Annotated in this window: 51 protein-coding genes (1 of these 51 only partly in view); 23 read left to right on the forward strand and 28 right to left on the reverse strand. The window is 64.6% G+C overall.

The genetic code is table 11. The features are described from left to right. Positions 1 to 41: 41 nt before the first annotated feature. Positions 42 to 776, reverse strand: coding sequence for an SDR family oxidoreductase (locus I6F16_RS15290; protein ID WP_225111585.1), 735 nt, complete (start codon positions 774 to 776; stop codon positions 42 to 44). Between the two features lie 160 nt (positions 777 to 936). On the opposite strand from I6F16_RS15290, the gene I6F16_RS15295 reads away from it, so the two are divergent. Next, positions 937 to 1308, forward strand: a complete 372-nt coding sequence (locus tag I6F16_RS15295; RefSeq protein ID WP_057028577.1) for a helix-turn-helix domain-containing protein — start codon at positions 937 to 939, stop codon at positions 1306 to 1308. 122 nt (positions 1309 to 1430) lie between these two features. On the opposite strand, the gene I6F16_RS15300 is transcribed toward I6F16_RS15295, so the two are convergent. Both I6F16_RS15300 and I6F16_RS15305 read right to left on the reverse strand, forming a co-directional pair. Next, entirely contained in the window at positions 1431 to 1727 is a 297-nt protein-coding gene (locus tag I6F16_RS15300) for a hypothetical protein (RefSeq protein ID WP_225111584.1), read from the reverse strand. Between the two features lie 162 nt (positions 1728 to 1889). Continuing rightward, positions 1890 to 2864: an ABC transporter substrate-binding protein gene (locus tag I6F16_RS15305; protein ID WP_225111583.1), complete on the reverse strand. Its 975-nt coding sequence runs from the start codon at positions 2862 to 2864 to the stop codon at positions 1890 to 1892. A 274-nt stretch (positions 2865 to 3138) separates the two neighbouring features. Between I6F16_RS15305 and I6F16_RS15310 the strand changes: the two genes are divergently transcribed. Together I6F16_RS15310 and I6F16_RS15315 are read left to right on the forward strand one after the other, a co-directional pair. Beyond that, positions 3139 to 3870 carry a haloacid dehalogenase type II gene (locus I6F16_RS15310; protein WP_225111582.1) on the forward strand — a complete coding sequence of 244 codons (732 nt, stop codon included), beginning with the start codon at positions 3139 to 3141 and terminating at the stop codon, positions 3868 to 3870. Positions 3871 to 3911: 41 nt separating this feature from the next. Then, entirely contained in the window at positions 3912 to 4379 is a 468-nt protein-coding gene (locus I6F16_RS15315) for a YbaK/EbsC family protein (RefSeq protein ID WP_036036398.1), read from the forward strand. A gap of 6 nt (positions 4380 to 4385) precedes the next feature. On the opposite strand, the gene I6F16_RS15320 is transcribed toward I6F16_RS15315, so the two are convergent. Next, a complete protein-coding gene (locus tag I6F16_RS15320; RefSeq protein ID WP_035997417.1) occupies positions 4386 to 4724 on the reverse strand; it encodes a hypothetical protein in 339 nt (112 codons plus the stop codon). Between the two features lie 252 nt (positions 4725 to 4976). Between I6F16_RS15320 and I6F16_RS15325 the strand changes: the two genes are divergently transcribed. Further along, positions 4977 to 7592 (forward strand): autotransporter outer membrane beta-barrel domain-containing protein, encoded by a 2616-nt coding sequence (locus tag I6F16_RS15325; protein ID WP_225111581.1) that lies wholly within the window; start codon positions 4977 to 4979, stop codon positions 7590 to 7592. Positions 7593 to 7598: 6 nt separating this feature from the next. Here the strand turns inward: I6F16_RS15325 and I6F16_RS15330 are convergent, their stop codons facing one another. The 3 genes from I6F16_RS15330 to I6F16_RS15340 all read right to left on the reverse strand — a co-directional run bounded on the left by I6F16_RS15330 (position 7599) and on the right by I6F16_RS15340 (position 9565). Next, entirely contained in the window at positions 7599 to 8588 is a 990-nt protein-coding gene (locus I6F16_RS15330; RefSeq protein WP_225111580.1) for a tripartite tricarboxylate transporter substrate binding protein, read from the reverse strand. A gap of 133 nt (positions 8589 to 8721) precedes the next feature. Then, positions 8722 to 9279 (reverse strand): hypothetical protein, encoded by a 558-nt coding sequence (locus I6F16_RS15335; RefSeq protein WP_225111579.1) that lies wholly within the window; start codon positions 9277 to 9279, stop codon positions 8722 to 8724. Continuing rightward, positions 9221 to 9565: an alpha/beta hydrolase family protein gene (locus I6F16_RS15340; RefSeq protein WP_225111578.1), complete on the reverse strand. Its 345-nt coding sequence runs from the start codon at positions 9563 to 9565 to the stop codon at positions 9221 to 9223. Before I6F16_RS15340 ends, I6F16_RS15335 begins: the two co-directional genes overlap by 59 nt. Before the next feature lie 255 nt (positions 9566 to 9820). Here I6F16_RS15340 and I6F16_RS15345 point away from each other — a divergent pair, with 255 nt between their 5' ends. Further along, positions 9821 to 10078 carry a hypothetical protein gene (locus I6F16_RS15345; protein ID WP_225111707.1) on the forward strand — a complete coding sequence of 86 codons (258 nt, stop codon included), beginning with the start codon at positions 9821 to 9823 and terminating at the stop codon, positions 10076 to 10078. A 114-nt stretch (positions 10079 to 10192) separates the two neighbouring features. On the opposite strand, the gene I6F16_RS15350 is transcribed toward I6F16_RS15345, so the two are convergent. Further along, a complete protein-coding gene (locus I6F16_RS15350; RefSeq protein ID WP_225111577.1) occupies positions 10193 to 11128 on the reverse strand; it encodes a LysR family transcriptional regulator in 936 nt (311 codons plus the stop codon). Positions 11129 to 11243: 115 nt separating this feature from the next. Between I6F16_RS15350 and I6F16_RS15355 the strand changes: the two genes are divergently transcribed. Next, positions 11244 to 11942: a pirin family protein gene (locus tag I6F16_RS15355; protein ID WP_225111576.1), complete on the forward strand. Its 699-nt coding sequence runs from the start codon at positions 11244 to 11246 to the stop codon at positions 11940 to 11942. A gap of 45 nt (positions 11943 to 11987) precedes the next feature. After that, positions 11988 to 12587: an NAD(P)H:quinone oxidoreductase gene (gene wrbA, locus I6F16_RS15360; protein ID WP_057028278.1), complete on the forward strand. Its 600-nt coding sequence runs from the start codon at positions 11988 to 11990 to the stop codon at positions 12585 to 12587. 66 nt (positions 12588 to 12653) lie between these two features. Here wrbA and I6F16_RS15365 read toward each other — a convergent pair whose 3' ends face one another. After that, positions 12654 to 13538: a class I SAM-dependent methyltransferase gene (locus I6F16_RS15365; RefSeq protein WP_225111575.1), complete on the reverse strand. Its 885-nt coding sequence runs from the start codon at positions 13536 to 13538 to the stop codon at positions 12654 to 12656. Between the two features lie 103 nt (positions 13539 to 13641). After that, the gene (locus I6F16_RS15370) at positions 13642 to 14118 is read right to left on the reverse strand and encodes an Lrp/AsnC family transcriptional regulator (protein WP_036021132.1); all 477 of its coding nucleotides are present in this window, start codon (positions 14116 to 14118) and stop codon (positions 13642 to 13644) included. A 121-nt stretch (positions 14119 to 14239) separates the two neighbouring features. Between I6F16_RS15370 and I6F16_RS15375 the strand changes: the two genes are divergently transcribed. Continuing rightward, positions 14240 to 14779, forward strand: coding sequence for an alpha/beta hydrolase (locus tag I6F16_RS15375; protein WP_036021129.1), 540 nt, complete (start codon positions 14240 to 14242; stop codon positions 14777 to 14779). 21 nt (positions 14780 to 14800) lie between these two features. On the opposite strand, the gene I6F16_RS15380 is transcribed toward I6F16_RS15375, so the two are convergent. Genes I6F16_RS15380 through I6F16_RS15390 form a run of 3 tightly spaced genes read right to left on the reverse strand, consistent with a single transcriptional unit; the run spans position 14801 to position 18402 of the window. Further along, complete coding sequence (locus I6F16_RS15380; RefSeq protein WP_225111574.1) at positions 14801 to 15946, reverse strand: GNAT family N-acetyltransferase; 1146 nt, start codon at positions 15944 to 15946, stop codon at positions 14801 to 14803. Further along, positions 15943 to 17295 (reverse strand): O-antigen ligase, encoded by a 1353-nt coding sequence (locus I6F16_RS15385; protein WP_225111573.1) that lies wholly within the window; start codon positions 17293 to 17295, stop codon positions 15943 to 15945. The genes I6F16_RS15380 and I6F16_RS15385 overlap by 4 nt, the downstream gene beginning before the upstream one ends. Before the next feature lie 3 nt (positions 17296 to 17298). Beyond that, the gene (locus tag I6F16_RS15390; protein ID WP_225111572.1) at positions 17299 to 18402 is read right to left on the reverse strand and encodes a glycosyltransferase family 1 protein; all 1104 of its coding nucleotides are present in this window, start codon (positions 18400 to 18402) and stop codon (positions 17299 to 17301) included. 250 nt (positions 18403 to 18652) lie between these two features. On the opposite strand from I6F16_RS15390, the gene I6F16_RS15395 reads away from it, so the two are divergent. Continuing rightward, positions 18653 to 19639, forward strand: coding sequence for a glycosyltransferase (locus I6F16_RS15395; RefSeq protein WP_225111571.1), 987 nt, complete (start codon positions 18653 to 18655; stop codon positions 19637 to 19639). Positions 19640 to 19650: 11 nt separating this feature from the next. Here the strand turns inward: I6F16_RS15395 and I6F16_RS15400 are convergent, their stop codons facing one another. After that, on the reverse strand, positions 19651 to 20679 hold the full coding sequence (locus I6F16_RS15400; RefSeq protein ID WP_225111570.1) for a glycosyltransferase: 1029 nt from the start codon (positions 20677 to 20679) through the stop codon (positions 19651 to 19653). A gap of 322 nt (positions 20680 to 21001) precedes the next feature. Between I6F16_RS15400 and I6F16_RS15405 the strand changes: the two genes are divergently transcribed. From I6F16_RS15405 to I6F16_RS15425, 5 genes are all read left to right on the forward strand, one after another. After that, positions 21002 to 21802 carry a class I SAM-dependent methyltransferase gene (locus I6F16_RS15405; protein WP_109142329.1) on the forward strand — a complete coding sequence of 267 codons (801 nt, stop codon included), beginning with the start codon at positions 21002 to 21004 and terminating at the stop codon, positions 21800 to 21802. Between the two features lie 291 nt (positions 21803 to 22093). Then, positions 22094 to 24469, forward strand: a complete 2376-nt coding sequence (locus I6F16_RS15410) for a GumC family protein (RefSeq protein WP_225111569.1) — start codon at positions 22094 to 22096, stop codon at positions 24467 to 24469. Beyond that, entirely contained in the window at positions 24462 to 25265 is an 804-nt protein-coding gene (locus tag I6F16_RS15415; protein WP_035997366.1) for a WecB/TagA/CpsF family glycosyltransferase, read from the forward strand. Before I6F16_RS15410 ends, I6F16_RS15415 begins: the two co-directional genes overlap by 8 nt. 19 nt (positions 25266 to 25284) lie before the next feature. Continuing rightward, complete coding sequence (gene galE / locus I6F16_RS15420) at positions 25285 to 26277, forward strand: UDP-glucose 4-epimerase GalE (protein WP_225111568.1); 993 nt, start codon at positions 25285 to 25287, stop codon at positions 26275 to 26277. A gap of 225 nt (positions 26278 to 26502) precedes the next feature. Then, positions 26503 to 26844, forward strand: a complete 342-nt coding sequence (locus tag I6F16_RS15425; RefSeq protein ID WP_035997356.1) for a hypothetical protein — start codon at positions 26503 to 26505, stop codon at positions 26842 to 26844. Here I6F16_RS15425 and I6F16_RS15430 read toward each other — a convergent pair. Then, positions 26818 to 30924 (reverse strand): GAF domain-containing protein, encoded by a 4107-nt coding sequence (locus tag I6F16_RS15430; RefSeq protein WP_225173837.1) that lies wholly within the window; start codon positions 30922 to 30924, stop codon positions 26818 to 26820. The genes I6F16_RS15425 and I6F16_RS15430 overlap by 27 nt on opposite strands. A 245-nt stretch (positions 30925 to 31169) precedes the next feature. Continuing rightward, positions 31170 to 31625 carry an Lrp/AsnC family transcriptional regulator gene (locus tag I6F16_RS15435; protein ID WP_225111566.1) on the reverse strand — a complete coding sequence of 152 codons (456 nt, stop codon included), beginning with the start codon at positions 31623 to 31625 and terminating at the stop codon, positions 31170 to 31172. A 152-nt stretch (positions 31626 to 31777) separates the two neighbouring features. On the opposite strand from I6F16_RS15435, the gene I6F16_RS15440 reads away from it, so the two are divergent. Both I6F16_RS15440 and iaaH read left to right on the forward strand, forming a co-directional pair. Further along, positions 31778 to 35227 (forward strand): indolepyruvate ferredoxin oxidoreductase family protein, encoded by a 3450-nt coding sequence (locus tag I6F16_RS15440; RefSeq protein ID WP_225111565.1) that lies wholly within the window; start codon positions 31778 to 31780, stop codon positions 35225 to 35227. A 75-nt stretch (positions 35228 to 35302) separates the two neighbouring features. Next, a complete protein-coding gene (gene iaaH, locus I6F16_RS15445) occupies positions 35303 to 36724 on the forward strand; it encodes an indoleacetamide hydrolase (RefSeq protein WP_225111564.1) in 1422 nt (473 codons plus the stop codon). A 79-nt stretch (positions 36725 to 36803) separates the two neighbouring features. On the opposite strand, the gene I6F16_RS15450 is transcribed toward iaaH, so the two are convergent. Then, on the reverse strand, positions 36804 to 37823 hold the full coding sequence (locus I6F16_RS15450) for a DUF3616 domain-containing protein (RefSeq protein ID WP_225111563.1): 1020 nt from the start codon (positions 37821 to 37823) through the stop codon (positions 36804 to 36806). Between the two features lie 100 nt (positions 37824 to 37923). Here I6F16_RS15450 and I6F16_RS15455 point away from each other — a divergent pair, with 100 nt between their 5' ends. Beyond that, positions 37924 to 38160: a hypothetical protein gene (locus I6F16_RS15455; protein WP_225111562.1), complete on the forward strand. Its 237-nt coding sequence runs from the start codon at positions 37924 to 37926 to the stop codon at positions 38158 to 38160. Here the strand turns inward: I6F16_RS15455 and I6F16_RS15460 are convergent. After that, the gene (locus I6F16_RS15460; protein WP_035997299.1) at positions 38144 to 39055 is read right to left on the reverse strand and encodes a LysR family transcriptional regulator; all 912 of its coding nucleotides are present in this window, start codon (positions 39053 to 39055) and stop codon (positions 38144 to 38146) included. The two genes, I6F16_RS15455 and I6F16_RS15460, sit on opposite strands and share 17 nt — an antisense overlap. Positions 39056 to 39259: 204 nt before the next feature. Here I6F16_RS15460 and I6F16_RS15465 point away from each other — a divergent pair, with 204 nt between their 5' ends. From I6F16_RS15465 to I6F16_RS15475, 3 genes are read left to right on the forward strand one after another with little or no spacing between them, the layout of a single operon-like run. Continuing rightward, a complete protein-coding gene (locus I6F16_RS15465) occupies positions 39260 to 40441 on the forward strand; it encodes an HlyD family secretion protein (RefSeq protein ID WP_225111561.1) in 1182 nt (393 codons plus the stop codon). A 4-nt stretch (positions 40442 to 40445) separates the two neighbouring features. Next, entirely contained in the window at positions 40446 to 42059 is a 1614-nt protein-coding gene (locus I6F16_RS15470) for an MDR family MFS transporter (RefSeq protein ID WP_225111560.1), read from the forward strand. A 25-nt stretch (positions 42060 to 42084) separates the two neighbouring features. Next, the gene (locus tag I6F16_RS15475; RefSeq protein ID WP_225111559.1) at positions 42085 to 42546 is read left to right on the forward strand and encodes a carboxymuconolactone decarboxylase family protein; all 462 of its coding nucleotides are present in this window, start codon (positions 42085 to 42087) and stop codon (positions 42544 to 42546) included. A 133-nt stretch (positions 42547 to 42679) separates the two neighbouring features. On the opposite strand, the gene I6F16_RS15480 is transcribed toward I6F16_RS15475, so the two are convergent. From I6F16_RS15480 to I6F16_RS15505, 6 genes are all read right to left on the reverse strand, one after another. Then, positions 42680 to 43540 (reverse strand): D-amino-acid transaminase, encoded by an 861-nt coding sequence (locus tag I6F16_RS15480; protein ID WP_225111558.1) that lies wholly within the window; start codon positions 43538 to 43540, stop codon positions 42680 to 42682. 176 nt (positions 43541 to 43716) lie between these two features. Further along, positions 43717 to 44448, reverse strand: coding sequence for an amino acid ABC transporter ATP-binding protein (locus I6F16_RS15485; RefSeq protein ID WP_225111557.1), 732 nt, complete (start codon positions 44446 to 44448; stop codon positions 43717 to 43719). 12 nt (positions 44449 to 44460) lie between these two features. Next, positions 44461 to 45153, reverse strand: a complete 693-nt coding sequence (locus tag I6F16_RS15490; RefSeq protein WP_036021052.1) for an ABC transporter permease subunit — start codon at positions 45151 to 45153, stop codon at positions 44461 to 44463. A 3-nt stretch (positions 45154 to 45156) separates the two neighbouring features. Continuing rightward, a complete protein-coding gene (locus I6F16_RS15495; RefSeq protein WP_035997279.1) occupies positions 45157 to 45888 on the reverse strand; it encodes an amino acid ABC transporter permease in 732 nt (243 codons plus the stop codon). Positions 45889 to 46006: 118 nt separating this feature from the next. Next, entirely contained in the window at positions 46007 to 46918 is a 912-nt protein-coding gene (locus tag I6F16_RS15500; RefSeq protein WP_225111556.1) for an amino acid ABC transporter substrate-binding protein, read from the reverse strand. A gap of 87 nt (positions 46919 to 47005) precedes the next feature. Beyond that, on the reverse strand, positions 47006 to 48403 hold the full coding sequence (locus tag I6F16_RS15505) for a M20 family metallopeptidase (RefSeq protein ID WP_225111555.1): 1398 nt from the start codon (positions 48401 to 48403) through the stop codon (positions 47006 to 47008). A 294-nt stretch (positions 48404 to 48697) separates the two neighbouring features. On the opposite strand from I6F16_RS15505, the gene I6F16_RS15510 reads away from it, so the two are divergent. Beyond that, a complete protein-coding gene (locus I6F16_RS15510) occupies positions 48698 to 50077 on the forward strand; it encodes an LLM class flavin-dependent oxidoreductase (RefSeq protein ID WP_225111554.1) in 1380 nt (459 codons plus the stop codon). Positions 50078 to 50237: 160 nt separating this feature from the next. On the opposite strand, the gene I6F16_RS15515 is transcribed toward I6F16_RS15510, so the two are convergent. The 4 genes from I6F16_RS15515 to I6F16_RS15530 form a co-directional block, all read right to left on the reverse strand. Next, positions 50238 to 51899: a thiamine pyrophosphate-binding protein gene (locus tag I6F16_RS15515; RefSeq protein ID WP_225111553.1), complete on the reverse strand. Its 1662-nt coding sequence runs from the start codon at positions 51897 to 51899 to the stop codon at positions 50238 to 50240. Between the two features lie 108 nt (positions 51900 to 52007). After that, on the reverse strand, positions 52008 to 52511 hold the full coding sequence (locus I6F16_RS15520) for a GFA family protein (RefSeq protein ID WP_225111552.1): 504 nt from the start codon (positions 52509 to 52511) through the stop codon (positions 52008 to 52010). Positions 52512 to 52662: 151 nt separating this feature from the next. After that, positions 52663 to 53775 carry an alkene reductase gene (locus I6F16_RS15525; protein WP_225173838.1) on the reverse strand — a complete coding sequence of 371 codons (1113 nt, stop codon included), beginning with the start codon at positions 53773 to 53775 and terminating at the stop codon, positions 52663 to 52665. Positions 53776 to 54008: 233 nt separating this feature from the next. Next, entirely contained in the window at positions 54009 to 55505 is a 1497-nt protein-coding gene (locus I6F16_RS15530) for an aldehyde dehydrogenase family protein (protein WP_035997259.1), read from the reverse strand. 181 nt (positions 55506 to 55686) lie between these two features. On the opposite strand from I6F16_RS15530, the gene I6F16_RS15535 reads away from it, so the two are divergent. Both I6F16_RS15535 and I6F16_RS15540 read left to right on the forward strand, forming a co-directional pair. Then, a complete protein-coding gene (locus I6F16_RS15535) occupies positions 55687 to 56532 on the forward strand; it encodes an SDR family NAD(P)-dependent oxidoreductase (protein WP_225173839.1) in 846 nt (281 codons plus the stop codon). A 342-nt stretch (positions 56533 to 56874) separates the two neighbouring features. Continuing rightward, a protein-coding gene (locus I6F16_RS15540) for a crotonase/enoyl-CoA hydratase family protein (RefSeq protein WP_109142312.1) crosses the window boundary here: on the forward strand, positions 56875 to 57145 show its 5' end (the start). 539 nt of this gene lie beyond the right edge of the window; 271 of the gene's 810 nt are visible here — the first part of the coding sequence; it begins with the start codon at positions 56875 to 56877; its stop codon lies off the right edge, out of view.

The raw sequence follows: 57145 nt of genomic DNA on the forward strand, positions 1-57145 counted from the left end.
TCGATCCCATTGACCAAAGCCCTCGCACTCAGACGAAGGCTTCAGACTTGAGCCAAGCCTCCATCGACAAAGACCTCGCCGCCGGTCATGTAGCTGCTGTCCGAGGACGCCAGGAATGCGGCCACTGCCCCGGTCTCGCTGGGGTCGCCGACGCGCCCGATGGGCGTGGCGCTGCCGAGTGCATCGAAGGCTTCCTCGCCCACGACCTCCAGCGCCAGCTCCGTCTTGGTCGGCCCCGGCGACAGCACGTTGACGCGGATGCCCGTGCCGCGCAGGTCCAGCGCCCAGCTGCGCGCCAGATTGCGGATTGCGGCCTTGGTCGCGCTGTAGATGCTGAACTGCGGCGTCCCCATCACGCCCGTGCTCGAGCCGGTCAGGATGATCGACGATCCCCTCCGCATCAACGGCAGGGCTTTCTGCACGGTGAACACCAGCCCCCTCACATTGACATCGAAGATCTGATCGTAGTGCTCGGGGGTGATCTGGCCGAGCGGCGCAAACGCGCCGGTCCCGGCGTTGGCGAACAGGACGTCGACATTGCCGCGTTCGGCCTTCACCGTCGCATACAGTCGGTCGAGGTCGGACAAGTCGGTGACCGATCCCCTGACTGCGCGCGCCGAGGACCCCAGCTGCGCGAGCGCGGCGTCGAGTGGCTCCTGCCGTCGCCCGAAGATGTAGACGAATGCGCCCTCATCGACGAACCGTTTCGCGGCTCCGAGCCCGATGCCCGTTCCACCGCCCGTCACCACCGCCGTCTTGCCTTGTAGTCTGCTCATGATGTGCTCCTTCATTGAGGTTGCACTGAGCTGGCGGCCTACCTACCTGACCACAAGTATGCACCTTTTGGTAAGTACCCAAAAAATGTCGTCAGATCGTACAGACCTCATCTCCCCGCCGGCGCAAGCCCAAGCGGACGTCCAACGTTGCACGCCGAACCTGCCCGGCTTCACCTGCGGCTTGGATGCGACCTTGCGGGTCGTCTCGGGCAAGTGGAAGCCGCTGATCCTGTACTTTGTCGCCCAGGACGGACCGACTCGTTACGGCGAGCTTCGGCGCGCCATACGCGACGTCAGCGACAAGGTGCTGATCCAGCAGCTCAAGGAGCTGGAGGCCGATGGCCTGGTGAAGCGGACCGACTACAAGGAGGTGCCGCCGCGGGTGGACTACAGCCTCACCCCGCTGGGCCAGAGCCTCGCCGAAGCTCTGGTGCCGCTCTGCACGTGGGGCACCGAGCACATGGCGGAGGTCAGCCGGGTGTTCGCAGAGCGGGCGACCTGGACACGGCCAGGACGTCAGTCGACTGCCTAGCTCGCGCTACTCGTCGTCCGAAGTCTGCTCCGCCCCTGATAGCAGCGCGTTGCCGCAACTCGACTTGCGTCCGACTGGGTCAAAACCGGACGATGCCGAAACCCATGACAGCTTGTCCGCGGTCAATCCATCCAGCCAATGACGCCAAGAAACCAACCACCAAAGAAAGAGGTGATAAGCATGATGAGTACGAGAAGATAGTCCGTTTCGATGGGACCGATTTCCTGCCTGTCTAGAACCTGATGAAGTCCGAGCAGCCCCAGTGCACAAATTCCTGCGCAGAAAAGGGGCCACATCGCTGCACGCCGTTGCTGACGGTCCAGCCGTCCCTGAAGGTTTCGCGGTAGAGATCCAGCTCGACGATACGCCACCACAGCACTCAAGACGACCACGATCAGACAGGCAGTGAGGAAGTACATGGCCAGAATCCTTTGCGCCCTGGTTTGTACTGGCTAATTCCTAGAGAAGGGCTTGCTGAGCAGGTCGAAGTCTATCAATTACGATCGGCTTCCTAGCTGGACGCTATGCGCAGGAAGTCTGCTAAGGGCCAGTAAGCTGACGTACTCGGTGCGAAAGCGCCATCAATCAATAAGCTTGTCTGCCCGAGCAAGAAGAGGCATAGGAATTTCGATACCCAGTATGCTGGCAGTCTTGAGGTTGATGTAGATTTCATATCGATCTGGCTGTTCGACGGGAAGATCGGCAGGCCGAGCACCTCGAATAATATTATCAACAAAGACGGCACCCTGCCTCACCATCGCAAAAAGATCAGGACCCAAGCTGATCAAGCCGCCTGCGACAACCGATTCCCTAAACCCATGACAACTTGGTATGCGATGGGCGAGAGAAAGCTCGGCGATCGTTCTTGAGTTTACGGAGGTGAACAAACCCGCGATTACGATCAGCCCGCTAACGGCAGCTCTTTCAATCTGGTCAAATGCAGCGGGCAAGTCATTTGGAGTCTTAATATGAACCATGATCAGTTCAATGTTCATGGTGGGAGCAGCTCTCTCCAACGAATTCATCGCGAACACAACATTCGGATCGCCTTGCGCGGCTAATACGGCAATCCGTTCACAAGTCGGTATGATCTCCTTCAGCATCTGCAATCGCTTCGCGTATGTTTCGGTCGCGGCTTCAAACGTTACCCCGGTCATGTTGCCACCGGGATGAGACAAGCTTTGAACTAGTCCAATGTCGACGGGAGCGCCGACGGACAGAAACACGGTAGGGGTATCCGAAGTCAGGCGCTTTGCTGTTGCGGCACCGAGGGTCCCCCACATGACTAGAATGTCGATTTCCGGGAGTAGGCTAGTGATAGCGATTTCGATCACCTTTGCATCGGGCGTCACATTGATGCGATTTATCGCGATGCGTTTACTTTGAATATATCCGAGAGCGCCAAGTTTCTGCGAGAATGCTTCGAACAATTGATCGCCTAACCCGCCGGTCCCGATGTAGCCAAGCCGCCAGGCTCTTCGGGATTGCTGCGCTTGAGCCGCAAACGGCCACATCACAGCGCCGCCGACAAGCGTGATTAAATCGCGCCGATGCATGTGCCCCTCCCTCGTAGGACCACGCCTATGAAGTGAACTATACAAGCTCAGACGCGGCTAAGCGTGGTGCAATTGGCCGCATCCGGAATGGCGTTTCATTTCCGCAAAGGCTCACAAGCGGCTCTCGACCAGACGGGCTCGGCAGGTCGGCTAAGGGTCACAAGCTGTCAATCACACCTGCAGTGGCAGACGTCCGCTTTGCTCTGGTAAGCTGACGAATTATACGCACGCCCCAATCGGAGTTCTTGTGACCACAACCCCGGAAGGACAGCCGATGCCCATCAAAGCCGTCGTCTTCGACGCCTATGGCACGCTCTATGACGTCCAGTCGGTCGCGGACGTCACCGAGGATGCGTTTCCGGGCTATGGCGCGATCATCACGCAGGTCTGGCGCATCAAGCAGCTCGAATACACCTGGCTGCGCTCGCTGATGGAAGCTTACCAGGATTTTGACGCGGTCACGCGCGACTCGCTCGCCTATACGCTGCGTGTGCTCGGACTCGCCTATGAGAGCGAGGCATTCGAGCGCGTCATCGAGAAATATCTGCATCTCGATCTCTATCCGGATGCGGCCGAAACGCTCGCGGCCCTGAGACCGCGCAAGCTCGCCATCCTCTCCAACGGCAGCCCGGACATGCTCAATGCGCTGGTACGCAATTCCGGGCTCGACCGCCTGCTCGATGCCACCATCAGCGTCGACGCGAAAAAGATCTTCAAGCCGAGCCCACAGGCCTATGAGCTGATCGGCGAGGTGCTCGGCACCGCGCCTGATGAGGTTCTGTTCGTCTCCTCCAATCCCTGGGACGCCGCCGGGGCAAAATCGTTCGGACTGAAGGTTGCCTGGATCGAGCGGGTGACACCCGAAGCGATGGCGCTGGCTTGCGTCGAGAACGAACTCGTGGCACCGCTCACCATGTTCAAGGCGATCCGCACCCAGATGGACGAGCTCGGCTTTGCGCCGGATCATCGCGTCCGCGCCCTCTCCGAGCTGCCGGGAATCGCTTAGGGGTCGTCGCCCGCCTGTAAGATTGGAATGAGCTGCCCGGAATGAGCCTGGAATCCGTTCGCGCCTTCTTCGCCGAGAAAGCCCCCGACATCTCCGTCATTGAATCCCCGATCAGCTCCGCGACCGTGGCGCTGGCGGCCGAAGCCTATGGCGTCGAGCCGGGAATGATCGCCAAGACGCTGAGCTTGCGGATCGGCGAGCGCGTGATCCTGATCGTCGCGAGCGGCACCTCGCGCATGGACAACAAGAAGGTGAAGGCGCAGTTCGGCGGCAAGCCGAAGATGCTGGGTCTGGAGGAAGTCGCCGACATCACCGGACACGAGGTCGGCGGCGTCTGCCCGTTCGGCCTGAAGTCGCCGCTGCCGATCTATTGCGACATCTCGCTGAAGGCATTCGACGTCGTCGTGCCGGCTGCCGGCTCGACCCATAGCGCGGTGCGCATCACACCGGAGCGGATGGCCGAGCTGACCGCGGCTGAATGGGTCGACGTCTGCGAGCACAGGCCCTGAGCGGCGCTATTCGTCCTCGTCGTAAGGCCGCTGTGGAGGCGGCGGAGCAATGTAGCGTGGTGGCGGTGCGGCCCGGCCGCGCGGAACCTGTTGCTGCGGCGGCATCTGGTTGCTGGACTGGAACACCGCACGGCAGCCGCTCGAAAGCTGTGGCGTATTCTGCTGCAAGCAGGCCACGATGCGGTTCACGTCGGGAATCTGATCGCTGCACAGGCGCCACACATCAGGTGTGCAGGCCATCTGCTGTTCCATCGTGCCGCGGTATTCCTGCGCGGATGCAGCGCTGTGCGCCATGATGCCGCCGACCGCAAGCGCCACACCTAGCGCGATCCGCTCTGTTCGCATGTCCAGATCCTTCCCAAGTCTCTCGAATTCTCTTCAATCAATGAGACGCGAGCTTGTTCTGGACCAACAACAAAATGTGAAAAGCGCGACTGGAACCATGGCAGCTCCCGCTGACGCCTTGGTCCGTGGCGCCCCAGCAACAGGGCAGAAGCAAACCGGCGTCTTGCGCCTTTCGCCATAAGGCATTTCGCCTGACGCCAAGAATCATGACGGCGCTCCCGCTAGCAATGGGCTGCAATGAGGGGAATGTCGATGCCGACTGCAAGACCGGTCTGTGCGCAAAACGTCGCCACGGCCGCAATCTTTCGCCGCAAGCTACTGGTCACCACCGCGCTGGCGCCCCTCGTGCTTGCCTTCCCGGTCCTGACGTCCAGCCCGGCGCGCGCCGCCTGCACCGTGGCAGGCACCGGCACGATCGGCGCGCTCAATTCGAGTGATGTCGCGACCTGCACCGGCCTCGGCAACACCGATCACATCAACGCCACCGGCGGCACCAACGTCACCGTCAATGTCGGCGACGGCACCACGACATCGCTGCTGCCCGGCGCCGGCATACCTGCGATCGTTTTCGACGGCACCATCGCCTCGCATGTCACCGTCAACAATCAGGCGACAGCCTCGACCTCCAGCGGAGCGGTCCTGCTCTCCAATGGATCGACCCACAACAATGTGACGGTCGCCGCCGGTGCGACCGCGGAAGGTACGGGCAACGCCGAAGCAGCCATCGTCATCGACAATTCGAACGACAACCTCCTCAACATTCGCGGGACGGCCGTCGGCACCGGAGGAAACACGACGGGACTGCGGATCAGCGGGACGTCGAGCGGCAATGTCGTCCTCGTCTATGACAGCGGATCGATCGGCGGCGGCCATACCGGCGTGCAATTAATCGCCGGCGGCAATTCGCTCGTCAATGGCGGCACGATCTCCGGCGGCTTCTTCCTCGCCATCCAGGGCTCTTCCGGCAGCGACACCATCTTCAACGCCGGCACCATCTCGGGCGGCGGCAGCGGAGCGATCGAGCTGAATGGCGGCGATGATCAGCTCGGCCTCGCTCCGGGGGCGACGATCACCGGGAATGTTCGCGGCGGGAGCGGTACCGACACGCTGAACTTCGGCAGCATTGGCAGCGCCACGTTCGACCTCGGCAATCTCGGCCCCGGCCTGCAATATGACGAGTTCGAGCAACTGAAGAAGAACGGCAACTCCGTCTGGACGCTGACCGGCACCACCGCCTTCAACGGCGCGACGACAGTGGACGCGGGCGGGCTGATCGTGAACGGCACATTGCCCTCGGTCGTCACGATCAATGGCGGCTATCTCGGCGGCACCGGCACCGTCGGCGGAATCGTCGTCAACAATGGCGGCATGGTCGCGCCCGGCAATTCGATCGGGACGCTCAACGTCAACGGCAACGTCGCCTTCAATGCCGGCTCGACCTTTCAGGTCGAGATCAACCCCGGCGGCCAGTCCGACAGGATCGCAGCGACCGGGACCGCCACGCTCAACGGCGGTACGGTGCAGATCGTGCCGCTCGGCGCAGGCTTTATCGCCAACACGCAATACACCATCCTCACGGCGGCGGGCGGCGTCAGCGGCACGTTCGCCGCGCTCACGAGCTCTGGCAGCCCGCTAGTCACGGGGCAGCTCAGCTATGACGCCAACAACGTCTACTTCCTGCTGCAGCAGATCGGCGGCTTCGGAACGTTGTCGGGGCTGACGCCGAACCAGGCCGCGGTGGCCGGCGCACTCGACCAGGCACAGCTCGGCGGCGCATCGGGACCGCTGGCCACTGCGATCAACACACTCGCCGCGCTCAATACGCCAGGCATCAAGGCCGGCCTCGACGACCTGGCCGGTCAAATCCACGCCGATGGACGCCGCTTCGTCGCGGATCAAGCCGACATGTTCCAGAGCTTCATGTGGAATGCCGGGACGCAGTCGCGCGGCGAGACCGTTCGGATGACCGCGTCCGCCTACGCGCCGGAGCCCAGGGACCCGATCGGCAAGGCGCTGAACCGCCGCCGCGCGGCGCCGATGCAGAGCGTCTGGTTTGGCGGCTATGGCAATTGGGACAAGGTGGCCGCGAGCGACATTGCCTTCGGAACCAACACGACCATCGCCGGCGCCGCGCTCGGTGCCGACCTCTGGCACATGCCGGGCTTTACGGCAGGCCTCGCGGTCGGCGCATCGACCGGCCAACTGCGAATGACCGGCCGCGCCGACCGTATCGAGGCCAATGCCGGGCATGCCGGCGTCTACGCGCGCGGCGAAGCCGGCGGCTTCAATCTCGCATCGGCGATCAGCTATTCCTTTGCGGCGCTCGACTCCTCGCGCGCGATCGCGTTCCTCGGCGAGACGGCAACTGCCGCCTCGCGTGCAAACACCTTTGCCGCTTCGCTGGGCATCTCGCGGCCGTTCCAGACCGGATGGGGTCTTGTCGCCGAGCCCTTTGCCAAGGCTGATTGGTACGCGACACGCCAGGGCAGTTTTTCAGAGGCCGGTGCGCCGGGGGTCAATCAGCTGGTGCGAGGCGGCAGTTTCGACCTCGGCTATGGCACGGCCGGCCTGCGCGGCAGCCAGCGCATGATGATGCCGAATGGCCACGCGGCACAGTTCGGCGCGACCATTGCCGTTCGTCATGAGTTTACCGGCAGCGCGGCAACCACGACGGCGGCGCTGGAAGGCGCACCCGGCATTCCGTTCGCGATCACCGGCGTCGAGCGCGCGCGCACGGTGGCGCTTGCCGGCGCCGAAATCCGGTGGGACCTGACGACCGCGACATCGTTCAAGGCCTCGTACGAGGGCGCGTTCGCGCCGGGATACGACCGTCACACGCTGCGCGGCCTGGTCCGCAGCGAATTCTGAACGGCCCTACTCCACCTTGCCAATCTTCTTCACCGCCGCGATCAGCCGCTTGCTGTCGGTCGCGACGAACTCAGAGAAGGCCGGCGCGTCCTGATAGGCGACGAGGCTGCCCGAGGTCTCGAATGCCTTGAGCACATCAGGACTCGTCATCACCTGTGCCATCGCCTCGCGCAGGCGAATCGCGATCGGCGCAGGAAGAGCGCTCTGCGCGAACAGGCCGGCCCAGATGTAAAACTCGACGTCCTTGTAGCCGAGCTCCTGGAAGGTCGGCACATCAGGGAAGCTCGCGATGCGCTGCGCGCCGCAATTGCCGAGCACGCGCAGCCTGCCGTCCTCGACCTGCGGTTTCAGCGTGCCGGGTGCAGCGGTGATCGCCTGCACGGTGCCGCCGAGGATCGCAGTCAGCGCAGGACCTGCGCCGCGGAACGGCACGTGCAGCAGCTTGATGCCGGCGCTGCTCGCGAACATCTCCATGGCCACATGCAGCGTGCCGTACGGCCCGGACGAGCCATAGGCGATCTGGCCCTGCCGCTTCTTCGCATCCTCGACGAAATCCTGCGCGGTTCTCCAGGGCGCCGAGGCCGGCACCGCGAGCAGCGTGGGATCGGCGAGCACGCGCGCGATCGGCATGAACTGCGAGACCTCGTAGGCGACGGGTCGGTCGAACAGCCGGTCGGCCTCAGGGAGCACCGCGAGCGAGGACAGCGTCATCAGCAGCGTGTAACCGTCGGGCTCGGCACGCGCGGCCGCGGCATTGCCGACCGATCCGCCGCCGCCTCCCGCCCGGTTGTCGACGATCACAGGCTTGCCGAGAATTCGCTCCAACGCCGTCGCGACCGGTCGCGCAGCGAGATCGGCCTGTCCGCCGGCCGGGAACGGAACGATCATGGTGATGTTGCGCGAGGGGTAAAGAGCTTGGGCAAAGCTTGATCGAGAGCAAGCGGCCTGTGCGAGGGGCAGCACGGCAGCGGCCTTCAGAAGTTCGCGGCGGTTCATTGGTGGGTACCTCCCCGATTGTTTTCGTGATTGGGAGGCAGCCTAACCGGAATGGATTGTGTTGCGATAGCCGTGCGCTTGCACCCTCCCCGGCGGGGCCTGGAGGGGGCGGCCGTTGGCCGCATCTCCCCAACTACTGCGACTGCAACAGGGTGGGCAGGCTCTTGTCGAGGACGTTGCCGAGCAGTTGCCGCGTCGACGCGCGCATCACTGGATTGTTGGCGGCTTCCGGCGGTTCTGGCCACTGCGCCCAATCGATACGCAGCGTCGGCGGCCCGGTCATAAAGTTGCTTCCGCTGATCGAGCCTTCGCCGCTCTTCAGAATATCGAAGCTTTGCCCGTCATGAACGTAGATCCGTATTACCGCGTAGATGTCGGCCATGTCGTACAGCGGGCTGACCTTCATGACACCGATGCCGAAGAATCCACCCTGGCGTATTCCCTTGATCACGACGACATAGCGTTTGCATCCGGCCTGACCGGCAACTTGGCGGACGATGGCGCCGGCCTTGTCGCTGCGAACGAACATGCCAAGCCCGGGATCGTAGGAACTGAATGCGGATCTATCGGCAGCGATCCTGCGGACGACAAAACCGGAGCCGACCGCGGCCCTCACACGTTCAACAACGAGGTCATCGAGCCCGAAACCGTCGACCGGAACTTCCTTGTTCTCGTTGCCGAACACGGTCACGCCGATTCTTCACGATGAAGCGATCGCCCAGCAGCGATATCAGGCCGACGCACGGTCCTGCAGCTTGCGGCGTGGACTGCGAAGCAGGTGCCGGCTTGGGAGGCGCGTTCTTTGCCGGCTTGGCAACCGTCGCCGGCTGGTTGGTTTGCGCCTGCGCGGGGCCGGCCAGGCACAGTGCGAAGAGGAAGAGGCAAACAAGACGAAGCATCATGTAGCGGTCATCGAGTTGTTGAGAAACGGGAAGCAGGAAACAGAACGCGGCGCGGGTATAGACAACAAAGTTCATGACCGCAACGCGAGGGCCCTAGCGTTTCTTCAACTTGGCAAACTGCCTGGGCAAAAACTCCGTCAGCGGCAATGCCGCAGCCGCACGCAAGAGACCGCGTCGATCCATGATTTGCCCTCGCCTGATTTTCTTGTTTCGCTGCCAGGCTAACGCGCCAGGCAGCAAGAACAAGACGTTTACGAAGCGTTAGCCATATCGGGCTCCTTCAGGAACGCATGTCCGGGCCCGCTGTTGCCTTCCCAGGGAGAGTGGATGATGCGGAATCTGGCGACTATCGACGTTGCGCTGGACGAGATGCTGGTGAATCTCGCCGCGATCGTGTTGCGGCTTTCGACGCCCGAATTGACGCGAACGCCGGAAGCGCGGCGCGCGCTGGCGCGATCCGTCCATCAATATGGTGTGTGTGCGGCGCGGTCGAGCGACCCACGCGTTCACGAATTGAAGGCGCAATTGGAGGGGACGCTGAAGCCAAGCCTGCGCGTCGTCGCGATCCATGGCGTGAAGGTGTCGTAGTTCGTCATTGCGAGGAGCTCTTGCGACGAAGCAATCCAGAATCTCTCCGAGGAGACATGCTGGATTGCTTCGCTGCGCTCGCAATGACGGAGAGCGTTGAAGCCGCGCGCGCTCCTACGACGCTTTGCTTTTCCCGCGCGGCCGCCGCTTGCATGTGCCCGGCAGCTTCGCTGCCAGGAAATCGGCGAGCGCTTCGACGCGCGCGGGGCGGGGGCCGCCGGGCGGGGTAACGAGGTGCACGGCGCCTTCGGCCTGCTTCCAGTCCTTCAGGATGACTTCGACCTCGCCCGACGAGATCGCCTCGCCGACGATGAATTCCGGCAGCTCGGCGATGCCGAGCCCCGCGATCAACGCCGGCATCACGGCTTCGCCGTTGTTGACGCGAAGCTGGCCGCCCGGGCGCACGCTGGCCTGCTCGCCGGCCGAATTGGTGTAGTGCCAGGCGTTGGGCGTGGAGAGATAGGCGTAGCTGAAGCATTTGTGCGCGGCGAGATGCATCGGGTGCGTCGGCCGGCCGTGCTTCTTGAGATAGGACGGCGCGGCGACCGTGTAGCGCGGCATGGTGAAGAGCCGCCGCGCGATCAGCGAAGAGTCCGGCAGCCGCGCGATCCGCACCGCCATGTCGAAACCTTCGCCGATCAGGTCGACGGTCGCATCGCTCAAATGCAGATCGACGGAGACTTCCGGATAGGCCTTGAAGAACTCGGGCAGCAGCGGCGCCACCGCCTTGATGCCGAACGTCATGGGGACGGCGAGCCGCACCAGGCCGCGCGGCGCCACCGACTGCGCCAAGGCCTCGTTCTCAGCGGCCTCGCCGTCGGCCAAGAGGCGCGTCGCGCGTTCGGCCAGCTTGTGGCCGGCATCGGTCAGCGCGAGCCGGCGCGAGGTGCGGTTGAACAGCCGCGCGCCGAGCCGCTCCTCCAATCGCGTGACCGCCTTGGACACCGTGGCCTTGGACATCCCAAGCTCGCTCGCGGCCCCCGCAAATGATCGCAGCTCCACGACTTTGGCGAAGATCGCGAGCGCTTCGAAATCTGGAAGTTTTGCCATGGCAGCCGGTCCTAGTGGAGCATTTAAGGAAACAATGCGTTTCGACAGTTTCTATTTCTATACCACAGGCGAAGGCTTATCCAACAGGTCAATCCGACATCAAGGAATTGCACAGATGATCGAACTCAGACCTTTCGCGAAGCTCGGCGGCGCCGATCACGGCTGGCTCAAGGCCAAGCATCATTTCTCGTTCGCTGGCCATTACGACCCGAACAACATGGGCCACGGCGCCTTGCGGGTGTGGAATGACGACGAGATCGCGCCGAACACCGGCTTTCCCGCCCATCCCCACGCCAACATGGAGATCATCACCTATGTGCGCGAGGGCGCGATCACCCATCAGGACAGCCTCGGCAACGAGGGCCGCACCGAAGCGGGCGACGTGCAGGTGATGAGCGCCGGCAGCGGCATCCGTCACTCCGAGTACAATCTCGAGCCGACCAGGACGCGGATCTTCCAGATCTGGATCGAGCCGGCGATGCGCGGCGGACAGCCGACCTGGGGCTCAAAACCGTTCCCGAAGGCAGACCGCTCCGGCAGGCTCGTCACCATCGCAAGCGGCTTTGCGGGCGACACGGACGCACTGCCGATCCGCGCCGATGCCCGGGTGCTCGCCACCACGCTGAAGGCGGGCGAGAGCGCGGAGTATGAGCCGCAGACGTCGCGGCATCTCTACCTGGTGCCGGCGGCAGGCGTTGTCGAGATCAACGGCGTCCGCGTCAATGCCCGCGACGGCGCCGCGATCCGCGACGAGGCCAAGCTGAAGATCACGGCGCTCGAAGATTCCGAGCTCGTGCTCGTCGACGCGGCGTGACGAACAAGCAACCAATCACCTCACCCAATCCCAACGGAGACCACCATGACAAAAGTTCTCGTCCTCTATTATTCCGCCTATGGCCATATTGAAGCGATGGCCAATGCCGTCGCCGAAGGCGCGCGCGAGGCCGGCGCGACCGTTGACATCAAGCGCGTGCCCGAGCTGGTGCCGGCCGAGGTCGCGAAAGCCTCTTACTACAAGCTCGACCAGGCCGCGCCGGTCGCCAAGATCGAGGACCTCGCCAATTACGACGCGATCATCGTCGGCACCGGCACCCGCTTCGGCCGCATGGCCTCGCAGATGGCGAACTTCCTCGACCAGGCCGGCGGGCTCTGGGCCAAGGGCGCGCTGCACGGCAAGGTCGGCGGTGCCTTCACGGCCACCGCGACCCAGCACGGCGGCCAGGAGACCACGCTGTTCTCGATCATCACCAACCTGCTGCATTTCGGCATGGTCGTGGTCGGCATGAACTACGGCTTTGCCGGCCAGATGAAGCTCGACGAGGTCACGGGCGGTGCGCCCTATGGCGCCACCACGATCACCGGCGGCGACGGCAGCCGCCAGCCCAGCGCCAACGAGCTCGCCGGCGCGCGCTATCAGGGCCGCCAGATCGCGGAGACCGCCAAAAAGCTGCATGGATGATGCGACCCTGGGCGGCATTCTCAGCCGGGAATGCCGCCCCAATCCGGGATCGGGATACGGTCACCATTAAATCTGCGTGATGTCGGCGTGAGGCCGAACCGGCTCCGTCGGTAGAGGTGCGGGCGCCGTCGAAAGCCACCAGCCCTCGCCGGCAAACCAGCATGTCTCGTCGGGGACGCCCTCTCTCCGCAACGACTGCACCCCTTCCCAACCTTTCGTGAACGCCTCGCCCAATCGCCGGCCGGCCTCGGCATCCTGCAATCCCGCGCAGCCGATGAATTGGGCGCGACTGAGGAATTTCGCCGGCCAGATTTCACCGTCATCCGGCCGCGTGATCATCAACATGCCGCCGTACATGTCTTCGGGCGCGAGCGGAAACACCAGCCGCCCGCCGGGCCGCAGCGCATCGAGCCATTCCGCCGCCGGCTGCGCCGCGCCCGCGCAGACATAGATCACGTCGGCCTCCGGCAGATCCGCCGCGATGCCCGAGCGTCCGCGCACGTCCACATGGGCGATGTCCTTCAGATTGTCGCGCGCAAGTCCCGCCAGACGTTCATCGATCTCATAGGCGTGAACGCGGCCGCCGGGACCGACGAGATGCGCGAGAATTGCGGTGTAATAGCCGCTGCCGGCGCCGATCTGGACCACGGTCTCGCCTTCCTTCACCGCGCAGCCGCTGAGCCAGTAGGCGTGCGCGCCGGGCATGCCGATGTTGAGACCGCGCGCCGGGTCCAGCGCCAACAGCGCATTCTGATAGAGGAAGGCGGGATCATCGTCAGGCGTGACCACATAGGGATGGCCGCCGAGGCAGATCGACCACGGCCCGGGCCCGGCGAACGGCTCGCGCCTGACGGTCCGAAAGGCCTGCTCGAGGCGAGGGTCCGCAGCCTTCGCCGCCGCGCAGATCAACTGCGCATAGAATGCACGATATTTTGCCGAACGGTCTTCCATGTCGCCTCCGCGGAATGGAAGCGACGATAACACAACGAGGACGATCATCGGAAGGCTTGCGCAATCGCGGCCTTTGGTGACGGCGCCGTGACGTAGCCACGCCTCAACTCCGTTCCATTTTCTTCCTGACGAGGTCCTTGCCGATCGGCCGCACGGGTTCGCTCCGTAGCACCAGCGAGGTCGTCACAGCGCCAAAACCGGCGATGCGATCCACGATGGTCTCGAGATCCTCCGGCGCCGGAACGAGCACCTTGAGCACGAAACAGTCATCGCCCGTGACGCGATGGACTTCGATGATGTGAGGGATTTCGCTGAACCGCTTGAGGCAGGTCTTGATGTGCTCGTGCGAGGTGCGCAGGCGCACCAGCGCCATCAGGCCGAGCCCGAGAGCGCGCGGGTTGATGCGGGCGCCATAGCCCTCGATGATGCCGGCTTCCTCGAGCCGCTTGACGCGTTCGGACACGGCCGGCTGGGACAGCCCGACGGAACGGCCGAGCTCGGACAACGGCACGCGCGCATTGGCCTGCAGCGCCTCGAGGATCTTCAAATCCTTGGCATCGATGCTCCCGAAGCGATCCAAACTCAATTCTCCGTTCCACCTTGAGATCATCGGCAGATGGTCGATTTCGCCGATGACTTGCCATGTGATGCAGGACCGCGATCGGTCACACTGCGGTCACCTCAGATATCACGGGACGTTCATGCACGACATCATCACATTGCCCGGGCTCGGCGGCTCCGGAGATACCCACTGGCAGACGCTATGGGAGCGCGCTGACGCGCGCTTCACGCGATTCCAGCCGGCGAGCTGGGACCAGCCGGAGCTCGACGACTGGGAGCAAGCCCTGGAGCACGTGGTCGCGCGCTGCGCCAGGCCGCCCCTCCTGGTCGCACACAGCCTCGCCTGCCTCTTGGTGGCGCACTGGGCCGCGCGCTTCCCTTCCGCGATTGCGGGCGCCTTTCTGGTCGCCGTGCCCGATCCCGATGGCGGCCATTTTCCCGCGGAGGCCGCAGCGTTCAAGCCGGTCCCCGGCGGCGCGTTGCGCTTTCCCGCGCTGATCATCGCGAGCACGAATGATCCATATGGAGCGCTCGAGGTGACACGGCGGCGGGCGCAGGACTGGCAGTCCGGCCTGATCGTGCCGGGCGCGCTCGGCCACATCAATGCCGCGAGCGGGCTCGGCGACTGGCCGCAAGGACGCGCGTTGCTGGATGCTTTCCGGGCGGGCCTTCCGAGGTGATGGCGAAACAGACGGCGCCCGTCAGCGCGCTCCCTTGCCCATCGCCCTCGCCGCGAGGGAGGCGAGCTTCGGATAGCGCCGAAGGCCCTGCGCGGCGTGATCGCGCCAGGCGAAGGGCAGACCGCGCCAGGACAGCGCGACGCTGACATCGGTCAGCGGCACCCTCTCGGCGCCGAGGCGCCGCTTGTAGTCCTGATTGCCGATGCTGAGGTCGAAACGGCGCAGGCCTTGCGCATGCAGCGCCGCCAGGGTGCGCTCGGTGACGAGCAGACCCGGCGAGCAGCTCGACCATTGATCGCCGCCATGGCTGATGCGCAGCAGGACATAGGTCGCGCCATGCTTGACGCCGAGCGCGGTGGCGACAATGCCTTCCTCGCACACCAGTGCCGAGACCATGGCATGACCTCCCGCGAGGCCCCGGCGGACGACCTCGCGATAGAATCGCGCATGAGTCTCGTCGTTGAGAACGAACCGCGAGCCGAGCTTTTGCATGCGTGCCTGCTGCTGGAGATCCATCACGTCCAACAGCTCGTGCGCACGCCCGACATCGGCGGCGATCTCGAACCGCGCACCGGCAAGACGGCTGAAGACCCGCCAGCAGCGCGGCATCTGCAGGCGCTTGATCGCGGCCTGATAGCCGCCATAGTCGTCGCCCATCAACACGAGATTGCCGTTGAGCGAGGAGGATCCGATCCGGCCGAGCGATACCAGCGGGTTCGGCTTGCCGCCGACCTCCGCCGGCATCTTCTTCAGGCGGAGCAGATCGAAACGGTCGGGCAGAGCGCGTAGCGCGCCGATCAGCGCCGTGTTGATCGCGTCCGTCGCGCCCGCATCCAACGCGGCATCGAGCGCCAGGATCGGTGCGTTGTTGTCGGAGACGCCGAGGTCCGCGAACTCGACGATGCGGATGCCGCGCCTGACATGGCTGATCATCGGCACGATTGCGATGTCCTTGCCGGTGGCAGCATTGGAGATCACGGCGATCAGTGGCGCGACGTCGTGAAACGACTCGTACCAGGCGCCGAGCCAGTCAGCATGCTGGAAGGCGGTGCGGTGCCCGGCGCTCAGGCGCGAGGCCGCGTGCCGCCAGTCACGCAGGAAATCGACCGCAATGGCCGACGCGGTGGACGCAAAATCGTCGGGCTGATCAACGCTGAGGAAGGTCATGCGCGGGGCTCGGTCTGCTCGATGCATTGGAACCTCGCCAGGAAGTGCAGGCCGGCCACCGCCAGCGCGAACATGAACCAGATCGGATTCTGTCGTTCGAGCAGGAAGGTCTCGGTGGCACCGTAGTACAGGCCGAACAGCCACACGGTCAGGAACAGCTTGGCCAGTGCGCCACTGCGGCTGTGAGCCTGCGCCGTCTGGAAATTGCGGAGCGGGGCGAGCACGAAGATGAGGATCACCAGCAGCAGCCCCGGCAGACCGATCGTGACCGCGAGATCGAGGTAGCTATTGTGGCTGTGCGCCGCCGATGTCGCCCATTCGGCTCCTTCCGCGGTGGCCCGCGCACTCACGTCGTCCCAGAACGCAGAATAGCCGTGGCCGATGATCGGCTTCTCCGCGACCGCCGCGAGCGCGAAGTCCCAGATCGCGGAGCGTCCGGTGAAGGTGGGATCGAGCGGAAGCAGCCGTGTCATCGCCGCCAGCACCGGACTGACGACACTGCCGACGGTCAACAGGTTCATCGCAACCAGCGGCACGAAGCAGATGAGCCGCTTCAGCCACAGGCTTGGCGTGACATAGACCAGCGAAGCGAGCACGTAGATCGCAAGGCACAGCACCGAGGACGTCTTGCCGCCGGTGAAGATCAGGAAGGTGCCGGCCAGCACGGCGATCACAGGCCCCATCACGAACGAGCCTACGGCGGACAGGTAGATGCCGACATAGACCAGGATGGTCATCACGGCGGAGGCGATGTTCTTGTGGCCAAAGCTGCCGCGCCAGTCGCCGGCAAGCTGCGGCTCGGTGACGTCGAGCGCCGTGTGGACCGCATATTGCGGCGCGAGGAAGACGCCGAGATAGCACAGCGCGAGCAGCACGAGCGCGGCGCCGCCCAGGCAAAGGTTGAAGCTGCGCCGCGTCGGCGGCAGCAATGGCAACACGATGGCGAGCGACGTCACGCTGACCGTGAGCACGAATCGCTGCATCGAAACGCCGCGGCTTTCCGAGAACACGATGTTGATCACAAGCCAGACCAGCAGGCAGAGATGCAGCGGCGTCACCAGGCTCTTCAGCGCGAGCGCATCGGTGGCAGCGACACACAGTATAGCGACCGCAGCCAGCAGACCCCAGGCGATATAGGTCAGCGCCATTCGTCCGCCGACGATCATGGTGACGTCGGGATTGCGCAGGTCCGGGAACGGATCGAGTGTCACCAGCACCAGCAGCAGCGCCCCGACCGCGACGAGGCAGCGCGCCACCTGCACGGCATCGAGCCCTGCGAGGCGATCACGCAGGATATGGCCGAACGATCGGGCCCCGACGTCGGTCATGTTGGCGGCACTGCGGTCCATGGCTCAAGACATTCGGTAACGCCAGTGAAGCTTGGGGTCGCGGCTCAACCCTTCCGAGGCTTCGTCAACGGGTCTTGCGGAGGTCTGCGACATCGCGGGCTGCCGCATGATGCTCCGCGCGATCTCGTAATATTGCAGCGCCCGTTGCTCCAGCGTGAGATTGTCCAGGATGTAGCCGCGCGGATCGAACGCGCCCGCGGTGCACCCGGCCCAGAAATTGTCCCAGCCCGTCTCGAAGCCGGCGATGTCGGTGAACTTGACCCCGCAGCGTTCGTCCCAGTACGGCACCGACGACACCGGCGCGAACTGCACGCGATGCGGATAATAGTCGGGGTCGCGCCATGGCCCGCCCGGATCCCAGGCAAACACCGGCACGCCGCAGGACAAGGCCTGCTGATAGGCGATGCCCTGGCTCTCGCTTTGGCACAGGAAGATCATCGCGCGCGAACGCGCGAGCGCCGCCTGAAAATCGGCTTCCTTGTAGCTGCCGTAGCGCAGCTCCGTGAACGAGCGGCCTTCCTTGACGAGCCGGGCGCGCACGGGCTCGATCATCTCCGACGCGTAGCGCTCGCGGTCCCAGTGGACCTTGTCGTAGATCAAGACATCGACGGTCTTTTGCGCTCGAGCCGACGGCGCCCAGAGATTCGTGTCGATGCCGACAGGCCAGGCCTCGGTCTCGGGCCAATATGGCCGGTACATATCGACGTACCAGGGACCGGGCACCACGACCTTCTTCACCGGCAGACGCTTGAATAGATCAGGGTCGTCGAGCGGATGATTGTGGACGGCAGCGCCGAGCAGGATCGGGCTCTTCCATAGGAACTTGTCGAGCAGGAACGTGCGCCCGACGATACAGGCAAGCTCGTCGGGATGTTCCGCGATGTAGCCGTAATCGTTGACGCGATAGCGGATGCCGAGCCGGTCGAGCCCCGCACAGAGATTGAGGAACACGCGCAGCTGGCCGCTCATGCGCGGCTCGCCGAGCAACAACCGCCGAACGATGCGACGCAGATGCCGGTCGCCCGGAAACCAGCGGTCATCCTTGTCCTCGTAAAAGAGGTTCAGGATCATCGTGTCGGGGGCGTGTTCGAACGTGTTTGCGGGCACGGGATTCCATCCGCGGCAGTCCGATGCGCATTCTCGCACGAGGCAGTCCGCCGCACTCTTCCAAATTTGCCACAGGCATAATGCCAGCGGCTTAACGTTATTCTACGAAACCGGCGGCACACGGCCCTTCTCGGCAACGGTTCGAGCGGAATGCGAGTATCATGCGCGCACGCCGGACTTGCAGATCGCCAGCATTACCAGCGCGGCACATGGGGTCCTGGTTAACGGATCATTAAAGGCGAGCCGTAGCTTGATCACCGCTGAAGAGGTTCTCGAACTGCCAGCCGCCTCCCGCGCGGCAGCGCCGGCGCGCTTGCCGCTTCAGGTCGGCTCGACCACACCGGTATCGGTCGTCATTCCGGCCAAGAACGTTGCGGCCTATGTCGGCGAAACGCTTGCCAGCGCTCTGGCGCAGCGCGAGGTGACCGAGGTGATCGTCGTGGACGACGGCTCGGACGACGAAACCGTTGCGATCGTCCGCGGCATGCGTGACCCGCGGCTGCACTTGTTCCACAACGATTCCGCGGGCGTATCGGCCGCACGCAATCTCGGCGCAAGACAGGCAAGCGGCGAGTGGTTGCTCTTCCTCGATGCCGACGACCGCCTGCGCCCAGGCGCGGTGGCGGCGCTGCTCGCTGCTGCGCGTGGCGCGCCGCGCGCCGTCCTCGTCTATGGCGATTACAACACGATCGACAGCGAAGGCCGCCAGATCGGCGGGCGCGGCCTCTTGAAGGGGCGCCGGAAGCCGTCCGGAGACGTGCTGACGCGGCTCGCCGCCGGCAATTTCATCGTCAATGGCGGCATCGCGCTCGCACGCGCGGAAGCTTTCCGCGCCATCGGCGGCTTCGATACGTCCCTCAAATATTGCGAGGACTGGCATTGCTGGTGCCGCCTCGCTGCGATCGGGGAGTTCGCGTTCGCGCCAGAGCTGTTGCTCGATTATCGTCTTCACACCACCAACACCATGAACGCCGCGATCCGGACGCCGAAGGACTTCTTCCCGGCCATCGCGCGGGTGTTCGATGACGGATTGATCCTGGCGAGATTGCCCGAGCACATGACAGCCGGGCTGCGCCTTGCCGCCGAGATTCATCTCGTCACCTACTCGGCGATGCAAGCGGTCCGCTTCGGCAGGTATCGCCAGGCGTTCGCTTATCTCGCGATGATCGGCCGGCAGTCGCTCAAATCGCTGCCACGCTCGGCAATCCGGGTCGCCCTCGCCCGTTTCGGTATCTAATCCTCGCCGCGTCAGGACGCGATCTTCGAGGCCTCGTAAGGCTTCGGCTCGAGGCCGAGGGCCGCCAGGGCGGCGCCAAACGCAACCATCACGGGATGCATCGCGACGACGGCTTTCGACGACGGCAACAAGGCGGCGGCGCGAAGCAGCGACAGCGGCAAGCGGCCCAGCATCTGCGCAAACACCCGCGCCCGCGCTGCTGCGCTCGGGGCGGCTTTGTACTGCACACGATAATTGATCGCGCCGATGCGCAAGCCGCGCTTTGCGATCCAGCCGAGGCTGGTGCGGCTACGCGGCACGGTCTCGGTGATGACTGCCTCCGCCGTCCAGTGGAACAGCATGCCGGCGTCACGGCACCGCACGAAGAAATCACAATCGCCGCCGCCAAGAAAATTGAAGCGCAGGTCGAACGCGGGACGGTCGAATCGCTCGAATGCGGCACGCGTGATCAGGCAATTGCCGCAGCCGTAGATCAGCGGCACCGCACCGCTGTAGTCGTAGGCGGGACAGAAGGCGGGATGACGCGAAAGCCAGGGCTTGCTGTCGTCGTCGAAGACCGGCAGCACCGGCCCGCCGACCACTTCGGCGCCGGTCGCCTCCGCGGTGCGGACCATCAGCTCGAGCCAGTCGCTTGATGCGATCTCGTCGTCGTCGATCATCAGGAAACGGGTGGCGGCGGGAAACAGCTGCTGCGCCGTCTCGAAGGCAGCATTGATCGCCTGGCAGTTCCCCTGCCGCTTCTCGATGAGGCAGACGCCCTGGAGTCTTCCAGCGGCCAGAAACTCCGCGGCAACCGGCGCGCTTTCGCGCCGCACCGCATCGTTCTCGACCATGACGACGGCAAAGGAACGCGGGGTGCGCTGGTTCGCGAGCGACTCTAGCGTCAGGCGCAGGTGTTGCGGACGACGGAAGCATGGAACGCAGACGACGATGCCGACCGACAGGTCGATGACGCGAGAGCTCGCCACGATCTCCCGGTTGGGATCGCGCACGGCATCCGCGATCCGGGCCGCAGACAGGTCTGTCGGGATCAATGTCATGAGATCTAGATGTCCGAGATGTATTGAAGAATCCCTGCTTCGATCGCGCGTCCCACGACGGCACATCGCCGCGGGACAGATGCGTTTCAAAATGAACGGCTGCCGCGCGGCACATAGCCACCAAGTTCGCCGCGCGTCGTGCTGCAATTGGCGGTCCATGCGCCGACAACGCTCCAACATGAACAATACCGTAGTTAATGCGCGTGCGCATTAACCGGGCCGTAAGCACTGCGACCGGTGAGACGGTGCGGCATCGGATTTGCTCTTCGGGCAGGCGCATTTTTTCCTGTAAATTTGAATAGAACAAGCGCGGTCAGAATCCATGAACAAGCCAGCCCCGATCGATTTCGCGACAGCCACGGCGATCCAATTCCCCGCGGCTGCACCATATGCCGAGGCGCTCCATGATCTCGTTCCGGGCGAAGCTCGCGACAGCCTGCTCGCCGTCCACGACGTGCTGTGCCGCGAGCTGCCGCAGGGCCGCCTCGCGATCTATGAGGCGGGCGGCGGCTCGTGCAGCGTTCTGCCACCGGAATTGCTGAGCCGCAGCAAGGTCACCGTGGTCGACATCGACGAGGACCAGGTCCGCAACAACACCTACGCCGACGAGGCGATCCTCGGCGACGTCCAGACCTACAGCTTCGCCCGCGAGACCTTCGATCTCGTGATCTGCTACAACGTGATCGAGCACTTGCCCCATGTCGACGCCGCGCTCTTGAACTTCCGCGATGCGCTGAGGCGCGGCGGGATGATCCTGATCGGCGCACCGAATCCGCGCTCGCTCTCCGGGTTCGTCACCAAATATTCGCCGCACTGGTTTCACGTCTGGTTCTACCGGCACATCCGCGGCATCAAGGACGCCGGCCTGCCGGGCGAGCCGCCGTTCCCGACGTTCTTCCATCCCTTGGTGACGTTGCCGCGGCTGGAAGCATTCGCGGCCGCCAACGGCCTTGAGATGATCTATCGTCGTGAGGTCGAGAGTCCGCGCTATCCCGAGATGCGCCGGCGCAAGCCGCTGTTTGCGGCCCTGGTCGACGCCGGGGCCGCGGTGCTCAACGCCGTGCTGCCGCGCGGCACCGACGTCCGCCGCGGCGACTATCACGTCATCCTTCGGAGGATCTGACGGCGATGGCACGTGCGCGGCCCACCAACGGACGAACGACGGCTCGCAGCCATGCTGCGCGCGGTAACGAACCGTTAATTCCTGGAAGCGGCGGGTATCGCGGGCGTCATAGGGACGCGCCGAGGGATGGCATGCGCTTAAACGCTTTGTTTGCCATTTCGGTGAATAGTCCCTCAATGAGTATGGTTAATTTTCCCTGTTGCGTTGATTGGGCACCTATATCCCGGGTGCGTGGCGTAAAGCGAAGAGTAACCCCTCAGCCCGCGGCACTTGGAATGAAAGCTGGGGATCATGCTTGATTATAGCCAGCCGATCGATCGAGCCAGACCGGAGGCCGCGCAACGGAAGCCTCAGGCCGGCTTCAACGTGCTGGAGCTCGCCAATCTGCTCTGGCGGCGGAAGGTCGCGATCGCCGCGGCCGCCCTGCTCGGTGCGGCGCTTGCCGTCACGATCGGCAAGAGCGTGACACCCCGCTACACCGCCACCGCTCAGCTCTATGTCGACCCGCGCGAGCTTCAGCTCGTCGACCGCGAGCTCACGCCCCGGGCCCAGGACGTCACCGGCATGGCCATGGTGGTGGAGAGTCAGGCGCGCCTGATCACCTCCAACAGCGTGCTGCTCCAGGTGATCCAGCAGGCCGGCCTCGACAAGGATCCGGAATTCGGAGGCGGTGAGGCTGGGAGCCTGATGTCGTCGCTGCTCGGCCTGATCGGCCTGCAACCGCGCGCGCCCTCCGCTGCGGAGAAGAGGGAAGTGGAGCTCGCGGCGCTCGATGCGTTGAACAAGCACATCGCGATCCGCAAAACCGAGAAGAGCTTCATCGTCGACATCGAGGTCTGGTCGACGGATCCCGCCAAGGCGGCGATGCTCGCCAACACGCTGACCAATGCCTATCTCGCCGAGTCCCGCAAGTCGCAGGCTTCGGCGGCACGGCGCGCCACCAACGATCTCTCCAGCCGTCTGAAGGAGCTGCGCGACCGGCTGCGTAACGCCGAGACCGCGCTGGCGACCTACAAAGCCCAGAACAATTTCGTCGGCACCCAGGATGCGCTGATCAGCGATCAGCAGCTCTCCGCCAGCAACCAGCGGCTTTCCGCGGCCCGCGCGGCGACGATGGACGCGCAGGCGCGGCTCGACCAGATCGAGGCGAGCCGCCGCACCGCTGCCGATGCCGGCGCGATTCCGGAGGCGCTGCAATCGCCGACCATTGCGAATTTGCGCGCGCAATATGCCGACGCCCGGAAGAAATATGCGGAGCAGGCCGGTGAGCTCGGCCCGCGCCATCCGGCGCTGCGCCAGACCGAGAAGCAGGTCGAGGACCTCAAGCGCACCATCAACGAGGAGATCGACCGCTTCGCCCAGTCCGCCAAGAACGATCTGACGCGCGCCCGCGACTTCGAGGCCTCGCTCAACCGCGCGCTGGAAGCGCAGAAGCGGCAGAGCGTTCAGCTCAGCCAGGCCGCCGTGCGCCTGCGCGAGCTCGAGCGCGAGGCCGACGCAAGCCGTGACGTCTATCAATCCTTTCTCAAGCGCTCCCGCGAGACCGAGGAGCAGGAGAGCCTGAACACCTCGGCCGCCCGCGTCATCGGCGAGGCGACTGTGCCGCAGCGGCGCTCGTTCCCGCCGGCCATGAGCCTGTTCGCCATGATCGGCTTCATCTTCGGGGCGATCGCAGCATCGAGCTGGTTCGTCGTTGCAGATTTGCTTTTCGCCGGTGCAGCCGCGCCCGCGACGCCGACACCCGCCCGGCGTGAGCGCTCGTCGGCGCCGCAGGCGTCCCGAGCACCGGAGCTCCCGCGCGCTGCGGAGGTTGCTCAGCCGCGCCAGGCCCCGCGCGCTCCTGAAGCTGCGCCGTCGATGCCGGAGCTCGCCGCGCCCCCGCTGCAGCCTTCGATGGTCGAGCAGCCAATGATCGAGAAGCCGCTGATCGCACGCTTCCAGGAGGCCGACGTCATCCATACGCTCGGCGCCATACTTCCCACCGGCGGCGGCGTCGATCTCACGCGGCTGGGTTGGCCGACGCTGCGCCCCGGCTTTCCCATGACGAGCTTGCTCAACGCCTGGCGCGACATGCGCGCCGCGGTAACGCGGCGCGCCGGCGGCAAGGCGATGCCGGTCGTCGCGCTCGTCGGCACCGGCAAGACCAGCGGCCGCAGCGTGGCCGCGCTGAACTTCGCGCTGGCGGCCGCACGCGACGGCGCCCGCGTGCTGATGATCGATGCCGACCATCAGGCGCGCTCGCTCACGAACAGGGTCATCCGTCCCGGTAAGAGCGAGCCGAGCAGGCTCGGCTGGCTCTCGATCGGCAGCAAGGACGCGCGCGAGATCAAGACGGTCAACGGCATCTCGGTGCTGCCGGCCGCCGAAGGCGACGCCGGCAAAGCCGCCGATGCCATCCACAAGGCGATTGTGCAGGCCCGTTCCGTGGGCGGCTATGATCTCGTGATCCTCGACGGCCCGGCCATTCCGCTCGCGGCCGGCGGCCGCAAGCTGCTTGAGGACATCGACTCCCTGGTGGCCGTGCTGCCGACCAGCCTCGACGTCAACGATAGCCTGGAAGAGATCCTAGCCGCGCTCGGCCCGGCCGAGCGCAAGCTCGTCGGCGTCGTGCTCGACGAGCTCACCCCTGCAATGCAAACGCGCCAGCGAGGCAGACAATATGCTTGAGCGCCGCGTCAACCTCGACGGACGGGCAGCAACTGCCGAGGTGCCCAGAATCACCGTCGGCGGACTTCGCATGGCCGCGATCGACCTGGAAGAGACCGCCGATTTCATGATCGAGGCGACGAATCCCGACCATCGTATCGGCCGTCCGCTGTTCCTGACCTCGGCCAATGGCGAGGTGCTGGCGCGCTGCTCGACCGAGCCGCAGACCGAGCAGCTGTTCCGTGCCGCCGATTTGATCAACGCCGACGGACAGCCGCTGGTCGCCGCTTCAAAGCTGCAATCCTGGTTCCCGCTGCCGGAGCGCGTCGCAACCACGGACCTGTTCCACGTCGTCGCGCGCAAGGCCGAAGCCGCCGGCCGCACCTTCTACATGTTCGGCGCAAGCGAGGCCGAGAACGCCGCGGCGGTCGCGAACGTCCAGAAAATGTATCCACATCTCAAGATCGTCGGGCACAGCCACGGCTATCTGCGCGGCGAGGCGCTGCGTGCCAAGGTCGAGGAGATCAACGCCCTGGCACCGGACTATCTGTGGGTCGCGCTCGGTGTGCCCAACGAACAGGCATTCGTGAAGGAATTCACGCCGCATCTGACCAATGTTGGCGTCATCAAGACATCCGGCGGATTGTTCAACTTCTTGTCAGGCAGTCGTTCCCGCGCGCCGCAATGGATGCAGAAGATCGGGCTCGAATGGGCCTGGCGCACCTTGCTCGAGCCGCGCCGTCTGCTCTGGCGTTATTTGACCACCAACCCCCGCGCGCTCTATCTTCTCTTCAGCCGCAACCGGCCCCTCCGTTAAGAGAAGAGCAGAATACGACATGACCGACCGACCGACCGTCCTCGTCACCGGGGGCGCTGGCTATATTGGCTCGCATGCCTGCCGTGCATTGTCCGCCGCCGGCTATCAGCCCGTCGTTTATGACAATCTCTCGACAGGTCATCGCAGCTTCGTATCGGGCCCGCTGGTGACGGGCGATCTGCTCGACGGCACGGCGCTGGCGCGCGCCTTCGCCGACCACAAGATCACGGCGGTGATGCATTTCGCGGCGGCGAGCCTCGTCGGGGAATCCATGACCGACCCGCAGAAATATTACATCAACAACGTTCAGGGCACGCTGTCGCTGCTGCAGGCGATGCGCAACGCGGGCTGCCATCGCATCGTGTTCTCCTCGACCGGCGCCGTCTACGGTAACGCCGATTCCAAGGCGCTGCCGGAAGACTTTCCTTGCGCGCCGATCAATCCTTACGGCGCGTCGAAATTGATGATCGAGCGCATGCTCGCCGATTACCGCACGGCCTATGGCTTCGGCGCGTTCTGCCTGCGCTATTTCAACGCCAGCGGCGCCGATCCGGCCGGCGGCATCGGCGAGCTGCGCGACAACGAAACCCACCTCATTCCCCGCGCGATGATGGCGCTTCAGGGCCATGTCGAGTTCGCGGTGTTCGGCGACGATTACGACACGCCCGACGGCACCGCGATCCGCGACTACATCCATGTCACGGACCTTGCGGCGGCGCATGTGGCGGCCTTGAGGCTCTTGGAGCAAGGCCATGCCGGCGGCAGCTTCAATCTCGGCACCGGCTCCGGCTTTTCCGTGCGCGAGATCCTCGACGCCATCAGGCAGGAGACCGGGCGCGAGGTGCCGCACACGATCAAGCCGCGCCGCGCCGGCGATCCCACCTTTCTGGTCGCCGATCCCTCTGCTGCAAGAAAGGTGCTGAACTTCGTTCCGCGTCACTCCGACCTACCGACGATCGTCCGCACGGCCTGGGCCTGGCATCAGAAGGCGCATCCGTTCAGGCCGCGTTAGGCAATCGCGGCTCCGATCGCTTGCTTGCCGTGCCCTGCAGCGGCTAGAATGACTTGTCGCGGCTGCGTCGGCACATTGCCGGCAGCCGCACGTTCCGCATTGCCGACGACGACGTCGGCCTTTCATGGTTCGGCTCGCTTGCACGAGCCGATTTTTCCGAACGACGTGACGATCAAATCAGCGTGTCGACCCGTCGTCGGACGCGATTCCGGGAGCATCGACCACATGCATCAGGCTGCCCGCCTGGAATTCGAGCGCGTGATGGAGGAGTTCGTCCGCTGGCATGTGGTGCCGGAGAACGAGCGTTCGCCCGCGCCCGCCTGGTGGTGGGGGCCCGCGATGGCCGTGGTCGACGACCAGGAGCCGATGAGCGCAACAAGCTGCTGCGCGTTGAACGTGAGCGAAGGGACGAGCTTCGCCGAGGGCGCGCGCGCCATTCTCGCGCTGTTCACCGAGCAGACGTCACTGACCGGTCCCCAGGACTTTCCGAGCAAGGCCGAGGGGGAAGAGCACGAGGTGCGCGAGCTGCACCCGCAGCCGTCAGACGACAGCGCGTTTCAGCCCTGAGCCTGCGTCTTCGTCGGCCACTTCCGGCTGGAGCGGCGGCGCGACGGGCAGCGCCATGGGCCGCAGCAGCTCGCCCATCTGCCGCCCCGGCAGCGGCTTGGAGATCAGGAAGCCCTGCATCTCGTCGCAGCCATGGGCGCGCAGAAAGGCCTCCTGCTCGGCGTTCTCGACGCCTTCGGCGACGACGGTCATGCCGAGGGCCTTGCCCATGCTGATGATCGCCTGCGCGATGGCCTGATCCTCCGAATCCTGCGGCAGGTCGCGCACGAAGGAGCGGTCGATCTTGATCGTGTCGATCGGGAAGTGCTTCATCAGCGACATCGACGAATAGCCGGTGCCGAAATCGTCGATGGCGAGACGGATGCCGCGGCTCTGGATGGAGTCGAGCACCTTCAGCGCGCGGCCGACATTGCGCATCATCATGCTCTCGGTGACCTCGAGCTGGAGCAGCACGGGCGACATGCCGGAGGCCGCCAGCGCCTCGTCGACGTCCTGCAACAGATGCTCGTCGGCAAACTGCCGCGGCGACAGGTTGACCGCCATCGACAGCGGCAGCAGGCCGCGGCGCTGCCAGGCCATGGCCTGCGCGCAGGCCTCTTTCAGCACCCAGCGGCCGATCGGCACGATCAGCCCGGTTTCCTCCGCAAGCGGAATGAACTGTGCCGGCGAGACGCTGCCGAGATCGGGATGCGTCCAGCGCAGCAGCGCCTCGACGCCCGTGATCTGACCCGTCGCCATGTCCACCTTGGGCTGGTAGTTGAGCGAGAACTGCTCGCGCTCCAGCGCGCGGCGCAGCGCGCTCTCCAGCGACAGCCGCTCGATCGACTGCGTCTTCACCTCGTTGGAGAAGAAGCGATAGCCGTTCTTGCCGTCCTCCTTGGCGAGATACATCGCCATGTCGGCGTTCTTGGTCAGCGTCTGGGCGTCGGAGCCGTTGGCCGGATACATCGCGATGCCGATCGAGGCGGTGGAATGGCACTCGTGGCCGGCCAGCTGCATGGGCTCGGCGAGCGCGGCGAGCAGCCCGGTGGCGATGCGCTGGACGTCCTCGATCTCGCCGCACTGGTCGAGGATCACCACGAACTCGTCGCCGCCGAGCCGCGCGACCACGTCGCTCGCCCGCAGGGCGCCGCGCAGACGGTTCGCCACCTCGAGCAGGAGCAGGTCGCCCGCCTCGTGACCCAGCGAATCGTTGATGACCTTGAAGCGGTCGAGGTCGATGAACAGCACCGCAAAGCGGTGATCGTGGCGTTGCGCCGCATCGATCGCCTCGCGCAGCAGGGCGTTGAAGGTCTCGCGGTTCGGCAGATCGGTCAGGCTGTCATGCGAGGCGAGGTATTCGATGCGCTCGTCGGCCTTGTTCTTCTCGTCGGCGCGATCGAAATTCTCCATCGCGAAGGAGACGTTGTCGGCGAGGCGCTGCAGCAGGTCGACGAATTCGGGCGTGAAGGTCGCCGGTTCGGTGGACATGTAGATCATGACGCCGACCGCGTGGTCATGCGCGATCAGCGGAAACGCGGCCCCCGACCGCGCGCCGTCGCCGCGCACGATGGCGTGGAAGGCGCTCACGCGGTCGTCGTTGAGATAGTCGTTGCTGATGCAGGGCTGGCGCGTGCGGAACGCCGTGCCGCTCATCCCACGTCCTTCGGGCCGCTCCGGATCGACGGAGAGCCGCACATTACGGGTGGTGTCGGCGGACGGGCCCGCGCTCGCTACGATTTCCAGCCGATCACTGCCGGCCCTTGCCAGCGCGATCGTGGTCGAGGTGAACTTGGCGCCGTTCGACGCCGCAAGGCAGACGAGGTCGAACAGCTCGGCCCGCGACTTCGCGCGCATGATCGCCTCGTTGGTCGCGCTCAGGGCCGCGAACATGCGCGTCAGGCGCTCCTTCTGCGCTTCGGTGCGGGCCTTCTCCTCGGCGCGCTCGAAATTGTCGAGTGCGAAGGAGACGTTCTCCGCGAGCCGCCCGAGCAGCTCGACCAGATCGGGCGTGAACGTATTCTCTTCCGGTGCGAGGAAGAGCAGAATGCCGACCGGTTCCCGTCCCGCTCTCAGAAGCGGGAAGCTCGCCGCAGCCCGCGTTCCATCCTCGATGGCCTGCGCGCGCCAATATGCGGAGCGCGGCTCGTTCAGATAATCGTTCATCACACTGGGCCGGCACGTCCGCAGCGAGGTGCCGATGATGCCCTGGCCCTCGGGATGGTCGGCGGAAATGATGCAGGTACGCCCGCTCATGCGCTCCTGCAAGCGTCCCTTGACGGCAACGACGCGGACGAGTTCGCGTGCTTCGTCGATGATGCCGATCGTCGCCGAGGCGAACACGTCGCCGAGCACGGCCGCCTGGCAGGCCGCGTCGAACAACTCCTCGCGCGTCTTGGCGCGCATGATGGCTTCGTTGGTTGCGCTCAGCGCCTCGAACATTCCGCTCAGACGATTGCGCTGCTTGTCCGCCCGCGCCTTCTCATCGGCACGGTCGAAGCTTTCGAGCGCGAAGGCGACGTTGGCCTGAAGCTTGCGCAGCAGCTCGACGAGCTCCGGCGTGAAGGTGCCGCGCTCCGGGGAGTTGAACAGAAAGACGCCCTCGACCCGGTCGCCGTTGAACAGCGGCAAGGCCGCGGAGGATGCGATGCCGGTGCGGCGGGCGCTGGCCTGCCAGGGCGCAATGCGGTCGTCGGCGAGCACGTCGTTGCTGACGGCGGGCTGGCGCGTGCGAAACGCGGTGCCGGTCAAGCCGCGCCCTTCGGGCACCTGGTCGGAGGTGGAGAACGTGAAGTTGCGAACCTGATCCGCATTCGGGCCGTAGCAGGCGACGACGCGCAGCAGCCCGGTCCGATCGTCGACCAGCGCGACGGTGGCTGAGGTGAACTTTGCTCCCGTTGCGGTCGCCTCGCAGACGAGGTCGAACAGCTCAGCCCGCGACCGTGCCCGCAGGATCGCCTCGTTGGTGGCGCTGAGCGCTGCATACATGCGCGCCAGGCACTCTTCTTCGGCGGAGATCCGGGCTTTCTCGGCCTCGCGGCCGAAATTCTCGATCGCGAAGGAGACGTTCTCGGCCATGCGCAGCAGCAGCGCGACGATCTCCTCGTCTTTGGCCCAGGACCGGCTGATGAAGAATAGCAGCACGCCGACGCTCTCGCCGTGCCTGATCAACGGCGCGACCACGCAGGCGGCGACGCCGGTGTTGACGTTGGCCTGCTCCCACGGCGTGCCCCTGGTGCGGCTGGCGAGATCGTCCTCGACGATGGCTTTCTGCGTCCGGAACACCTCGCCCGAGATACCCTTGCCGTAAGGATTGTCCGGATCGACCGAATAGCGTGCCTGGGTGACGAGATCGAGGTTCTGCCCGGTGGCGGCGACAGGCTTCATCCAGTGCGAGTCCGGCTCGCGAAGTAGCACGATGGTCGCCAGCGACTTGCCGCTGTGGACCGAAGCGTCGCACACGAGCTGGTATAGCTCCCGCTCGGTCTTGGCGCGCAGGATAGCTTCGTTGGTGGCGCTGATGGCGCCGAACATGCGGTTGAGGCGCCGCGTCGCCCGCTCGCTGGTCTGCCGCGCGGTCTCACGGGCGAAATTGTCCAACGCGTAGGAAATGTTCGCCGACATGCGCTCGAACAGTGACACCATCTGCTCGTTCAGCGAGTTGGCCTCGCTCCGCGTCACATACAATACGCCGACGCTCTTGCCATTGCAGAGCAGCGGCAGCGCCGCGGCCGCACCGATATGCGCCTTGGCGGCGCCTTCGCGCCACGCCAGCGAGCGCGGATCGTTCAGATAGTCGTTGCTGACGCACAGCTTCTGATCGCGAAACGCCTCGCCGCCGACGCCGGCTCCTTCTGGCGTGCCGGCTTCCGTCGTGATCACGATCGAGCGGAGCCGCGCAACGTCATCGCCACAACCGGCCGCGTAGCGCAGCCTTCGGCCGTCCGGCTCGACCAGGAAAACGGCAACGGCCAGAAAATCCCCGCTCGAAAACCCGGCGTCGCAGACCTTCTGGTACAGCTCCTCCGGCGATCTCGCGTACAGGATCGCTTCATTGATGGCGCTCAACGCCGCAAAGGTGCGCGCGAGTGTCGTCGGCACGATCTCAGCTCCCGGGCATTTCTGCCTATTTATCCCGGGGCCTTTATGCGCGGCGATCGCCTAAGTGGTCGTTATTGCGCGGCGCAAACCGTCGATCAAAGTGAACGAGCTGCGAACGAGCGCGACAAAACTGACCGGAATACCGCTGCGACGCCGAACCGCCGACGAATGGCATGTTCCGTCTACCAGTTTGCAGCCTGTGTTGGTTTACGGGAGGTTGATATCGCGGTGCCGTAGCACCTCCTTCAAAACGGCAGCGCCACGCTGGTCTTGATCTCCTTCAGCACCACGTTGCTGCGGACGTAACGGATGCCGGGGATGCGGAACATGAACTCGTCGAGGAAGCGGTTGTAGGCCGCCATGTCCTGCACGACGACGCGCAAATGATAATCGGCGTCCCCGGTGGTCGCAAAACACTCCAGCACCTCGCGGCGCTTCGTGACCCTCGCCACGAATTCATCGACGAACTTCGCATCGTGCCGCTCCAGCGAGACGTGGAGGATGGCGGACATCGCAAAGCCTGCCCGTTCGCGCTCGACCAGCGCCGCATAGCCCTGGATGACGCCGCTCTCCTCCAGCGCCCGCACCCGCCGCCAGCAGGCCGAGGTGGACATGCCGACCCCGTCGGCGAGTTGCTGGTTGGTGGCGCGGCCATCTCGCTGGAGATGGGCGAGAATGCGGGTATCCTGCTCTTCGATCATGGGAGGCTCCAGTTCGAGCAGATCTACCAGATTGGGCGCCTGCATGCAAAATTGTACCGAATTTCCGTAACAGAAGGGATAAATAGGTAAGACCTACCAGCGGCCCGGGCATAACTTTCCATCACTGGGCAGGATGCCGCGCGAGGTCTGCCATGGACGCCATTCCGTCACTCGACACCTACGAGCTCTCCGATCGTTATGAACGCGAGGAGGGCCGCGTCTTCCTCACGGGCACGCAGGCCATCGTCCGCATCGCACTCGACCAGGCGCGACGAGACCGTGCGGCCGGGCTCAACACCGCCGGCTTCATCTCCGGCTATCGCGGCTCGCCGCTCGGTGGCATCGATCTCGAGCTCTGGCGCATCCAGCAGCGGCTCAAGCAGGACCGCATCGAATTCCTTCCCGCCGTGAACGAGGACCTCGCGGCGACAGCTGTACTCGGCTCGCAACAGGTCGAGACGCAAGGCGACCGCGAGGTCGATGGCGTGTTCGGGCTCTGGTACGGCAAGGGCCCGGGCGTCGATCGGTCCGGCGATGCGCTCAAGCACGGCAACGCCTATGGCTCCTCGCCGCATGGCGGCGTGCTGGTGGTCGCCGGCGACGACCATGGCTGCGTCTCCTCCTCGATGCCGCACCAGTCCGACGTCGCCTTCATGAGCTGGTTCATGCCGACGTTGCACCCCTCGGACGTCGGCGAATATCTGGCGTTCGGCGAATATGGCTACGCGCTGAGCCGCTTCTCCGGCATGTGGGTCGGCTTCAAGGCGATCTCCGAGATCGTGGAATCAGGCGCATCCGTCGCGCTGCGCCCGCCGCGCCTCTTCCGCACGCCAGACTTCACGCCGCCGCCCGGCGGCCTGCACTATCGCTGGCCCGATTTGCCGGGCCCGCAGATCGAGGAACGGCTGGAAGCCAAGAAGCACGCCGTCTACGCCTTTGCCAAGGCCAATCCGATCGACCGCCACATCTACGATATCCCCAACGCCACCTACGGCATCGTCACCACCGGCAAGGCGCATCTCGACCTGATGGAAGCGCTGCGGCTGATGGGCCTCGATGAAGCGGCCTGTCGCCGCATCGGCATCGACGTCTACAAGGTCGGCATGGTCTGGCCGCTGGCGCTGCACGACGCGATGGAGTTCGTGAGAGGCAAGCGCGAGATCCTGGTGGTCGAGGAGAAGCGCGGCATCATCGAGAGCCAGTTCAAGGAGTATTTTTACGACTATCCCGGCAGCAAGCCCGAGCGCATGGTCGGCAAGCACGACGAAACCGGCGTACGGCTGATCTCCTGGATCGGCGAATTGTCGCCTCGCGCGCTCGCGAACGTGCTCGCGCGCCGGCTCGATCCGATGTTTCCGGGTCTCAATCTCGCCGCGCGCGCGGCCGCCTTGATGCCGGAAGCCGCGCGAACGATCAATGTCAGCGGCGCGACGCGCACGCCATATTTCTGCTCGGGATGTCCGCACAACACCTCGACCAAAGTGCCGGAAGGATCGAAGGCGCTCGCCGGCATCGGCTGTCACTTCATGGCGAGCTGGATGGACCGCGAGACCTCCTCGCTGATCCAGATGGGCGGCGAGGGCGTGAACTGGGCTGCTTCATCGCGATTTACCGGCCGCAAGCACGTGTTCCAGAATCTCGGCGAAGGCACCTATTATCACTCCGGCTCGATGGCGATCCGGCAGGCGATCGCGGCCAAGGCCAACATCACCTATAAGGTCCTGTTCAACGACGCGGTCGCCATGACCGGCGGCCAGCCGGTCGACGGGCCCGTCAGCGTCCATGCCATCGCCCACAGCGTCCGCGCCGAGGGTGTCGAGCGCATCGCCCTGGTGTCGGACGATCCCGCGCAATTCAGGCCGGCCGACCTGCCATCCGGCGTGACCATCCATCCGCGTGAGGAGATGGATGCCGTGCAGCGCGAGCTGCGCGAGGTTCCCGGCGTCTCGGTGCTGATCTACCAGCAGACCTGCGCCACCGAGAAGCGGCGCCGGCGCAAGCGCGGGCAGATGGCCGATCCCAAGCGCTTCGCCTACATCAACGACCTCGTCTGCGAAGGCTGCGGCGACTGCTCGGTCGAATCCAACTGCCTCAGCGTCGAGCCGAAGGAGACGCCGTTCGGCCGCAAGCGGCAGATCAATCTGTCGGCCTGCAACAAGGATTTTTCCTGCCTCAACGGCTTCTGCCCGAGCTTTGTCACGGTCGAAGGCGCGACGCGGCGGAAGAAGAGCGCGAGCCATATCGACGCGGCCGACCGCGCCGCCACACTACCCCTGCCCGCGCCCGCAACGCTCGAGCGGCCCTACGATCTCTTGGTGACCGGCGTCGGCGGCACCGGCGTGATCACCGTCGGCGCGCTGATCGGCATGGCCGCGCATCTGGAACGCCGCGGCGTTTCGGTGCTCGACTTCACGGGCTTTGCGCAGAAATTCGGGCCTGTGCTGAGCTACATTCGCCTGGCCGCGAGCCCTGAGGCGCTGCACCAGGTCCGCATCGACCAGGGCGCGGCCGATGCGCTGATCGGCTGCGACCTCGTCGTCAGCTCCTCGCCCAAAGCCTCAGGCACATATCGCCGCGGCACCCGTGCCGCCGTCAACACCGCGGAAATGCCGACCGGCGACGTGGTCCGCTTCCGCGACGCCGATCTCGCTGCGCCAAGCCGCCTGCGCGCAATCGGTCAGGTCATCGGCGAGCACAATCTCGACACGTTCAATGCCAATGCGCTGGCCGAACGCCTGCTCGGCGATGCCGTCTACGCCAACATCATCATGCTCGGCTTTGCCTGGCAGCGCGGTCTCGTCCCTGTTTCGCTGCAGGCGCTGCTCCGCGCGATCGAGCTCAACGGCGTCGCGGTCGAGCGCAACAAGCAGGCCTTTGCCTGGGGCCGGATCGCCGCTGCCGATCCGGATTTTCTGCCGACCTCGGACAAGGCACCTGAAGCCGAGACGCTCGACCAGATCATTGCCCGGCGCGCCGAGTTCCTTACGGCCTATCAGAACGACGCCTACGCGGCGCGCTACCGGGCGATCGTGGGAAAGGTCCGCAATGCCGAGGCCAAGCTGAACAGTGAGGCGCTGACCGAGGCCGTCGCTCGCGGCCTGTTCAAGCTGATGGCCTACAAGGACGAGTACGAGGTGGCGCGGCTGCACATGCGAAGCGGCTTTCTCGACGAGCTGAAGCGCGAATTCGAGAATGGCTTCAGCGTTCAGTACCACCTCGCCCCGCCGTTCCTGAAGTCGCGGCGCGATGCACGGGGACGTCCGCGCAAACGCGCCTTCGGCCAGTGGATTCAGGTGCCTCTGGCCATGCTCGCGCGCTTGAAAGCACTGCGCGGAACGCCTTTCGATCCGTTCGGCTACACCGCGGAACGGCGCGCGGAGCGTGAATTGATCGCCTGGTATGAAGGCCTGATCGAGCGGATGCTGGGCGAGCTCGATGCGGCGCATCTGCCAAATCTCGTGGCGATCGCCAAAGGCCCGATGGATATCCGCGGCTATGGCCCGGTGAAGGACATCGCGATTTTGAAGGTGAAGGCCGACGTCGAGCGGCTGCTCGCCGAACTGGACACGCCATCGCCGGCAAGGATGCACGCCACCGGTTGACGCGGCGCCGCGGACGCTTCAGCCTGTGCTCCTTAAGGGACGCTCTGATGGCCTCCTGCGATCGGGTGATGCATCATGGATTTCGACCAGTTGACACTGACCGAGGCCGCGGCCGGCCTCGCCGCCGGGACATTCACGAGCACCGCACTCACCCGGGAAGCCCTGGCCCGCGCCAAGGCCAACGCCGAACTCAATGTCTTTGTCACCCTGGACGAAGCCGGCGCCTTGAAGGCCGCGGCCGCGTTCGACGCGGCAGGCGACAAGACAAAGCCGCTCGGCGGCGTACCCATCGTGATCAAGGACAATATCGAGGTCGCGGGACTGCCCTGTAGTGCCGGCACACCGGCGCTGAAGGATTACATTCCGAAGGCCGACGCGCCTGTCGTGACAAAGCTGCGCGATGCCGGGGCGGTCATCATCGGCAAGACCAGCATGCACGAGCTCGCCTTCGGCATCTCCGGCTACAACACCGCGTTCAAGACCGGCGCCGAGTACGGCGTGCGCAACGCCTATGATCGCACTTTGATCGCCGGCGGCTCCTCGTCAGGCACGGGCGCGGCGATCGGCGCACGGATCGTCGCCGGCGGGCTCGGCACGGACACCGGCGGATCGGTGCGGGTGCCTGCCGCCCTGAACGGATGCGCCTCGCTGCGCCCGACGGTCGGCCGCTACCCGCAAGACGGCATCGCACCGATCTCGCACACCCGCGATACCGCAGGCCCGATGGCTGCGACCATAGCTGATGTCGCGCTGCTCGACCGCGTCATCGCCGGTGGCGATGCGCTTGCGCCGGCGGATCTGACGCAGGTCCGCGTCGGCCTCGCGAGATCGATGCTGGCCAATCTCGATGCCGACACCGAGGCCGCGTTCCAGGAAGCCGTCGCGAAAATGAAGGTGCAAGGCGTCACGGTCGTCGGGATCGAGATGCCGCAACTGGCAGAGCTCGACGCCCAGGTCAGCTTTCCCGTCGCGCTGTACGAGGCCTATGACGATCTGGTCGCCTATCTCAGGCACACCGGCACCGGCCTCTCCATCGCGGCATTGGCGGAGCAGATCGCCAGCGCCGATGTGAAGGGCACCTATGACGGCTTGGTGATCCCGCGCAAGCTGCCTGGTCCCGACGGCACCCTGGTCGACGCCAAGCCGATCTACGACGCCGCGATCGAGATTGCGCGCCCCGCGCTGCAGGCGCTGTACGCCAGGAGCTTTGCCGACAACCGGCTCGATGCGATCGCCTTCCCGACCACGCCGCGCGTCGCCATTCCCTCCAATCCGGAGTCCAGCAGCCTCGAGAATTTCGGCCTGTTCATTCAGAACACGGACCCCGGCAGCAATGCAGGGATTCCCGGCATCCAGATCCCGATCGCGCTCGGTGCCAGCAGCAGATTGCCGATCGGGCTTGAGCTCGATGGCCCCGCCGGCAGCGATCCCCGCCTGCTCGCGATCGGCATGGCGCTCGAGGCTGCGTTCGGGCGCTTGCCGCCACCGGCTCGCTGACGGACTCCCTCCGGAAATGCTGGAAGGTGGCGCCTCGTTCGTTCGACCGGCTGGACAAGGCGGGGAGGTCCGATCCCGTTCATCGTGGTATTTCGATGGGGGTGGGCGTACCTTCCTTATCGCTGTCGAATACGATCAGGACCCGCAGTCCGGCGGAAGTCGCACCCAACGGCAGCAGTCCCTCCGGCTTTCGCTTTGGATCGAACGGGAGTTCCTTCAATAGCCGTACGGTCTCGGACGCTCCGTCCCAAGAATATATTGCGTAGGCTCCCGGCCCGTCCGCAACAGGACCGGCCAGGATGAGGGTGCGATCGCCGAACGCGGCGAGATCGCGTACACCCCTGTTGTCACCGAGCGGAAGTCGGAACAGCCGGTGAGTCGTGCTTTTTCGATCACCGAACAGCGCGTCTATCTCTACCGAGAGGACGACGGCGCGATTGTCGTTCAAGACGGGGCCCCGGAATCCCGCGAGCAACGTCCGATCGTCCTTGATCGCCACGCCCTCGATGGTCAAGCCGTTCTTCTCCAGCCTGATATCCATGAACTCGAGAAGCGCAGGTTCGGCCGCGATGACCTCTCGCAATTGCCCCGTACGCTCGAGGCCCGACGCATTGCCATCTGCCCCCGTCGTGCGGAACCGAACGATCTGGCTGCTTGCGGCAATCCTGGCCCGAATCTTATCGGCATCTTTCTTGGGGTCGAGCTTGTGGTCCTTGTCCCGCGGATGACCATGCGAGCCGATGACGTAATACTGCCGTTTGGAGAAGGCGACGCCCTCGCCATCAAGTTCGAGCGCCTTGCCATTGAACGTGTTGTTGATCAACTTCACGGGGCTGCCGGCGACGAGCTTGCCGTCGGTCAATTCGATGAATTGAGCGCCCTGGAGATTGTCGTCGATAACGAGGCACGAACGGGGAAACCCATCAGCGGTCGTGCAGGCGATGCCGCTGACATCCTTCGACTTGCCTCCGTCCTTGCCGATCAGCTTTTTCTTGACCGGCCACGCATCGTCGGCCGCAGCAGGAGAAGGCTGCACGCCACCCGCCATCACGAGGCCGAGCAGCAAAGTCGCAATCCATCCTGCTCTGGCAATGGTCATCGAAGCCTCCCTAGAGCGGCAGTCGGGCCAGATCAAGCCATCCAGCTCCATCACAGGATGATGCCGCCAATCCCTTGCGAAGCTCTCACGCAAGCGAACGTTGACCGGCTTGCCGCCGGTCGATCCGTCAAACATGGAAGAGCAACAGATGGAAGAGGAGAAGCTAGAAACCTGGCCTGGACGAAACGTCGTATCAAAAAAGGATCGAACCGATTGCCTCGGCCCCAAATACATCATTCATATCTCAGGTTGTATTGTTGCAGACAACTCGGCGTTGTCAACACGCTTTCTGCCGCACGTGGAGCCGGCGGTGAAAGGTCTCATGAATACGGGTTGATCAGCTTCTGCTGCTCGGCGCTGTGGTGCACGAGCAGGTCGATGAAGGTCCTCACTTTCGCCGACAGATGATGACGATGCGGATAGACCGCGTTCATGGAGAGCTCGACCGTCCGATATTCCGGCAACAGGCGCACGAGGCGGCCAGCTTCGAGATCATCCTGAATGAGGAACCCCGCCATCAGGCAGATTGCGGCGCCCTCCAGCGCGACCTCGCGCAGCGCTTCTCCGCTATTGGTGACGAAGCTGCCGGAGACGCGCACCGAGGCCGGCGTGCCCTTGCGATCGAGGAAGCGCCATTCGTCGCCGAACGGATAGTTCAAGTGCCGACCACAATTGTGCCCGGTGAGCTCGTCGAGCTTCTGCACCCGGCCGTGCTTCTCGATGTAATCGTGGGAGCAGCACAGCACGTGGCGCCAGGTGGCAAGGCTGCGCACGATCAGGCTTGAATCCGGTGGCTGTGTCATGCGCAGGGCAACGTCATAGCCTTCTTCGATGAGGTCGACCTCGGCCTCGCCCATGCGCAGATCGATCTTGAGCTCCGGATAGGTCGACAGCAGTTTGGCCGCAATCGGCGCGACGAACGGCACCATGTGCGTGGCGACGTGAATGCGCAGCGTGCCGCGCGGCACCGACTGCAATTCGCTCGCGATGTCGTCGGCCTGTTCGATATCGGCGAGAATCTGGACGCAGCGGTCGTAATAGGCCTTCCCGATCTCGGTCAGATTGACCTTGCGCGTGGTGCGGTGAAGCAGCCGCACCCCGAGCCGGTCTTCCAATGCCTGCACGTGATTGCTCACCATGGTGGTCGACATGTTGAGCTTGCGGGCTGCTGCGGAGAAGCCGCCGGTCTCGACCACCCGGCTGAACACTTCGAGGCTGGTCAATCGATCCATGGCTTTCCTTGACTGGGATGTGCGCCTCAGCAGCAATCGCGCGGCAATCGCGCTTGCGTAGCCGCTCGCCTGACCCGGTAGACATCACGAACCAGGGTGACCGCTCAGATTATCCAGCTTGAATGGATAATCCTTCCAGAATCTAGCCAATTATCATCCGGGCCAGCAAGACCGATAGTCTCAGCGAGCCGACAGGAGACTGCAATGTCCGAAATGCCCCGCACCGAGACCTTCCAGCAAGCCACTGAAATCACGCGCGATTACGCCAAGGCGCCGCCCGCTATGCCGGCCCGGAACAGGGTCCGGCGCGCGGCCTTGGTGCTCGCGCTGCTCGCAGGCACTGCAACCATGGCCTACTACGGACACGATTACTGGACCAACGGCCGTTACCTCGAATCCACCGACGACGCCTATGTGAAGGCGGACTCCACGATCGTCGCGCCGAAAGTCTCCGGCTACATCGCCAAGGTGCTGGTCGGCGACAATGAGAAGGTTCGGGCGGGCCAGCTGCTGGCCAAGATCGACGACCGCGATTTCAAGGCGGCGCTCGACCAGGCGAAAGCCGACGTCGCTGCCGGCGAAGCCTCGGTCCGCAACATCGACGCCCAGCTCGAACTGCAGCAGCCGATCATTGAACAGAGCACCGCCGACGTCGCCGTTGCAGAAGCCAATCTGAAATTCGCGCAGGAGGAGCGCGCCCGCTACGACGACCTCATGAAGTCGGGCTCCGGCACGATCCAGCGCGCGCAGCAGACCGACGCGGCGCTGCGCGCCAGCAGCGCGCAATTGCAGCATGCCAAGTCCGGCCTCGTCGCCGCGCAGCGCAAGGTCGACGTGCTCACCACCCAGCGCGCCCAGGCCACCGCCCAGCTCGAACGCGCCCGCGCGGTCGCGCAGCAGGCGGCGCTGAACCTGTCCTATACCGAGATCACCGCGCCGGTGGACGGCACGGTCGGCGCCCGCAGCTTGCGTGTCGGCCAATACGTGCAGGCCGGCACGCAATTGATGGCGGTGGTGCCGCTCGACGCCGTCTACGTCGTCGCCAATTTCAAGGAGACCCAGCTCACCCATGTGCGGCCGGGCCAGCCGGTCGAGCTGCACGTCGACAGCTTCCGCAACATCAGCCTGCGCGGCCATGTCGACAGCCTGTCGCCGGCGAGCGGGCTCGAATTCGCGCTGCTGCCGCCCGACAACGCCACCGGCAATTTCACAAAGATCGTGCAGCGCGTTCCGGTGAAGATCGTCCTCGACGACCACAGCCTCACCGGCTTGCTGCGGCCCGGCATGTCCGCGGTGCCGACCGTCGACACCAAACAGGCGGTGCTGGCCGAGCGCGAGACGGCCAAGCGCCTTGCCGACAATACGTCCCGCGCGAATGGGGGTTGAAGCCATGGGCACGCTCCAACCGGCCCTCAACGCCACCTCCGCCAATCTTCCCGCCCCCGTAGCATCCGCCGCGCCGGCGGTGTCGACAAAGACCTGGATTGCGGTGATCGGCGCCACGCTCGGCGCCTTTATGGCGGTTCTGAACATCCAGATCGTCAACGCCTCGCTCGCGGACATTCAGGGCGCGATCGGCGCCGGCATCGACGACGGCGGCTGGATCTCGACCTCCTACCTGATCGCCGAGATCGTGGTCATCCCGCTGTCGGGCTGGCTCGCGCAGGTGTTCTCGATCCGCATCTATCTGCTCACCAACGCGATCCTGTTCCTGGTTCTGTCCGCGGCCTGCGCACTGGCGCAGGATCTGTCGCAGATGATCGTGCTGCGCGCCATCCAAGGCTTCACCGGCGGCGTGCTGATCCCGATGGCCTTCACGCTGATCATCATGCTGCTGCCGCGCGCCAAGCAGCCGGTCGGCCTTGCGCTGTTCGCGCTGTCGGCGACTTTCGCGCCGGCGATCGGCCCGACCATCGGCGGCTATCTCACCGAGAATTTCGGCTGGCAATACATCTTCTACGTCAACCTGGTTCCCGGCGCGATCATGGTCGGCATGCTCTGGTACGCGCTCGAGCCCAAGCCGATGAAGCTGGCGCTGCTTCGCGAGGGCGACTGGGCCGGCATCATCACCATGGCGATCGGCCTGTCCGCGCTCCAGACCGTGCTGGAGGAAGGCAACAAGGACGACTGGTTCGGCTCGCCGTTCATCCTCAAGCTCTCGATCATCGCCGCTGTTGCTCTGACGGCATTCCTGATCATCGAGCTCACGGTGAAGAAGCCACTGCTCAATCTGCGTCTGCTCGTGCGTCGCAATTTCGGCTTCGGCATGCTCGCGAACTTCCTGCTCGGCATTGCACTCTACGGCTCCGTGTTCATCCTGCCGCAATATCTGGCGCGTATTCAGGGCTACAATGCCGAGCAGATCGGCATGGTGCTGGCCTGGACCGGGCTGCCGCAACTCGTGCTGATCCCGCTGGTGCCGCGCCTGATGCAGAAGTTCGATGCGCGGATCATCATCGGCGTCGGCTTCGTTCTGTTCGCAGCATCCAACTTCATGAACATCAACATGACCAACGACTATGCCGCCGACCAGCTGCTGTGGCCCAATATCGTGCGCGCCATCGGCCAGGCGCTGGTGATGGCGCCGTTGTCGGCGGTCGCGACCGCAGGCATCGAAGCGGAGAATGCGGGCTCGGCCTCCGGCCTGTTCAACATGATGCGCAATCTCGGCGGCGCCGTCGGCATCGCGCTGCTGCAAACCGTGCTGTCCAAGCGCGAGCAATATCACTCCAACGTGCTGATGCAGTCGGTCTCTGTGTTCGAGGAGGCCACACGAACGCGGCTCGAGCAGCTCACGCAATATTTCGTCAATCACGGCGTTCTCGACCGTGCGGACGCCGCGCATCGCGCCTATGTCGCGATCGGCCATACCGTACAGAAGCAGGCCTTCATCTTCGCCTTCAGCGACACGTTCTACCTGCTCGGAATGGCGCTGATCGTCGCTCTCATCGCCGTATTCTTTCTGAAGAGGCCCGGCCAAGTCTCGGCCGGCGGAGCCCACTGATCAACCAACGAAAAGGAGAACGACCATGAAGCCCCGCATGAACTACTATCAGGCCGCACCCGATACGATCAAAGCGCTGATGGCGCTGGAGGCGCAGATCCAGTCGACGGGCCTCGAGAAATCGCTGATCGAGTTGGTCAAGATCCGGGCCTCGCAGATCAACGGCTGCGCCTTCTGCATCAACATGCACACCGAGGACGCCCGCAAGCGCGGCGAGACCGAGCAGCGCATCTACCTGCTCAACGCCTGGCGCGAATCCCCGCTCTATTCCGGCCGTGAGCGCGCCGCGCTGGCCTGGACCGAAGCGGTGACGCTGATCGCCGAGACGCATGCGCCAGACGAGACTTACGAACAGGTCCGCGCGCAGTTCTCCGAAGAGGAGACGGTGAACCTGACCATGCTGATCGGTGCCATCAACGCCTGGAACAGGATCGCGATCGCGTTCCGCGCCGTGCATCCGGTGAAGGTGAAGGCGTCAGTGGCTTAAACCGACGGCAACGGACGGTCTCGTAGGGTGGGCAAAGCGTAAGCGTGCCCACCATTCTTCAGCAAAAACGGGAGAAGGCGTGGGCACGGCGCAAGCGCGCCTTTGCTCACCCTACGACAGCTACGTATGCCGCTTACACCGCCGTCGCCTTGGCGAAGTCCACGTAGATCTCGCGCAGACGCGTCGCCATCGGGCCGGGCTTGCCGTCGCCGATCGTCTTGCCGTCGATGGCGACCACCGGCTGCACGAAGGAGGATGCGCTGGTGATGAAGGCTTCCTTGGCGGCGAGCGCTTCGGCGACCGTGAAGGAACGCTCCTCAACGCGGAGCTGGCGCTCCTCGGCAAGCGCGATCACGGCCTTGCGGGTGCAGCCGGGCAGGATCGCGTTGGAGTTCTGGCGGGTGACGATGACGTCGTCCTTGGTCAGGATGAACGCCGTGGACGAGCCGCCTTCGGTCACATAGCCATCCTGCAGCATCCAGGCTTCGCCGGCGCCGGCTTCCGCCGCGGCCTGCTTTGCCAGCACCTGCGCCAGCAGCGCCACGCTCTTGATGTCGCGGCGCTCCCAGCGGATGTCGGGCACCGTGATGACATTGATGCCGGTCTTGGCCACCGGGGCGTTGATGATGTCCTTCTCCGACGTGAACATCACCAGGCTCGACTTGACATCGGCCTTGGGGAACGGGAAGTCGCGCCCCTTGTCGGCACCGCGCGTCACCTGGAGATAGACGAGGCCGTTCACGAGCTTGTTGCGCGCGATCAGCTCCTTCTGCAGCTCGGTGATGCGCTCGATGGTCTCCGGCAGCTTCAACTTGATCTCGCCGACGGACCGCTCCAGCCGCGCCAGATGCGAAGCATTGTCGACCAGCTTGCCATCGAGGACGGCCGAGACCTCGTAGATGCCGTCGGCGAACAGGAAGCCGCGATCGAGCACCGAGATCTTGGCTTCCGAGAGCGGGACGAATGAGCCGTTGACGTAGGCGATCGAGTCCAAGGCAGGTCTCCTGGGAGGGGGAATTTGGCGCGCTTATACGCCAGTTAGAGGGACGGATCATCCCTCTATTTGTCATTCCGGGGCGGCGCGAAGCGACGAGCCCGGAATCCATAACCCCGGCTGGTGATTATGGATTCCGGGCCCGCGCCAAGGCGCGTCCCGGAATGACAGAGGAGTTAATGCGACAGAATCTTCGACAAGAACTTCTGCGCGCGGTCGCTGCGGGGCTTGCCGAAGAAATCGTCCTTCGCTGCGTCCTCGACGATCTCGCCGCGGTCCATGAAGATGACGCGGTTGGCGACCTTGCGGGCAAAACCCATCTCGTGGGTGACGACCATCATGGTCATGCCCTCGCGGGCGAGATCGACCATGACGTCGAGCACCTCGCTGACCATTTCCGGATCGAGCGCCGAGGTCGGCTCGTCGAACAGCATCACGATCGGATCCATCGCGAGCGCGCGCGCGATGGCGACGCGCTGCTGCTGGCCGCCGGAGAGCTGCGCCGGGAATTTCTGCGCCTGCTCCTTCAAGCCGACGCGCTCGAGCAGCTGCATGCCTTTGGCCCGCGCCTTGTCATGCCCCCTGCCCAGCACCTTCTCCTGCGCGAGGCAGAGATTGTCGATGATCTTGAGGTGCGGAAACAGCTCGAAATGCTGGAACACCATGCCAACGCGCGAGCGCAGCTTCGGCAGATCGGTTTTGGGGTCGTTGACCTTGGTGCCGTCAACGAGGATGTCGCCGCTCTGGAACGGCTCCAGCGCATTGACGCATTTGATCAGCGTCGACTTGCCCGAGCCGGAGGGGCCGCAGACCACGACGACCTCGCCCTTGGTGACATTGGTGGTGCAGTCGGTCAGCACCTGGAAGGTGGGGCTGTACCATTTGTTGACGTGGCTGATTTCGATCATGAGCGGGGAGCCCTAGCGAATGATGGCGATGCGCGCCTGGAGGCGGCGGACGCCGTAGGACGCGATACAGGAGATGGTGAAGTAGACCACGGCGGCGAACAGATACATTTCGACCAGGCGGCCGTCACGCTGCGCCACCTTGCTCGCCGCGCCCAGGAAGTCGGTGATCGACAGGACGTAGACCAGCGAGGTGTCCTGGAACAGCACGATGGTTTGCGTTATCAGCACCGGCAGCATGTTGCGGAAGGCCTGCGGCAGCACGACGTAGCGCATGCTCTGGGCGTAGGTCAGCCCCAGCGCACTCGCCGCGGCCGGCTGGCCGCGCGAGATCGACTGGATGCCGGCGCGCATGATCTCGGAGAAATATGCCGCCTCGAACATGATGAAAGTGACGAGCGAGGACGTGAACGCGCCGACGCTGATCGGACGCGAGGCGCCTGTCACCCACTGCCCGATATAGGGCACCAGGAAGTAGAACCAGAAGATCACCAGCACCAGCGGCAGCGAGCGCATGAAGTCGACATAGATGCCGGCGATGCGGCCCAGAATCTTGAATCCGGACAGGCGCATCAGGGCGAGCGCCGTACCGAAGATGAGGCCGCCGAGAGCTGCGAGGAAGGTCAGCGTCAGTGTGAACGTCATGCCCTCGTAAAACAGATACGGCAGCGCGCGGCGGATGACGTCGAAATCGAGATTGCCGAGCATCGCTTATTTCCCCGTGATGTAGCCGGGGATCGCAACCCAGCGCTCGAGGAAGCGCATCGCGGTCACGACGACGGCGTTGACGAGGAGATAGAGGATGGTCGCGGCCGTGAAGGCCTCGAACACCTGGAACGAGAATTCCTGCATCGAGCGCGCCTGTCCGGTCAGCTCGAGCAGGCCGATGGTGATGGCGACGGCGGTGTTCTTGATGGTGTTGAGGAATTCAGACGTCAGCGGCGGCAGGATGATGCGGAAGGCCATCGGCAGCAGCACGTAGCGATAGCCCTGCACGGTGGTCAGGCCGAGCGCAGTCGCCGCCATCTTCTGCCCGCGCGGCAGCGAGGAGATGCCGGCCTGCAGCTGCACGGCTACGCGCGCCGACATGAAGAAGCCGACCCCGATCGCCGCCGTCCAGAACGGCGCGTTCGGCAATTGCTTCAGCCACAGCCCGGCCGCCCTCGGCAGAATTTCCGGCAGCACGAAAAACCACAGGAAGAGCTGCACCAGAAGCGGCATGTTGCGGAAGAATTCGACGTAGGCGAAGCCGAACCAATTGGCGCCCTTCGACGGCAGCGTGCGCATGACGCCGACGATCGAGCCTGTGATCAGCGCGATCACCCAGGCCAGCGCCGCGGTCTTGAGGGTCAGCGCCAGCCCCGACAGCAGCATGTCGAGGTAGGTGCCGGTCCCCATCGGATTCGGCTGGAAGAAGATTCCCCAGTTCCAGTTGTAGTTCACGTGTCCCCCGCGCGAACGCGCCCGTCATTGGACGTCTTGAGCGCCTATGCAAATGTCCGGCCACCCTGGTGTCAAGAGTGGCCGGACATGATCCCGATCGAAAAATCGAGGTTTTATCTTACTTGTAGTCGTCCGGGTTCGGCGAGTCCGTCGGCTTGGCGAACTCGTTCTTCAGCTCGGCCGAGATCGGCGTGTTGAGGTTCAGGCCCTTCGGCGGGATCTTCTGGGTGAACCACTTGTTGTAGATCTTCTCGGCCTCGCCGGAGGTGTAGAGCGCGGCGGTCGCCGCATCAACCACCTTCTTGAAGGCGGGATCGTCCTTGCGCAGCATGATGCCGTAGGGCTCGGGCTTGGAGAACGCGTCCTTGGAGATAACGTAGTCGTCCGGGTTCTTCGAACCGGCGACGAGGCTCGCCAGCAAGATGTCGTCCATGACGAAGGCGACCGCGCGGTCGGTCTCGACCATCAGGAAGGCTTCGGCGTGATCCTTGGCCGGAATGATGTTAGCGCCGAGGCCCTTGGCGACATTGGCTTCGGTGAGCTGCTTAATGTTGGTGGTGCCGGCGGTCGAGACCACGGTCTTGCCCTTGAGGTCATCGATCGACTTCAGGCCGCTCGACTTCTTGAAGACATAGCGGCTGGCGGTCAGGTAGTGGGTGTTGGTGAAGGCGACCTGCTTCTGGCGCTCGGCATTGTTGGTGGTCGAGCCGCATTCGAGGTCGATGGTGCCGTTGGCCATCAGCGGGATACGGGTCGCCGAGGTCACCGGGTTGAGCTTGACCTCGAGCTTGTCGAGCTTGAGCTCCTTCTTCACGGCGTCGACGATCTTGTAGCAGATGTCCATCGCGAACCCGACGGGCTTCTGGTTGTCGTCGAGATAGGAGAACGGGATCGAGGAATCGCGGAAGCCGAGCGTGATCGCGCCGGTGTCCTTGATGTTCTTCAGCGTGCCGGTCAGCTCCTGGGCCCCGGCTTGGCTGACGACGAGGGTCGCGGCGAGCGCGAGCCCGATGTGACGGAAATGTTTCACGTTTTTCTTCCCCTTTCGGATGATGCGGCCCGGATGCAAGCACAAATCGGGCCGGATTAGAATGTAACTTTCGGCTGGATTATCGGCTCAGGTTAACGGGCCAGTCGGTGGCTTTGGCAACTCGCCGAGATCCCAGAACAGCCCGGCCATCACCGTCAAGGCCTCTTCGGTCAATGGCAGCAGGATGTGCTCATTGGGCGCATGCTGGGAGCAGCCGGGATAGGAATGCGGCACCCAGATCGTCGGCAGTCCCAGGATCTCGGAAAACACGTCGTTGGGCAGCGAACCGCCGAAATTCGGCAGCACGGCCGGCGCCTTGCCGGTGGTCTCTCGCACCGAATCCGCCGCCCATTTGATCCACGGGCTGTCGAAATCGGTGCGCGATGCAGCAAAACTCTGCGCCGCGCGCACCTCGACCATCGGAAAACCGCGTCCGACCAGATGCGCGCGGACAGCGTCGATCAGCCCCTCAACCTTCGTCCCGACCACGAAACGCAGTTGCAGCACGGCATTGGCCTGGCCCGGAATCGCGTTGGCCGGCTTCTCGATATTGCCTGAGGACATCGCCAGCACTTCCAGCGTGTTCCAGGCGTAGAGCCGTTCAGCGGCCGATAGACCCTCCTCGCCCCAATTTTCGGCCAGCGCCGGCTCGTCCGCAGTCGGCACCACCTCGACGTCGGCGAGATAGGAGCGGATCTGGTTGGTCAGCCGCGGCGGCTTCAAGGCATCGAGCTGGAGACGGCCGCGGCCGTCGACCAGGGTGGAGATCGCGTTGACCAGGATGGTCGCGGGGTTGGCGAGCACGCCGCCCCAATTGCCGGAATGGTGGCCGCCGTCGCGCAAGTTCACGTCGAGATGGATGCGGATGCCTCCACGACAGCCGAGAAACAGCGTCGGCCGATCGGCCGAGAGGCGCGGCCCGTCGGAGGCCATGAACAGGTCGGCCTTGAGCGCGTCGCGATGGAGATCGCAGACCTTGCCGAGATCGGGCGAGCCGATCTCCTCGCCCATCTCGATGATGAACTTGGCGTTGAAGCCGAGCTTACCGCCGCGCGCCTCGCGCACCGCACGCAGCGCGGCCATATTGATGCTGTGCTGCCCCTTGTTGTCGGCGGTGCCGCGGCCATAGAGGCGCGTCCCGGAAGCATTGGTGCGCCAGGGATCCCGGCCATCACGCCACTCGCCTTCCATGCCGTCGACGACATCGCCATGGCCGTAGACCAGCACGGTCGGCGCAGACGCGCTCTCGTGATGCTCGGCGAACAGGAACGGCGTCTTGCCGCTCGGGGATTCGACGATGCGGCTGGAAAAATCGAGCGCGGCGAAAGCCGGCTGCATCTCCTGCTCCAGATAGGCGCGCAGCTCGGGGCCGCGCTGCGGATTCTGGCTCTCGGTCTTGTAGGCGACGCGGCGATCGAGTTCAGCGAGGAACGCGCCGGACTTGAAATCCTCACGGGCGCGGGCGATGGCGTCGGCTCTGGTCATGCTTGCTTTTCGAGACTGTCAGACGAAGGACCTTACCCGACATGGGTTGGCCCTCGAAAGTGGCGGGGACTTGGATGGTTTCTTGTAGTTCTCTTGTAGCTCTCTTGGGATTTCGTTCTTGCTTCCTTGAGACTGGCTTGCCAGGCACAGCTGCGACGCTGACTTTGGCCTTGCCAAGCGCAAGCCTTCTATCTTGGCCCTTGCCAAGGGCCAATTATATGCAAGAACTTCGCCAAGTTGGGGCGCACATCTATCATTCGAAGAGCGCTCAGTACAGGGCGCCGAGGGACCAGCATGGCCAAAGAGATCAGGCTCAACGCCTTTGCGATGAATTGCGTCGCACACCAATCACCGGGCCTGTGGACCCATCCGCGCGACCGTACCGCCGAGTATAACCGCCTGTCCTACTGGATCGATCTCGCCAAGACGCTGGAGCGCGGCCGTTTCGACGGGCTGTTCCTGGCCGACGTGCTTGGCGTCTATGACGTGTATGGCAACAGCCCTGACGCAGCCTTGCGCAATGCAGCGCAGACGCCGTCGAACGAGCCGCTGCTGCTGCTGTCGGCGATGGCGGCGGTGACGCAAAATCTCGGCTTCGGCGTCACCAGCAATCTGTCCTTCGAGCCGCCTTATCCGTTCGCACGGCGGATGTCGACGCTCGATCACCTCACCGAGGGGCGGATCGGCTGGAACGTCGTCACCGGCTATCTCGACAGCGCCGCGCGCGGTGCCGGCAAGGACAAGCAGACCGGCCATGACGACCGCTACGACATCGCCGACGAATATATGGAGGTCGTCTACAAGCTCTGGGAAGGCAGCTGGGAAGACGATGCCGTGCTGCGCGACCGCAAGCGCGGCATCTTCACCGACCCGGCAAAAGTTCATCGCGTCAATCATGCGGGCGCGAACTACCGCATCAACAACACCATTCACCTCAGCGAGCCCTCGCCGCAGCGCACGCCCGTGCTGTACCAGGCCGGCACCTCGCCGCGCGGCCGGCAGTTCGCGGCCAGGCACGCCGAGTGCGTGTTCATGTCGGGACCGTCAGCCAAGGTGATCGCGCCGCGCGTCTCCGCAATCCGGCAGGAGGCGGCCGCACTCGGCCGCGATCCGGCGGAGATCCTGATGTTCTCGATGATGACGATCATCCTCGGACGGACGGAAGCCGAGGCGAAGGAAAAATACGCCGACTACCGCCGCCACATCAGCCCAGAAGGCGCGCTGGCGCTGATGTCGGGATGGACCGGCGTCGACTTCTCCGGCTACGACCTCGACCAGCAGGTGCGCCACGTCCAGAACGATGCCGGCCGCAGCGCCATGGACAACGTCACCCGCGCCGACCCTGACCGCGTCTGGACCGTGCGCGACGTGATCGAGCATGTCGGCATCGGCGGCGCCGGCCCGGTCGTGGTCGGCACGCCCGAGATGGTCGCAGACAAGATCGAAGGATGGTTCGAGGCGACGGATGTCGACGGCCTCAACGTCGCGTTCGCGATCTCGCCTGGCGACTTCGAGGACATTGCCGACATGCTGGTGCCGGAGCTGACACGGCGCGGGCGGTACAAGAGCGAGTACGCCAAGGGCACGTTGCGGGAGAAGCTGTTCGGTGGGGGACGCGCGCGGTTAAGTGCGCCGCATCCCGCGGCGGAGTATCGCGTGGGGAAGAAGGGGTAGGCGGAAAATCGTGCCACAGCCAGGCTGTCGTCCCCGCGAAGGCGGGGCCCATAACCACAGGGAGTAGTTTGGCGAAGACTCGGGAGTTCGGTACGCCTACCAGCCGCAGTCGATAGATCACGCGGTATGGGTCCCCGCCTTCGCGGGGACGACAGCGGGGCTACACCTTCCCGTCCACCATCACCTCGATCAGCTTGGTTCCCGGCCGGCCAAACGCCGACGCCAGCGTCGCCTTCAGCTCACGGGGATCACTCACCTTGATCGCCTCGCAGCCGAGCGCCTTGGCAACGCCGGCGAAATCGACCGGCGGATCGACGAAATCCATGCCGACGTAATTGTCATCGCCGTGGAAGGCGAGCAGGCGCTGCTTGATGATGCGATAGCCGCCGTTGTTGGCGATGACGACGTTGAGCGGCAGCTTGTGATGCGCCGCGGTCCAGAGCGACTGGATCGAGTACATCGCGCTGCCATCGCCGGAGAAGCACACCACGGGGCGATCGGGATTGGCAATGCTGGCGCCGACCGAAGCCGGCAGGCCCCAGCCGATGCCGCCGGAGGCAAGCCCGTGATAGCCGTAGCGGTCGCGATGCGGATGCAGGGCCGCGATCTGGCGGCTGGAGGTGAGACCTTCATCGACCAGGATGGCGTTGTCAGGCATCGCCTCGACCATTTGCAGCACGAGGAAGTCCGGATCGATCGGTGTGCGGCCGGCACTCTTGCCGATCTGCTCGACCAGCGCCGCGCGGCGCGCGGTCCAGTTCTTCGGCGCGAGCTCGGCGAGACGCTGCTTGGCGCGGCTCGCGAGGGCTGCGCCGCCCATCTCCTTGAGTACCGGGATCAGCGCGCGCAGCGTTTCCTTCAGATCCGCCTTCAGCGCGATCTCGGCCCCGTAGTTCTTGGCGATCTCCCAATCGACGAGGCCGATCTGCACGATGCCGAGGCCCTCAGGCAGCGCATCGACCTCGCTATAGACCGACATCCGCAAGGGATCGCCGCCGAGCGCGATCAAGAGATCGTACGGCGCGAGCGTATCACGGGCGACCTTCTGCACGCGCGCGAGCGTGCCGACGAAGCTCGGGCTTTCGGACAGAAAGTGCGAGCCGTAGGGCGTCGAGGACTGATAGGCCGCAGCGCCGAGCAGCTCGGCCAGTTCAGCCGCCTCCGTCAAAGCATCGCTCTTGACCACCTCGTCCATGGTGACGATCACGGGACGCTCAGCCTTGAGCAGGCGTGCGGCAAAGGCCTTCAGCGCCTCGTCCGACGGTTTCGTGCGCGCATCGATGCGGGTGGAGCGGCCGAGATCGATCCCGGCTTCGCTGTTGAGGATGTCGCCGGGCAGCGAGATGAACACCGGCCCGGTCGGCGGCGTCATCGCCACCTTGGCGGCACGGCGCACGATGCGCGGCAGGTCCTCCAGCCGTGTCACCTCGACCGCCCATTTCACCAGCGGCTCGGCCATGCGCACCAGCGGACCATAGAGCACCGGCTCCATCAGACCGTGGCCCTGCTCCTGCTGGCCCGCCGTCAGGATCATCGGCGTGCCCGTGAACTGGGCGTTGTAGAGCGAGCCCATGGCGTTGCCGAGGCCGGGCGCGACGTGAACGTTGCAGGCGACGAGCTTGCCCGAAGCGCGGCTGTAGCCGTCGGCGATCGCGACCACCAGGCTCTCCTGCATCGCCATCACATAAGTGAGATCGGGATGGTCCTTCAGCGCATGCATGATCGGCAGTTCGGTGGTTCCAGGGTTGCCGAACAGATGCATGATGCCCTCGTCCTTGAGCAGCGCGAGAAAGGCGGAGCGGCCGGTGATCTTGTTCTTCATGTTTCCTCCAGGAGCGGACCGTTGCCGCAAGGACCGAACGCATGATGGCCGAGATGCTGGCAGAGGCGCAAGGAAGCGCGGTCATGGCTGCGTTGCGCGGGAGAGGCGCTACATTTCCTCCCGCCCGAGTTCGAACGGGTCGTCCCCGCTCGCGCGCTTCTTCTTTTTCGAGCGCTGCCAGACGACGCCGGGAAAGCCCTTCAGCGGCACCAGGGACTCGCCGGTATAGGCCCATTCCTGCAGCTCTTCGATGGCGATGTGATAGAGCGGCTGGCGGCCGGTGCGCTCGTTGAACAGGGCGCGGGGGATGTTGACCATGTGCGGCCCGCGCGGGCGCTCGTACATGATCGGCGTGCCGCAATGCGAGCAGAAGCTGCGCGCGGTCTTCGTCGCCTTGTCCTCGTAGCGGGTCAGCGCGGTCTTGCCCGAGGTGATGCGGAAGCGCTTCTTCCAGCTTCCGACATAGGTGGCGTAGGCCGCGCCATGGGCGCGGCGGCTGGCGGCGGAATGATCGTGCCAGGCCCAGCGCGCGGGCACGTCGATCTCGAAGGCGACCTTGCCGCAGAGGCATTGGCCGGTGGCGATCCCTGCGGCGGCTGCGGCTTTGGCCATGGACGTCTCTCCGTCGTCATTGCTAGCGCAGCGAAGCAAGCTCGTCATTCCGGGGCGATGCGAAGCATCGAGCCCGGAATCCATCCCACGTCCAGGTATGCGGCCCGACCGATTCCGGGTTCGCGACTTCGTCGCGCCCCGGAATGACAGATCAAGCCGGCGTCAGCTCGTCATACACCGGATAATCCGTGTACCCCTTCTCCTCGCCGCTGTAGAACGTCGCGCGATTGTACGGCGTGATTGGGTAGCCGTGCTCGAGACGACGCGGCAGATCAGGATTGGAGATGAAGATGCGGCCGAAGGCGATGATGTCCGCATGTCCGTCGGCGATCGCCGCATTCGCGGTCTCCCCGGTGAAGCCGCCGGCGGTCATCAGCACGCCGCTGTAGAGCGGACGGAACAGCACCATCGCCGATGGCACGTTCTGCCAGTTGACCTCGGCGCGGCCCGAGCCGCTGGAGCGCGGTTCGATGAAATGCAGGTACGCCAAACCCAGCTTCTCAAGCGCCTTCACGACATGGGTATAGAGCGGCATCGGATCGGGCTCGCCGGAATCATTGGCGATGCCGTAGGGCGACAGCCGCACAGCGACACGGTTCGAGCCCCAGACGTCGATCGCGGCCTGCGTGACCTCGAGCAGAAGGCGCGCACGGTTCTCGATGCCGCCGCCATATTGATCGGTGCGCTGGTTGCTGCGCGATTGCAGGAATTGCTCGAGCAGATAGCCGTTGGCGCCGTGGATCTCGACGCCGTCGAAGCCGGCGGCGAGCGCGTTCTTGGCCCCCTGCCGGAACGCCTCGACGATGCCCTTCACCGCGCGCGGCGTCTCGTAGTCGGCGATCTTTCCGTCGGCCGTCATCGCCTTCATGCCTTCGGCCTTGATCGGAATTGCCGAGGCCGAAACCGGCAGCTCGCCGCCGTGGAAGGAGGAATGAGAGACGCGGCCGACATGCCAGAGCTGGAGAAAGATGATGCCGCCCTTGGCGTGCACGGCATCCGTCACCCTGCGCCAGCCCGCGACTTGCGCCTCCGAATAGATGCCGGGTGTCGCCGGATTGCCGCGGCCGTGCGAGAGCACCGGCGAGGCTTCGGCGATGATCAGGCCGCCCTTCGTCGCACGCTGGCCGTAATATTCGGCGTTGAGTGGCCGCGGCGCGAAAGTGTCGCGCTCGGCCCGCATGCGCGTTAGCGGCGCCATCGCGACGCGATGCGCGAGCTGGTAGGGACCGACCTGCAACGGCTTGAACAAGGCTTCGAATTTCATGTGGTCCCCGGATGTCTTTGAAAGGATGCAGATGATTGTGAGGGAGACTGACCGCCTGAAGGCGGTGGTTGTTCTCCCTCTCCCCGTTCTTACGGGGAGAGGGTTGGGGTGAGGGGCTGCCTCGGCAATCGCGGTGAGAGTGGACTCGCGGAGAGTCCCCCTCACCCGGAATCCGCGCGTTGCGCGAATTCCGCCTCTCCCCGCAAGCGGGGAGAGGCGAAGGAGAGCCGGCCTTACGCCGTCTTGATCCAGACGGCCTTCACGTTGAGATATTCCTCGACGTGCTGCTTGCCGGATTCGCGGCCGTAGCCGCTCATCTTGTAGCCGCCGAACGGCACGGCCGGATCCATCGCCTGGTAGCAGTTGACCCACACCGAGCCGGCACGCAAGCGTTTCGCCACCGCATGGGCCTTGCTGACGTCGCGCGTCCACAGACCGGAGCCGAGGCCGAACGTGGTGTTGTTGGCGCGTTTGACCAGCTCGTCCATGTCCTTGAACGCGATTGCGGAGATGACGGGGCCGAAAATCTCCTCCTGCGCGATGCGCATGTTGTCCTCGACACCCGCGAACACCGTCGGCGAGACGAAGAAGCCCTTCGACAGCGCGCCTTCGGTGACACGGCCGCCGCCGGCTAGCGCCCTCGCGCCCTCCTTCTGGCCGATGTCGAGATAGCCGGTGACGCGCTCGAGCTGCTGCTCCGAGACGAGCGGCCCGATCTGCACGTTGGGATCGAGGCCGTTGCCGACCTGCAGCTTCTTGCCGAACTCGGCGACGCGGCCGACGAATTCGTCATAGATCGAGTGCTCGACAAACAGGCGCGTTCCGGCGCTGCAGATCTGCCCTGAATTGGCGAACACCGCCATCGCCGCGCCGGGCACGGCGGCGTCGAGATCGGCATCGGCGAACACGATGTCCGGCGACTTGCCGCCGAGCTCGAGCGAGACGCGCTTGAGATTGCCGGCGGACGCACGGATGATCGACTGGCCCGTGACATGCGAGCCGGTGAAGGCGACCTTGTCGACGTCGTGATGCGAGGCGAGCGCCGCCCCCGCGGTCTCGCCATAGCCGGGGACAACGTTGATGACGCCGGGCGGCACGCCCGCTTCCATTGCGAGCTCAGCGATGCGCAGCGAGGTCAGCGGCGCTTCTTCGGCGGGCTTGAGCACCACGGTGCAGCCGGTCGCGATCGCCGGACCGATCTTCCAGATCGTCGCGGTCAGCGGCCCGTTCCAGGGAATGATGGCGCCGACGACGCCGATCGGCTCCTTCAGCGTGTAGGAGAAGATCTCGCCGGGTAGCGAGTTCTCGATGGTCTCGCCGTGGATCGCGGTGGTCTGGCCGGCGTAATAGCGCAGCATGCCGACGGCGCGCAGGCGGTAGGCACGGGTGCGGCTCAGCGGCGCGCCCATGTCGAGCGTGTCGAGCTGCGACAATTCGTCGAAATTCTTCTCGACGAGATCGGCGAGCCTCAGGAGCAGGTTCTGCCGCTCGAACGGCTTGACCTTACTCCACGGACCTTCGAAAGCGCGACGCGCAGCCGCGACCGCACGATCGATGTCTTCCTTGTCGCCTTCGGCGACGGTTGCGAGCAGCTCGCCGGTGGCGGGATTGCGGGTCTCGAAGCGCTTGCCCGAGGCTGCATCGACCCACTTGCCGTCGATCAGCATCTGCTTGTAGGACCCGTTGGCGAACGGATGGCGCGTGATCGGAATAGCCTGCGACACAGCCATGGCTGCACTCCCTGTCAGGTGATTGATTGGTTCGATCTGGGCGGGATCGTTCGGCCGAGGATACAGCCGCGCCTGATAGGCGTAAAGGCAGCGCGGAACGAAGACCTCCCATGCCGACTTGTGCAGGGTCGCATCGCTGCCATGCTATAGCTCGGCTGAAGGCTTTCCACGGAGACGCTCGATGTCACATCCCGCCATCGTCAAGGACAATGTTGCCGTGATCACGGGTGGCGCAGCCGGCATCGGATTTGCCGCCGCCGCGGCATTTGCGCGCGCTGGAATGAAGGTATGTATCGCTGACGTCGACGAGACACGCTTGGCAGAAGCTGCAACAAAATTGTCATCCGTAACATCGGCCGCAAACGTCATGACCTCGGCCGTCGATGTCAGCAAGATCGAGAGCGTGACGGAACTCAAGCGCGCCGTCCACGCGCGGTTCGGCGGCACCGATGTCCTCATGAACAATGCCGGCATTCAGCCCGGCAGCACGTTGTTCGACGCGCCGGATGATTGGCAACGCATCATCGCCGTCAACATGTGGGGCATCATCAACGGCTCGCGCATCTTCGCGCCAAACATGATCGCCCGTGGCAGGCGCGGCCTCATCATCAACACCGGTTCCAAGCAGGGCATCACCACGCCGCCCGGCGATCCCGCCTACAACGTCTCCAAGGCCGGCGTGAAGGCCTTCACCGAGGCGCTCCAGCACGAGTTGCGCAACACCAATGACTGTCGCGTTACGGCGCACCTGCTGATCCCGGGCTTCGTCTTCACCGGCCTGACCGCAAAGGGACGCACCGAGAAGCCGGCCGGCGCCTGGACGCCGGAGCAGACGGTCGATTTCATGCTGGCGCGGCTGGAGGCCGGCGACTTCTACATTCTCTGCCCGGACAATGACGTGCCGCGCGCGCTCGACGAGAAGCGCATGCTCTGGGCGGCCGGCGACATCGTCGAGAACCGCCCGCCATTGTCGCGCTGGCATCCGGATTACACCGATGCGTTCGCGAAGTTTGTGGCGCGAGAGTAGGCCTGCACCGCTCTCTCGCTCGCCCCCAGGGCTATCGCATATGACTTGTGGCGGCGGTCTGCGCGCACGCCTCGTCCTTCGAGACGGCGCTGACGCGCCTCCTCAGGATGAGGCTAATCGGCGTCAGTGCCCGTTGAAACTGCTGCCGCGCACTCCGACCTCATCCTGAGGAGCCCGCCTCAAGCGGGCGTCTCGAAGGATGGCCGCAGGGAAATCTCAAATGCGATAGCCCTGCGCTCGCCTCGGCCTCCCGGGAGGGTGGGGTCACGGCCACCTGGCCTTGCCCCACCTTGACTCCCCCAAAATTCGTTATACAACATAACTATTCTGACAAGGACGCAAATGACACAAGGAAACGCCGAGACCGCGAATGCGGGTCCCTCCGGGCTGTTGAGGATCGAGCGGGCGGACCGGGTTCTGACCGTGGGTCTGAACCGGCCGGCCAAGCGCAATGCGCTCAATGACGGCATCATCCTGGAAATCGGCGAGTGTTTTGCGAACCTGCCCGAGGATATCGGCGCGGTCGTCATCCACGGTATCGGCGACCATTTCTCCAGTGGCCTCGACCTCTCCGAGTTGACCGAGCACGACGCCACCGGCGGGCTGCTGCACT

It is taken from the genome of Bradyrhizobium sp. IC4060, from assembly GCF_020193715.1.
GTDB lineage: Bacteria > Pseudomonadota > Alphaproteobacteria > Rhizobiales > Xanthobacteraceae > Bradyrhizobium > Bradyrhizobium yuanmingense.

Excerpts from the sequence above, each read along its gene's own strand:
- I6F16_RS15415 (WP_035997366.1), top strand. The coding sequence starts at position 24,462 with ATGCTTGAGCGCCGCGTCAACCTCGACGGACGGGCAGCAACTGCCGAG.
- I6F16_RS15330 (WP_225111580.1), bottom strand. The coding sequence starts at position 8,588 with ATGAACCGCCGCGAACTTCTGAAGGCCGCTGCCGTGCTGCCCCTCGCA.
- iaaH (WP_225111564.1), top strand. The coding sequence starts at position 35,303 with ATGGATTTCGACCAGTTGACACTGACCGAGGCCGCGGCCGGCCTCGCC.
- I6F16_RS15350 (WP_225111577.1), bottom strand. The coding sequence starts at position 11,128 with ATGGCAAAACTTCCAGATTTCGAAGCGCTCGCGATCTTCGCCAAAGTC.
- I6F16_RS15405 (WP_109142329.1), top strand. The coding sequence starts at position 21,002 with ATGAACAAGCCAGCCCCGATCGATTTCGCGACAGCCACGGCGATCCAA.
- I6F16_RS15380 (WP_225111574.1), bottom strand. The coding sequence starts at position 15,946 with ATGACCTTCCTCAGCGTTGATCAGCCCGACGATTTTGCGTCCACCGCG.
- I6F16_RS15410 (WP_225111569.1), top strand. The coding sequence starts at position 22,094 with ATGCTTGATTATAGCCAGCCGATCGATCGAGCCAGACCGGAGGCCGCG.
- I6F16_RS15525 (WP_225173838.1), bottom strand. The coding sequence starts at position 53,775 with ATGAAATTCGAAGCCTTGTTCAAGCCGTTGCAGGTCGGTCCCTACCAG.
- I6F16_RS15470 (WP_225111560.1), top strand. The coding sequence starts at position 40,446 with ATGGGCACGCTCCAACCGGCCCTCAACGCCACCTCCGCCAATCTTCCC.
- I6F16_RS15310 (WP_225111582.1), top strand. The coding sequence starts at position 3,139 with ATGCCCATCAAAGCCGTCGTCTTCGACGCCTATGGCACGCTCTATGAC.
- I6F16_RS15535 (WP_225173839.1), top strand. The coding sequence starts at position 55,687 with ATGTCACATCCCGCCATCGTCAAGGACAATGTTGCCGTGATCACGGGT.
- wrbA (WP_057028278.1), top strand. The coding sequence starts at position 11,988 with ATGACAAAAGTTCTCGTCCTCTATTATTCCGCCTATGGCCATATTGAA.
- I6F16_RS15510 (WP_225111554.1), top strand. The coding sequence starts at position 48,698 with ATGGCCAAAGAGATCAGGCTCAACGCCTTTGCGATGAATTGCGTCGCA.
- I6F16_RS15325 (WP_225111581.1), top strand. The coding sequence starts at position 4,977 with ATGCCGACTGCAAGACCGGTCTGTGCGCAAAACGTCGCCACGGCCGCA.
- I6F16_RS15440 (WP_225111565.1), top strand. The coding sequence starts at position 31,778 with ATGGACGCCATTCCGTCACTCGACACCTACGAGCTCTCCGATCGTTAT.
- I6F16_RS15485 (WP_225111557.1), bottom strand. The coding sequence starts at position 44,448 with ATGATCGAAATCAGCCACGTCAACAAATGGTACAGCCCCACCTTCCAG.
- I6F16_RS15520 (WP_225111552.1), bottom strand. The coding sequence starts at position 52,511 with ATGGCCAAAGCCGCAGCCGCCGCAGGGATCGCCACCGGCCAATGCCTC.
- I6F16_RS15435 (WP_225111566.1), bottom strand. The coding sequence starts at position 31,625 with ATGATCGAAGAGCAGGATACCCGCATTCTCGCCCATCTCCAGCGAGAT.
- I6F16_RS15315 (WP_036036398.1), top strand. The coding sequence starts at position 3,912 with ATGAGCCTGGAATCCGTTCGCGCCTTCTTCGCCGAGAAAGCCCCCGAC.
- I6F16_RS15460 (WP_035997299.1), bottom strand. The coding sequence starts at position 39,055 with ATGGATCGATTGACCAGCCTCGAAGTGTTCAGCCGGGTGGTCGAGACC.
- I6F16_RS15450 (WP_225111563.1), bottom strand. The coding sequence starts at position 37,823 with ATGACCATTGCCAGAGCAGGATGGATTGCGACTTTGCTGCTCGGCCTC.
- I6F16_RS15400 (WP_225111570.1), bottom strand. The coding sequence starts at position 20,679 with ATGACATTGATCCCGACAGACCTGTCTGCGGCCCGGATCGCGGATGCC.
- I6F16_RS15340 (WP_225111578.1), bottom strand. The coding sequence starts at position 9,565 with ATGAACTTTGTTGTCTATACCCGCGCCGCGTTCTGTTTCCTGCTTCCC.
- I6F16_RS15300 (WP_225111584.1), bottom strand. The coding sequence starts at position 1,727 with ATGTACTTCCTCACTGCCTGTCTGATCGTGGTCGTCTTGAGTGCTGTG.
- galE (WP_225111568.1), top strand. The coding sequence starts at position 25,285 with ATGACCGACCGACCGACCGTCCTCGTCACCGGGGGCGCTGGCTATATT.
- I6F16_RS15290 (WP_225111585.1), bottom strand. The coding sequence starts at position 776 with ATGAGCAGACTACAAGGCAAGACGGCGGTGGTGACGGGCGGTGGAACG.
- I6F16_RS15425 (WP_035997356.1), top strand. The coding sequence starts at position 26,503 with ATGCATCAGGCTGCCCGCCTGGAATTCGAGCGCGTGATGGAGGAGTTC.
- I6F16_RS15385 (WP_225111573.1), bottom strand. The coding sequence starts at position 17,295 with ATGGACCGCAGTGCCGCCAACATGACCGACGTCGGGGCCCGATCGTTC.
- I6F16_RS15355 (WP_225111576.1), top strand. The coding sequence starts at position 11,244 with ATGATCGAACTCAGACCTTTCGCGAAGCTCGGCGGCGCCGATCACGGC.
- I6F16_RS15530 (WP_035997259.1), bottom strand. The coding sequence starts at position 55,505 with ATGGCTGTGTCGCAGGCTATTCCGATCACGCGCCATCCGTTCGCCAAC.
- I6F16_RS15320 (WP_035997417.1), bottom strand. The coding sequence starts at position 4,724 with ATGCGAACAGAGCGGATCGCGCTAGGTGTGGCGCTTGCGGTCGGCGGC.
- I6F16_RS15490 (WP_036021052.1), bottom strand. The coding sequence starts at position 45,153 with ATGCTCGGCAATCTCGATTTCGACGTCATCCGCCGCGCGCTGCCGTAT.
- I6F16_RS15515 (WP_225111553.1), bottom strand. The coding sequence starts at position 51,899 with ATGAAGAACAAGATCACCGGCCGCTCCGCCTTTCTCGCGCTGCTCAAG.
- I6F16_RS15375 (WP_036021129.1), top strand. The coding sequence starts at position 14,240 with ATGCACGACATCATCACATTGCCCGGGCTCGGCGGCTCCGGAGATACC.
- I6F16_RS15465 (WP_225111561.1), top strand. The coding sequence starts at position 39,260 with ATGTCCGAAATGCCCCGCACCGAGACCTTCCAGCAAGCCACTGAAATC.
- I6F16_RS15475 (WP_225111559.1), top strand. The coding sequence starts at position 42,085 with ATGAAGCCCCGCATGAACTACTATCAGGCCGCACCCGATACGATCAAA.
- I6F16_RS15345 (WP_225111707.1), top strand. The coding sequence starts at position 9,821 with ATGCGGAATCTGGCGACTATCGACGTTGCGCTGGACGAGATGCTGGTG.
- I6F16_RS15365 (WP_225111575.1), bottom strand. The coding sequence starts at position 13,538 with ATGGAAGACCGTTCGGCAAAATATCGTGCATTCTATGCGCAGTTGATC.
- I6F16_RS15505 (WP_225111555.1), bottom strand. The coding sequence starts at position 48,403 with ATGACCAGAGCCGACGCCATCGCCCGCGCCCGTGAGGATTTCAAGTCC.
- I6F16_RS15305 (WP_225111583.1), bottom strand. The coding sequence starts at position 2,864 with ATGCATCGGCGCGATTTAATCACGCTTGTCGGCGGCGCTGTGATGTGG.